This window comes from Nostoc sp. FACHB-888 (assembly GCF_014696655.1).
In the GTDB taxonomy this organism is placed as follows: Bacteria; Cyanobacteriota; Cyanobacteriia; order Cyanobacteriales; family Nostocaceae; genus Nostoc.
Genome location: NZ_JACJQM010000046.1, coordinates 1 through 49475, shown reverse-complemented (window position 1 = coordinate 49475; position 49475 = coordinate 1). Strand labels below are relative to the sequence as shown.

Below are 49475 nucleotides of genomic sequence, written 5' to 3'. Positions count from 1 at the left end.
TGGGGTAACAATACATCATCACAGGCAATGGCTTTATAATATTTTCCTTGTGCTGATAGTAAGGACTCGTTGAGTGATCTTGTAATACCATGATTCTGTTCGGCAAGTGCTTTTCTATCTACCTTCCCATTAGAATTTAGCGGCAAAGTTTCAAGGGATATATAGGCAGAAGGAAGCATATACTCAGGTAACTTTTTCTTAAGAAAATTCCGCAATTCATTTTGCTTAAATCGCTTTTTAGTAAAAGGTTGTTTAGCAATTATTAAATGTTGTCCAAACAAATCATAAGGGGAACCCGATTGTGGGAAAGCAACAAAGTCTTCAAAGGCGTTCAATTGTAAAATATTTTGCCATTGCTTTACTGATAAAGTAGGTAAGTTTTCTTGCGTTCTTTCATCTTCATAACTGCTAAAGCCTTTGACAAAACCCATAGTAGTCATGGCTGAACGACTATACTCTGTTAACTCAACCAATAAAAGGAAACCTTGAGGAGCTAAAAGAGAGCGGACATAGGACAAGGTTGTTTTTAAGTTGCGAGCAATATGCAAAACATTGGCAGCTACAATTACATCAAAACTTTGCAATTGATAGCCTTGTTCTTGGGGATTTTGATCAATATCTAATCGCTTGTATTCAACAAAGGAATATTCTCTGAATTTTTCCTTAGCTAAATTACTGAAAAATGCAGAAACATCCGTATAAGTGTAAACGGTGCGATCGCTTGGTAAAACTGACAACAACGATGCGGTTGTGCCACCTATACCTGCTCCAATTTCCAAAATTCTTAATGGCTTTCCTAAAGGCCATGTTTTTACCAAAGATTTCATTACTTCCCTGGCAAGGCTATTAAAATAAGCAGCAGTAGGAAAGGATTGATACAAACTTTCTACTGTATCTAAACCACCGTCAGGAAATAATAAATTTAGCGGGTCTATTTGTCCTTTCAGTAGCCCCAAATTATTATCAAGATGGCGCTTGAGATAATTCAGAAAATTTTGCCATTGAGGGATCGAATCAGCATATTGTTTGACCTCGTTCCAAATAATATTTAAAGAATCTGTTTCTAAAGAAATATGGTTGACGAAAGTATCTCGTTCTTCTCTCTGTAATAGCCCTTCTTTTTCCAAAACGCATAACCATTGCCCTAATAGTTTTCGGTAGTGAGGTTGAATCTGAAATTGATTTATTAAACTATCTAGAGAGTGCTTTTCTTTGGGACGAATATAAACGCCCAAACTGGTTAAGGTAGAACGCATATAGGTAGTACTCAAACGCTCTATAGCTTGCAAAAAAGCTGATAAAGTTTGGATATCTACTCCTTCTAGTTCTTTTTCAGCTTGTTGAGAACCTGAATTTACCAGAGATTTCCAAACTTGTTGAATTTCTGAAAAATTTGTATCTTCCACTTCAAAAAGTGTGAATTCTTGTTCTCGATCTGGAAGTACATAAGCTACTAGCTGCTTATTTTGCTGTTCGCCAACTGCCGCGACAACAGCTTGATGTATCGCCGGATGTTGCATCAAAGCAGCTTCAATTTCTTTTAATTCAATGCGATATCCACCAATTTTTACCTGATAATCTTCTCGCCCAATGAATGAAATATCGCCATTTGGTAAGTAGTAACCGAGGTCACCAGTACGGTAAAGCTTTGTTTTAGTTACTGGATGAGTGATGAAGCTAGTAGCAGTCTTTTCTTCATCCCGCCAATAGCCTTTTGCTAAACCAATCCCTCCAATGTATAATTGTCCTAGTATCCACACAGGGCAAGGTTCTAAAGATTCGTTAAGTACGTAGAATTGTTGGTTAAGCATTGGTCGCCCGTAAGGGATATTTTTCCAAGACGGATCTACATTTTCTATGGGGTAGAGAATTGACCAAATTGATGCTTCGGTAGCACCTCCTAAACTAATAACTTGAACGTTTTTAGCTATAGCTTTTATTTGAGGGGGTAAAGTTAATGGCACCCAATCTCCACTTAGTAAAACTAAGCGCAAACAATCCAAAACTGAGACACGTCTTGAAGCATATTCCACCAACATCTGCATTAAGGCGGGTACTGAATTCCAAATTGTTACTCGTTGTTTTTCAATCAAATTCCACCAGATTGAGGGATCTTTAGAAGCATCTGTTTTAGGAATGACAATTGTTGCCCCAGCAGCTAAAGTGCCGAAAATGTCGTAAACTGACAAGTCGAAACTCAGAGAAGAAAGCGCCAAGACGCGATCGCATGGATTAACACCAAAGCGTTGATTAATATCCAGGATAGTATTAACTGCACCGCGATGGTCTATCATTACCCCTTTGGGCAAACCCGTAGAACCAGAAGTGTAAATAATATATGCTAAGTCTTCGCTTTGCTGTACCGGATACAAAGGCTGGTGATTTTCAGATAGTGGTTCTTCGATATCTACACAAATTCTTTGTACAAAAGCAGGCCATTCTAAAGTTTGATTGAGTTTAAATTGGGTTAAAACTAAGGTTACTTCTGCTTGATTTAGTAAATGCGTCAAGCGCTCATTCGGTAATGTCGGATCTATGGGTACGTAGGCCGCGCCAGAAGCTAAAATGCTTAAAACAGCTACTACTTGCTCCCATCCTTTTTCCATGACAATGGCTACCAAAGTATTAGGTTGTGCGCCTAATTGCCGTAAACGATAAGCTAGTGCATTTGAGTATCTAAATAAGTCTTGATAGGTGAAAGTGCAATCGGGTGCAATAATAGCTAAGTGATGGGGGCGCTGTTTAACCTGAGTTTCAAATAAAGTGTGTAGCAGTTCCCTTGATAGGGATGTTGTTGTAGCATTGATAGATTCAAAAAGCTCAATTTGGGCATTTGGTAACAGTTGCCTTCTGGTTTCTACCCATGCTGACTCATCAGTTGCCAAACGTTGCAAAAGATTGCAGTAAGCCGCAAACATATCATCGAGAAGGCCGCCTGGAAAGAGTTCTTTAATAGCATCCCAATTAAACATTAAAGTTCCAGCTTCCTCATAAACTTGATGATCTAGCCACACTTGAGGTGTCTGGGTGATGCTGTGAATTACCTTTCCAAATATTGCTAATGGATCAACATCTGTATTAATTGTTGGTAAAGACAGTGTACTGGTAAATACAACTGGCATTAACGCTTTTGATTCCCATCTTTGGGTACGTGTTAATTCCCGCAATACTTGAACTCCATCAAAGTAGCGATGGTCTAAGTCTGACCAAAGTTGCTGTTGTATTCGCTGGGCGCGAATTTCAAACGAATTAGGGTTAGAGTTGTCTACAGTCAGTAAGCTTAATGTAGTGAAGTCGCCAACAATTTCGTTGATTTGGGGATGCAGTGGTAGACGATTAAATAAAGTGAGATTAATTGTAAATCGAGGATTTTTACTCCAAGTAGTTAAAATCTCAGCAAAGGCTGCTAAAAGCATTCCTGAAGGAGTTAAGCCCATTTGAGAAGCGCGGGTTTTAAGTTGTTGCCAAATTTCTGGTTCTAACTTTGCACTCTGGCGTACAAACTGGGGATAAGCAATCGCACTGGGATGTTTCTGTAGAGGTAATTCGGGTGCGGGTGGTAAAGATGATAATCTGTTGAGCCAATACTCTTTGGAACGTTGATACTGCAAGGAATTTCGCAGTACCAAACAAGTATTAACGTAATCTCGAAATGATACAGATAGTGGAGGCAAGGGAGTATCGAGATTTTGATAAAGTTCAGAAAGTTCTTTGCCAAGAATCTGAAAACTCCAGTAGTCGCCAATTAACAAATCAAAGCTGATGTGCAGTCGAATGCGCCGATTGTCTAAAACAGAAGCGCGAATTTCAAATAAGGGCCAAGCGTCAGTTGCTAAGAGTTGATGCGACATCTTTTGGCGAATAGTCTCTAATTGAGAAGCAACTACCTCTGGAAGTTCCCTATGCAGATCCAACACTTGAATTTGATAGGATGGCACAGAAGCCAATATCTTCTGTTCTCCAGAAGGTAGGACGATCGTTCGCAGCATCTCATGACGTTCGATTAATCGCTGCCAAGCTTTGTTGTAGCGTTCCAAGTCTAAATCAATACATTCTGTCTCCACATAAAAGTGAGCTGCTACGTTGCCCAATTCAAACATCTGACTGCGACCGAGCCAGTAAGCTTGTTGAACATCAGTGAGTGGGAAAGGTTGATACCGTTGGTTTTCATGAGAAGCGATCGCAAATACTGTACTGACAGTTTTCTGCTGAACTGCATTTTGCTCAATCCAAGCTGCCAAACTACTAACCGTGGATAATTCCAATAGGCGTTGCAAAGTTAGTTCCACACTGAAGGCATCATGTACCCGGATCAACAATTGGGCCGCTAATAGCGAGTGTCCTCCTAACTCAAAGAAATTATCATGAATACCAACCTGTTCAATACCGAGAACTTTTGCCCAAATTTCAGCTAACACTTTCTCTGGCTCAGAACGAGGTGCTGTGAAAGCTTTCGCCAAATGCGATCGCGTAAAATCGGGAACAGGCAATGCAAGGCGATCAACCTTACCGTTGGGGGTTAAAGGCAGTGTCTCAAGGAACACAAAAGCTGAAGGCATCATGTATTCAGGTAGCTTTTGACTCAAAAAGTGACGCAATTCGTTGATACTAAGCCCAGATGAGACTAAATAAGCAACCAAGCGTTGTTCGCCAAAGACATCCTTTTGAGCTAAAACTACCACTTCTTGCACGTAGGGATGTTGTGCGAGAATAGTTTCAATTTCCCCTACTTCAATCCGAAAACCGCGTATCTTTACTTGCTGGTCGATGCGGCCTAAAAACTCAATGTTTCCATCTGGAAGATATTGCGCTAAATCTCCAGTTTTATAGAGGCGATCAAAATTAGAGGATTGGTCTTCTGTTTCCCCTGTGCTACCTTGCTCCCCTGCTCCCCTACCTTTTTGGAAGGGGTTAGATATGAACTTTTGAGCAGTTAAGTCTGGTCTGTTAAGGTAGCCTCTAGCTACACCTCGTCCACCTATGTATAATTCACCCGGTACTCCAACAGGCACAGGATTTAACTGCTCATCTAGTAGATAAATTCGAGTATTGGCGATCGCACGACCGATAGGAATTGAATCCCTCAACTCATCGCTTTGACAACAATATACACTACTCCAAACAGTTGCCTCTGTCGGCCCATATTCGTTAAATAAAGTTGTCCGTGGAAGTATTTGATAATGGCGAGCAACTAATTCTCTTGAACAAGACTCTCCAGCAACAATGACGGTACGCAGAGAAACAAGCTGCTGTGACAACCTATGAGTTAGTAAGGCTTTGTAGAGAGAAGGAACGCTTAACCAATGGGTTATTTGATATTCAGATATTAGCTTTGTAAACTCCAAGATGTCTTTGTGTAAACCCTCTTGAGGAATTATAAAAGTTCCTCCATAACAGAGCGTCCAGAAGATGACTGCAACTGAACTATCAAAAGCAAAAGATGAAACCAACAAAAAGCTTTTAACGGGTTCTTGATAATAGAAAGTACGAGCAATAGTTGAATAAACTAAGTTTTTATGCGTTACCATTACTCCTTTGGGTTTACCTGTGGAGCCTGAAGTATAGATCGTGTAAGCTAAATTTTCTGAACTAACTGTACTGGCAGGGTTTTCGTGGTTCTCATGTGCCATAACGCCGCAATTTAAGTCCAGACACACTACCTGAGCTTTATGTGTAGGGATTTTTGCCACTAGCTGCGCTTGAGTCAGCAATATCGGTACACAGGCATCTTCCAACATCAAAGTCAAACGTTCCTTTGGATATGTCGGATCTAGAGGTACGTAGGCTCCACCCGCTTTGAGAATACCCAACAGTCCGACAATCATCTCTAGAGATCGCTCTACGCAGATACCAACAAGTGTTTCTGGCCCTACTCCCTGCCCTTGCAAATAGTGTGCTAGTTGATTAGCGTATTGATTCAACTCTTGATAGGATAAAGACGCGATAACCTTTGTCTGTGTATCTTTATAGACGACCGCAACAGCTTCTGGTGTCCGAACTGCCTGAGCCTCAAATAGGTGATGAATACACATTTTTGGGTAATTAACTTCAGCATTATTCTGCTGTTTGAATAGGTGCATTGCTAACTGGGTGAGATTAATATCTAGGAAAAATCAGTGAGAACGATAATGATTACAAGGTCAGTCTCAATGTAGTTTTTTAGCTCAATGATGCTCAATGAGCCTAGTCTAAATATTTTAATGGTTGCTGTATATCCACTTGAGATCGAGGGATTTTCAGTATTTTAACAACCTGCATTTGGAGATAAGTCTTCAGCATAATTTGGCGCTCTTACTAATCCCATTTTGAAAAAAGGTTATGGTAAACTAATTTTTATTCACACAAAGTATTTAATATCTGTGTTATGTAAATTCAACTTTTAAAAAAGTAATTCAGTTAGGTGATTTTTATTATTCGCACTTACCAAAAGCTTGGTAATGAGATATTAATTGGCAGGTTGTTAGCTAAAAAAATTTAAAAAATCGAAAATTTTGGTTGGCTAATAGTTCGCCTTGATTTTTTGCAGCAAATTATAAATTACTTCATTTCTAATTTCATCGGAATAGTTATTTTTTCTGACGTTTGGCTTGCTATTAGTCAAGCTCATAATAACACCATATCACTTGTCTTGAGATTTACAAGTCCTCAACTAAAAAATATCAGTTTATTTTTTTGCTTTTTAGCCGAAGCATTACTTATCAATATTTTGCTTAATGGTCTTTATTGCTTGTCTATCAAAGCTTTTCAGGCTAAAGTTGCTTTTCTCTTATTAATATTTACTATAACCTATTCAGAGATTAATAACTTTTTTTAAAGTTTGATAGGCAATATTTAATTAGATTTAAATTTATGTAAATATTATTTTAAAAATTTGCTTGATTTAATCAAATATAAAATGGTATATTTTGTAGTTTTAATACTCTAAATTAACTAATATACAACGCTTTATAGCAGATTTATTTTTAAATGTATATCCTCCTAGAGGGCATATAAATTTTAAAGAATGTTGTTATTATAACTAAAACCATTTAAAATAAGTCTCACTTATATCAGTTAAAAATTTGTGTAAAAAGCCCAAAACTTTTGTTATGGACAAATGTTTTATAGGAACCGGAACTTACGCATAAGTAATGAAAAATCGTAGACGCCAAGTGGCTTGCTGTAGGCTATCACAGAGGATGTAGAGAAGGAGGTTCTCTCCATACGCGGCTGGCTTTGGGTTCCCTGACTTGTTCGCTGAAAGCGTTTCTACAGGGTAGCAAATGGTGCAACACGGAGGAGTAAGAGTTTCGGAGAGTTCTTGCGTGAGTACTAGGAATAAATGTAGATTTAAGTTTTTTGTTTATCTCAAACACAGTAAAGCGATTTACTACTTTAGATAGATGAAAAATTACTAAGCTATTCCCTTAAAAATTTTTGGAGCAATAATAAATAAATTATAAAAAATTGTATTTTGTGCTAAATGGCAAGGTATTTATAAAAGTAGTTTAAACTTTTGTGAACAAAACAAGGAAGCTTGCTTTTCAGTAGACAAAAGTTATAAGCGTAAAGTTATATATTTCGCCTAAATACTTGTTCATTTTAAAAAAGGGTCAGCTATGGAAACATTAAATGGAGTTTCACAAACGCTTTTAATTCCACTTTATGCTAGGTTTTTGGAAACTCAAAGAGATGACGCGATTATTAGAGACGAAAAATCTAAAGAAATTATCAACCAGTTAAATCCCGATTTTTCCCAATTTTCAAAAACTATTTGGTCAACTCAAGTTGGAATTGCTATTAGAACAGAAATTTTAGACCGAGAGACTAGTAACTTTTTAAAACAAAATCCTACTGGAATAGTTGTTAATCTGGGTGCGGGTCTATGTACAAGATTCTTCCGTGTAGATAATGGTTTAGTAAAGTGGTTTGAGTTAGATTTAGAACCAGTTAAGCAACTTTGGGGAAAAGTATTTACTGAAACAGAATGCCATCGATATTTGGTTTATTCTCTTCTTGATTTTTCCTGGATAGATGAAATTAAGCCCTTCGAGGCTTCACCGATTTTATTTATTGCTGAAGGGCTGCTGTTTTATTTTGAAGAGTCTGAAGTAAAAGAAATTATTACAACAATTAAAAATAACTTTCCTGGTTCGGAGATGCTGATAGAAGCTATCGGCCCATCACAAGCTAAAAATACCCAAAAGCACCCAGTTGTTTCTAAGACAAATGTGCTTTTCAAATGGGGGATTAAAACGGGTAAAGATTTAGAGCAGTGGGATAAGGATATTAAATTTATTAATGAATGGTATTATTATGATAAATACGGCAATCGTTGGCGTTGGTATCGATTTTACAAGTATATTCCTTCTCTGAGAAAAGGATATAAAATTTTTCACATAAAATTTAATAAATAACTGCGTTTGCAAGTATGTTTTGGAGTTCAGCTATTCAGAGCAATTTTAATGAATTTAAGGGGCAAGCCAAAGTTTTGCCACTGGCTTTATTGCTACTAACTTTACTAATGGCATGTAAAGGTACAAATACGTCTGTAAATGAGCCAGAAATTAATAAAATACTAGAAAAAAATACAGACAAATTAGCAGTACTTGATCAAACTAATACAAAAATTAGTGTAAATGCTATACCTAAACGCATAGTTTGTCTAGACACTTTTTGTATTGACATTTTAAACTCAATTGGTTTAGAGCCAGTTGCACTTCTAGCTCATGATGAATCTGTTGAACAAAAATATTTTCAGGAACAAGGCAACAGTAAATTCATTCGTATTGGTGGCTCTTGGTATGAGCCAAACTTGGAGGATATTGCTAAAGTAAAACCAGATTTAGTAATAGGTTCGGCAGGAATTCATGACGGATTACGCAATTCTTTAAAATCAATTGTTCCATTGTATTTAATGTATCCTTATCATTATACGGCGTTAATAAAAAATGTCGAAAAAATTGGTGAATTGACGGAACGCAGCCAACAGGCAAAGGCGGCAGCAGAAAAGTTTCGCAGCAAGCTAGCTGCTTATCAAGCAAAGTCACCAAATAATCAAACGGTAATCTTAATCAATGGTGATGGCACAAACTTTTATGTTCAAACTAAAAAAGCAATAGAATGCTCTACTTTGGCAGAAGTGGCGAAATGTCCTTGGGGCGAGTCGTCGCAAGCAGAAGGGCCACTTAGCACCTATATTCAATACTCTTTAGAGCAGATAATTAAAAATGACCCAGATGTAATTTTCATGTTAATTCCTAATTCAAAAGAGCAACTTGAAAAACACCCTTTATGGAGAGAATTGAAGGCTGTTAAAAACAAAAGAGTTTACGAGGTAGAAGATCCTGTGATCTGGAATACTCACGGATTACGATCGCTCAGTTTAGTCCTAGATGAAGTGATGCCCAAACTCTACCCAGAAGTATTTCCGGAGCCATTGCCATGAACGCTAAAACGCCAAAGCGTTCTTATCGAGTGTGGAAAGTAGCGATCGCACTTTGCCTATTACTAGTAATTCTTGGACTATTGGCGCTGCTGCTGGGTACGCCGCACCTGTCGCTTCAGCAGTTGTGGGAGATTCTGGTTGGAGGTAGTGGCGAACGCATTACTCAGTTAGTGGTGATAGAGTTGCGCTTGCCTCGCCTAATTTTAGGTATGTTAACAGGAGCGTCGCTGGCACTAGCGGGAGTTTTGCTACAGGATTCGCTACGTAATCCCCTGGCAGGGCCAGAGTTGCTAGGTATATCTTCCGGGGCAGCGACGGTAATGGCGGCAATTATCGTATTGAAGCTTCCGGTAGCGATGGAACTGCACCCCCCTTTAGCCTTAGCAGGCGGTTTACTGGGCGGTGGAGTTGTTTTATTAGCGTCTCGTCGCATTACCGACCCCTTACGGCTAGTGCTGATTGGGGCAGCTATTACCGCACTGCTGAACGCTTTGGTAATTGCAATTATTAGTTTAGGAACACCAGAAGCGGTTAGCTTGCTGTTTCTATTTTTACTGGGTAGCCTTGCAGCCCGTACTTGGGATTATGTGCAATTAGTGTTACCTTGGGTACTGGTGGGTATACCCCTAGCTCTATCGTCTGCGCGAATGCTCAATCTGCTGCAACTAGGAGATGAAGTTGCTGAGGGTTTAGGATTAAAAGTCTTCCAAGCACGAATAATGATTGGGCTGTTGAGTGTGGGACTGGTAGCGGCGGTTGTTGCTGCCTGCGGTCAAATCAGTTACATTGCATTGTTGGCTCCGCATATATCACGGTACATCCTGGGAACAACAGATGCGCGGCAAGTGTTGCTCGTTGCCGGACTTTTGGGGGCAGTGTTATTAGTTGGCGCAGATTTGGTGGCTAGAGAAATATTGGCACCCCAGGAACTTCCAGTCGGAATTTGGACGACAATCTTAGGTGCCCCAGCCTTATTGCTGCTGCTACGGCGACAAATTGGGAAAAGTAAATAATGACTGCACCATCGCTTCCCTTAAGGGTAAAGTACCACGTTCTTTTAGGGCTGAGTGCGATCGCTTGCTTACTATTATTGATACTTCACCTGTGTTTAGGCAGCGTTGCCCTAACGCCAAAGGAGGTTTTGGCGGCACTCTTTAACCAACCCGCAGAAATTCTTCACCGTCAGATTGTTTGGGATTTACGTTTGCCAAGGGCGTTAATTGCTTTACTGTGCGGAGCGATGCTAGGTTTGGCTGGAGCCATTTTGCAATCGATTACCCAAAATCCCTTGGCAGAACCAGGTTTAACCGGAACTACATCTGGCGGAGTATTGCTGGTAGTATTCTGGCTGACGTTTGCACCCCAAGCAATGCAATTGGGATCGATCCTCCCCTTAATTGCCCTTGTCGGCGGTTTGGCTGCGAGTGGCTTAGTTTACACCCTCAGCCGTCAGCGCGATCGCAGTAATCCCCTGTATTTGATATTAAATGGTGTGATCGTTAGCACTTTTGTCCAATCGTTAACTTCGCTGTTTTTAGTTGTCAAACAACAATCACTAGGCATGATTTTGTTGTGGCTAATTGGTTCCTTGAACGGGCGAGTTTGGGTACACTTGAATGCGATTTTACCTTGGTCGCTGGTAGCTTTGCCATTGGGATTAGCGAGTGCAGGAATCGCCAACGTACTACATTTAGGGGATGATATGGCAGTAGGACTGGGTTTACCAGTAGAAAAGGCACGGGCGGGACTATTTTTAGTTGCGGCAATGATGAGTGCGATCGCAGTATCCGTAGTTGGTGCGGTGGGATTCATTGGATTGATTGGGCCCCATATTGCTCGTCAGTTGGTAGGATTAGATGCCAGACGAGTTTTTCCCCTGAGTGCCCTGCTGACAACCCTGTTGCTATTAACTGCGGACTTAGTGGCGCAGGCGATGATAATCGAAGTGGGAAGTGTGAGATCGGGATTACCTGTTGGGGCAGTGACAGCACTTTTGGGTGCGCCCTTCTTTCTTTATTTAGTTCTAAGGAAAATTTGATGAGTTCCCCAGAAAGGTTTGTATTAGAAGCAGATAGACTTCAAGCCGGCTACGGCGACAGGTCAATTATTGCTGATCTTTCCTTGACGATTGAACAAGGAAATATTACCGCCTTGGTGGGGCCGAATGGATCGGGAAAATCCACGCTACTGAAAACTTTGGCACGTCTGCTGTCAGCTACTAAAGGTGCAATTTACCTTAACGGTACAGACATTCACTGCTTGTCTACAACAGTTGTTGCCCGACAATTGGCAATTCTTCCGCAAGCACCAAATGTTCCAGCTAGTCTAACTGTAGGTGAATTAGTAGAACAAGGTCGTTTCCCTCATGCTGGGCCATTAGGTATGCTGCGTCGCCAAGACCATTCGGCAATTTCTCAGGCTTTATCACTAACGGGAATGACTGAATTTGCTTATCGTTCCTTAGATAGTTTATCAGGTGGTGAGCGGCAACGAGCTTGGATTGCTTTGGCATTAGCTCAGGCGACACCAATTCTGTTGCTAGATGAACCGACTACCTTTTTAGATATTGGACATCAACTAGAGGTGTTGGATTTGCTGCGCTTTCTGAACCGCGAGCGAGGTATGACAATTATCTTAGTGTTGCACGACCTCAATCAAGCTGCTCGTTATGCCAATCGGATGGTGGTACTCAAGCAAGGAAAAATTGTAGCTGACGGGATACCGACAAGCGTGCTGACATCGGTGTTATTGGAACAAGTTTTCGGTGTTCGCGCCCACATCCTTGCCGATCCAGAAAGCGGAACTCCGGTGTGTCTACCCTATGCTTGTATAAGCACAGAAAGTTGATTTTTAATTACAGTTGCAATTCTCACTAACTGACGCGCCAACTCTTCGCTTTTTGCTGAGAATCCCACAGTCGTCCATACACTCCGCCTTTTGCTAATAATTCCTCGTGTTTGCCACTTTCCAGCAATTGACCCTTATCAATCACTAAGATTTGGCTAGCGTGGGTAATAGTGGAAAGTCTATGAGCAATCAAAATTAGAGTTTTAGATTTTAACAGAGAGTTAATTGCTTTTTGAATTAAAACTTCATTTTCTGGATCAACAGAGGCCGTAGCTTCGTCCATCAGAACAATTGGCGCATCTTTTAAAATAGCACGAGCGATGGATATTCGCTGTTTTTCACCTGCTGAAAGAGTTGCTCCGCCTTCACCAATTACAGTGTCGTAACCGTCTGCTAGATTTTCGATAAATTCATGACATTGTGCAGCTTTAGCAGATGCGATCACTTCTTCTCTAGTTACTTCTTTTTTGCCAAACTTGATGTTATTCAAAATTGTATCATTAAACAGATAAACATTCTGAAACACCATGCTGATATGCGACAATAGATAATCCATTTTTAAATCTTTAACATTGGCTCCTCCCACCAAAACTTCACCTTCATTAACATCCCAAAAACGAGCAATTAAGTTAGTAATCGTAGTCTTACCTGAACCGGAAGTCCCGACTAAAGCGGTAACACTCCTTTCAGAAACTTTAAAACTAATATTTTTCAGTACTGGAGCATTTTCATAACTGAAAGAAACATTTCTAAACTCAATATCAAATTTATCTAATTGTTTCGATTTAAGTGGTTCTGGTAGGGGTTCAGTATTCAACAAACCTGTCACCCTATCTAGCGCAGTATCCATCATTCGGATAGCACCAGAAAATTCCACTAAATCGTGCATTGGTACATATAATCTTAAGCTAAGTATTAGAAATAATAAAAATTTCGGTGTAGTTATTTCGCCGTTAAAAAGGAGGTATGCACCAACTAATAAGATAACAGTTATACCTAAATCCAAAACACAAGCAAATGCAAGGGTAGGCACTGTTAATTGCGTCACTATAGCCAGATTAGCGCGCCTATAATCATCAAGTGTTTTCTCTAACTTTTCAAATTTACTTCCTGTTTGATTAAAAGCTTTGATCACAGCTAACCCCTGAATGTACTCAATTATTCGAGAGTTGGCTGACACAAAAGTGCGTTTTTGTAATTGAGCGAGTTCTTTTTGTAAAGAGAGGTTACTTACGTAAATTATTAGAGCGATGGGAATACCTGCAAGAGCTGCCAAAGTCAAACGCCAATCAACAAATAAAAGAAATATACTGATAAAAGTAGGTAAAGCAATAGCAGTGACTATTTTAGGATAAACCCAGGAAGGAATAGATTCTATCTTTGTCATATCATCGCTAACAAGTGAGTTCAAATCACCTACCTGTATTTGCATAAAAAATCCCATCGGTAACTTACGAATATGGTTCCCTAGACGCAAACGTAAATCCTCAACAAAGCGATAGCTAGTTAGATAAGTAATATAATTTGCCGCATACAAGGAAATGCTTTGTAATAGCAGACTTAGAGCAATTATTCCTAACCAGATAACTACTTTTTCTATTTTGATAGATTGGCTATATAAATCATTAATGATGAAATAAAGAAAAACATAAGGTGTAGCTGCAAACGCTGAGGCAATTACATACAATACTGTTCCCTGAAACAGGCTTTGTTTTCTATCTCCAAGCAAACTGAATAAATTATTAAGCATTTTCAAAATTTTAATAAAGAAAGTTAGTAATTAAAAATAACTAAAAGCCCCAACTTTGTGCAGTAATATGTGCATCCCACATTTGGCTATATAAATTATTACTTTTAAGTAAATCTATATGTCGCCCCTTACCAACAATTTGACCTTTATTTACTACAATAATCTGATCTGCATCGCTAATTGTTGATAAACGATGAGCGATAATTAATAAGGTTTTATCTTGAACCAAATTACTAATAGCTGATTGAATTTGCACCTCAGTTTCCGGATCGATAAAAGCCGTAGCTTCATCTAAAATTACAATAGGAGCATTTTTGATTATTGCCCGTGCAATTGCAATTCGCTGCTGCTGCCCACCACTAAGGAGACTACCGCGTTCCCCAATTACAGTTTCATAACCATTTGGTAATGCTTGAATAAAATCATGGCACTGTGCAGCTTTCGATGCTGCTATTACTTCTTCAAAATTAGCTTGAAGATTTCCCATATAAATATTGTTATAAATAGTATCGTTAAATAAACTAATGCCTTGAAATACAAAAGCAATTTTTGACATGAGATATTCGGTTTGAATATCTTTAATATTAATTCCACCAATGCTAATTGCCCCTTTACTCACATCCCAAAATCGAGCAATTAGTCGAGTAATGGTTGTTTTTCCTGAACCAGAAGGGCCAACTAGGGCGGTGATGCTTTTGGGTGGCACTACAAAACTGATATTATGAAGAACTTCGTTATTTTCATAAGCGAAATAAACATCTCGAAATTCGATAGTTAAATCTTTAGGCATATTAAGGCTTTTAGATTCAACTAAAGAAGATTCGTTCATAATAGCGCTAATTCTTCTTGCACTCTCTTCAAGTTGTATGGATACGTGAGATGATTCCACAAATTTGTATAAAGGAGCGCAAATGCCAACTCCTAAAAGTAGAAATAAAATAAATTTTGGTATAGAAATGCTATCAATACTTAATAAATAAATACCAACAGGAATAATAAATATGATATTAGCAGTTACGCTAACTGTAAATAAAGTCCAAGGCAACAAGCTTTTTTTAGCCCATACTTCTTCGTAGTCATGGTATTCTCGTACAGATTCTTTATACTTACTGAAAGATTCCGTTGTTTGAGAAAAAGCTTTGATTGCGCTCATTCCCTGGATATATTCAATTATTGAATTGTTCATCTTCTCCATTGCATCGTAGTAGCCTTCCACGAGTTTTTCTGAGCCGCGAAATGCCAATTTCTGAGATCCGATTGCCAGAGGAACACCAGCGATCGCAGCTAAAGTCATTCGCCAATCTACGATGAACAAATATCCTACTACAATAGGGAAAGTAGCAAGTATACCCACTAGCTTAGGAAACCCGTGAGCAATAAATAATTCCAGAGATTCCACATCCTCATTCATTACTTTTTTGATCGCGCCAGTTTGCTTGTTGTTAAAATAACCTAGCGGCAATGTGCCAAACTTTTGCGAAAGACCGATTCGGATGTCGTATAAGATGTTATAGGCAGCTATGTGGGCAAAAGAACTAGCAATTCCTAAAGTAGCCCACCGTGCAACAATTGTGATAAAGCTAATAAAAGTAAGTTTCCAAACGTATATTTGGTCAGCAGGTGGGTTGAATAGTTCGATAATAATCCAATAGATGAGAATGAAAGGAACTAAACCCAATACTGTAGCGATGGCAGCTAAAATACCAGAAGCAATTAATCTAATTTTTTGCATTCCTGCAAGTTTAAATATATCGGTTAGAGAGCTTAGAGGCATTTTTCACCTGCTTTTATGTAACTTATACTAATTTAATATGAAGCTGCATGGGAAAGAGCTTCTAAAACATTAATTATCGTATTACATGGCTCTAAGCTGACAAGCGTAGTAGGTAAAGCTACGGCTGGCCTGGCAGATACCTTTAAGCAATCGGTTTATTTTATTGCCTGTGTAGCTGTTGCAGTCAACGCTGGTGGTCTACGCAAAATGAATGTTGCTAGGATGTGTTTTAAAAGTTGATAAAATGGTTGAAAATACTAAAGCTCAGTGAGTTTAGCATTCACCTATGATTCTTCCACCGCAGCGTTGAAACGATTTGACATTGCTTCCTGCTCAAAAACCAGAAATCGGTCGTCCAAGCTTCATACCACCGCACGATGATCAACGGTATATTGTGGATTCTGCGAATGCTCCACGCCGTGGCGTGATCTACCAGAACGTTACGGAGCATGGGAGACAGTAGCATGTCGATTTTACCGTTGGCGTAAAAGTGGACTCTGGCAAAAAATCTTGCAGTTCTTGCAGCGACAAGCTGATGCGTCGGGCCAACTGGATTGGAAAGTACATTATGTAGATGGTAGTGTTATCTGTGCCCACCAACATGCGGCCGGAGCAAAAAGGGGGAGCTAAACTCCGAAAGTGAGTTGTCTGAAATTGAACAGGTGCAGCTTTCGAGTTGCTCTGGATTGTTCCAAAGGTGGCTTTAGGACTAAGATACATCTGCGCTGTGATGGCAATGGCCTCCCAGTTTACTGCTTTGCCAATCAAACTAAGAACCTGGCAGGGGCCGAGGTCTTTGCACAGTTTGCACCTCCTGAATGACTCCTAAACACTAGACTTACTCTTTACCAGTTTGAGTTAGGTTGGGCGAATGAGCGCACAGCTTCACTCACTTTCGTGCGCTCATTCAAAACCTTGAGACAACAAATCATCCGGCTATGTCTTTACCGCTCTTGTAAGTCATAGCTCTGGGTTTTCTCTTCTTAAGAGGGACTACTGATTTCTTGGGTGCTTGTGGCGGACGGCATTGCTCACAGTAGAGCGGTCGCACACCAAAGGTTTCTCGTTGTGTGGGTTGTTCGCACTGCTTACATACGAAGTTAAAAACGCGGGTGTGAATTTCCCGCTTGTGCGCTCTGACGGTATACTCTCGGACATCAATTGTTTTACTGGGCATCGGTTCTGTAATCGCTGTTCTATTTATAAGGATAGTTTCTGGTATCAATATATTCATGCATCATTTGATTGAAACAGTGACAATCTGATGGTTTTTCGCCAGGGATTAAGCAGAGGCGATGCCACCGGTTCATGGCAGTACGCGATCGCACTCCTGACAGCCGCAATTAAAGGCATCTTTAACAGCAGTACCGATTTGTTTTCAGTCTTTGGAATAGCGAGTTCGAGTTATATAAATGAAACCAGAGTGCAACAACCCTTAGCCCTAATTAAGAAGATAATCTTTGATCTTGTTTTGATGAAAGCGCAAAATAGAGAGAGCAAGATGTTCAGTTTTACGAATTGTTTCTCGACAAAGATTCAGGCGTTCTGCAACTTGACTCAAAGTCAGTTCCTGATTATCTTCCAATCCAAAACGTAGAGTCAATACTTCTCGTTGCCTTGGATTAAGCAATGCTAGCAACTTGCTCAAGTCTTGGTGTAAAAACTCTTGAGCTATTTGCTCATCTAGAGAAATACCATCCATCGGTAAAATATCAGCTAGTTCAGTTTCGCGCTCATCTCCGACTCTCATTTCTAGCGACACTGGAGTGCGCGAAACGTGAAGATATTCCCGTATTTGATTGGGCAATACATTTAAGGATTCGGCAATTTCTGCTACAACCGGAGGACGACCCAAAGACTGAGACAGTTGCTGCTGTACTCTCCTGATTTTGTTTAATTTATCGTTGATATGGATTGGCAGACGGATAGTGCGAGATTTTTCTCCGATCGCCCGTGTTATTGACTGCTTAATCCACCAATAAACGTAGGTTGATAGTTTATAGCCTCGGTTGGGATCAAACTTTTCGATTCCCTTTTGTAAACCTAGTGCCCCTTCTTGGAGCAGATCGAGAAAATCTAAATTGTGGTTCTGGTATTTTTTGGCAACAGAAACCACCAGACGTAGGTTAGCTGTTACCATTTTCTCTTTAGCTTTTTGACCTTGTTGAATGATTGATTGTACTTCAGTATCGCTTTGCCCAAGTGAGGCGGCTAATTCCCTTGCAGTTGGTTGTCGATTTAGTTGAAGTGCAAGGCTTGAGCGTTGTTCTTCAATCGCCATCATCTGCTGCACAAGCCTAGCATTTGTAATTTCTTGCTCAGGAGTTAGCAGAGGGTAGCGTCCGATTTCTTTGAGGTAGGAGCGAACTAAGTCGGTAGTTGGATTGGACATACTTTCAAATAATTGTGAGGACTACTTTTATTTTTCGTTTGGGTAAAATGTTTTATTTCAAGAATTAGCTAATAAATCAAATCTTAATCATACACTTAAACCAATATTTATATTTGTCAAATATATTTATAGGTATAATACTTGAAATCTTCAAACAGGTAAATACTAAAACCTGCTTTATTTTGTAACTAAGTTTTAAGGTAATGAAAAACTTGGTTAGATTAAATCAAAGAGACGCTACGCTAAATTTAGAGTGAAGTCCTCTCTTGAAGAGAGGATGTGTTCAAATTCGCTTCACATTTGGACAAGACCCAAAGACGCTTTGCGTAAATCAATTGAAAATCACAAATACTTAGTTGAGAAAAAATCATGGATATGCAACCTCTACTCACCTTGTCAATCGTAGTCATCTTTTGGGCATTCGTTACTCTCGTTATGTTCCAGTTCATTAATGGGCTATTTGTATCGGCTGCTTACGCTAGTAATGTGGTTTCGATTTGCAATGGAAATATAGCTGCTTCTACAATTTCATCACTATCAGAAATAATCACACCACAACAAGTTCAGACTTTTGAAAAATTGCCAGATCCTTGGACGTTAGAGGATGAAGTTATTCACCGCACAAGCAATGAAGCAGTTGTTCTCTCATTCCCCACATTGAGATTACTACCTCCAGTTAAAGAAATTTCACCACAACCAAAACGTACTACTCGTTCAAACAAAGCTAATAATCTTGCCAACAAGTCACCGAAAACTAAAAAGGCTGATGTAAATTCTTCAGGCAAGCGCAAGCCAGGCAGACCGCGTAAAGCTGCATAAAACTAAGAAGCTAAAAGGTGAAAGGGATAAAAATTTACTTTCTCTCTTCCCCTTTTACTAATACTTTATTCTTAGCCTCCGACTGATCAACGGAGGCTAACTTATTTCCTGAAAAATAGTGAACGTTATGTGCCTGTTTGATAGCTAACAAAGCCCACATATTAGCTTCGCTTTTTCAAGAGTGAAAATTAAAATTATATAGTCCAATGGTACAGCAACTTTTCACTCAAGGTTCTTTATTCGATTTGCAAACAGTAATCGATTATGGGCAGTCAGTTATTAGTGTTGCCCAAGAGCTTGCAAAACTTTTAATAGATAATCGCCCTCTCTCTACGAAAACTGTTTCTTACCAGATGAATCGCTACTTTCTAGGCACTGCCGCGTCTGGTGCATGGCAATGGAAAGATGCTTACGAAGCTGTGGAAGTGGCGCAAATATTATATCTGCGCCAAAAAGGTTACAAGCTTTTATTAGAGTCGCCACAAACAGTATTATTGGAATTGGAGAAGTTAGTAGCCCTCTGCCCAACGCATACTCGCCGTAGTGAAGAGTCAGTACAGCTTCAGCAATTCTCGACACCTCTGCCGCTTGCTTATCTGGTAGCCAAAGCAGGATTTATACAAGGTACTGACTTGATTCTGGAGCCTTCCGCCGGAACTGGCTTATTGGCACAAATGGCTAAATTGCACGGTGCAAGTCTCATGCTCAACGAACTCGCACCCGACAGAAGTAAGATTCTGCGGCGGTTATTCCCTGGCACACCATTATTCTCAGTAAACGCGGAACAGATTAACGACTATCTGGTTGGCAAGACTCAGCCCTCAGTTGTGCTGATGAATCCACCTTTCTCTGCATCTCTCAAAATCAGCAGTCGCAATCCCGACGCAACAAAGAGCCACATCAACTCGGCATTGCAAAGACTGGCTGACGGTGGACGGCTGGTAACAATCACAGCCAACTGGTTCTCACCTAATAATCCCACTTGGCGCGAGACTTTCGTTAGGTGGCAAGAGAAAGCGCGGGTTCTACTGTCTGTTGGGGTCAACGGCAAGGTGTACTCGAAACACGGGACGACGATGGAAACCCGGATTACGGTAATTGATAAAGTCCCGGCTGATAATCACAGGCAAATTCCCTGTATTCCCGAAACCTTGGACTTGCCCGAACTACTGACGTTGATTGAGCATTTGCCACAGCGATCTCCGTGGAAACGCTCAGAAAAAGTCAAAGCTACTGCGAAGGCAAAAGTTGTTCAATTGCCAAAGCGTACTACAGTTGCACAACCAGAAACAGTTTCCTCTCTTCCAGACGATGTAGTAGTGCTGGAATATGAAGTTGTCGAATGGTCTGCTACAGAAGGACTTAAAGATACTTTATATGAAACCTATCGCCCACAGCGAATCCGAATCAAAAACGCTTTACCTCATCCCTCGCTGCTCTGTGAGAGTGCAGCCCTAGCACTTGTGTCACCACCAGCACCAACTTATAAACCGCATCTTCCTAGCAACATTATCACACAAGGCTTGTTATCAGAGGCACAACTTGAAAGCGTTATTTACGCAGGACAGGCTCACTGTGAATTTCTGTTTGGGTCTTATATTGTGGATGATTCGTGGGATAATGTGACTATAGCGGCAAATAGTGAAGAAAATGCCGTAAAATTTCGTCGTGGCTGGTTCTTAGGCGATGGGACAGGTGCGGGGAAAGGAAGACAGTGTGCCGGAATCATCCTCGACAACTGGTGTCAGGGACGAAGAAAAGCCATTTGGATATCTAAAAGTTCTGCCTTAATTGAAGATGCCCGTAGAGACTGGTGTGCTTTAGGAGGTGATGCAAAAGACATTATCGACCTCTCAAATATCAAACTTGGCGACTTCATCCCTTTCACCCAAGGCATTCTGTTCTGCACGTACTCAACTCTACGCTCTCAAAAGAACGGTAAAAGTCGGCTCAAGCAAATCGTTGAGTGGGCAGGTAAGGACTTTGAGGGTGCGATCGCCTTTGACGAGTGCCACAGTATGGGCAATGCAATGGCGCAAGAGGGCAAACTGGGCATGGTTGCAGCATCCCAGCAAGGCATTGTTGGGCTGCGGTTGCAAAATGCACTTGCCTTAGCAAAACTATAAGTTTAAGCAAAGCTCATGCTTATAAAAATATTGATGCTATTGATCGTTCATCCATTCTTCGCAATATTCACAAAAACCAAATTCCCACGAAAAACCCGGTATAATTGCTCCACATCGGCTACATTCTGTTAATGGATTAACACTATTACATTCTGAGTTAGTACATATACCTTCATACTGTCCAGAAGTAATAAGAGTTTCCTGGTAGCAATCTGGGCATATAGTAAAAGGAAAATATGCTCCTTTACTAGATACATATTCTTGCTTCAACTCTTGAATAATTTGTTTAGGCTTACGTTTAAAATCTTTAAGCCTAGATTGAACATTTTCATTCCATTCTTTTTTACGTTGTTGTTCAACTCGCTTTCTTATTGAATCAATAGTACATATCTTTTCTTGAAGCTCTTTCTTTTCAGGTGAACTTCAATATTTATCTGAAGCTCTTTAATAAGAAAATTATCAATTAATTCCAAAAACTTTGATACATTTTTCCATAATTGAAATTTATTTATTGATACTTTGTAATGTTCAAATTGATTTCTTATATCTTGTATAACTCTAATAACCTCAAGTTCATCTTTAGAAAATATTACTTTAGGCCCAATTTCAAGTCTCTCCAAGGCTTCATCAAAGTCTACTGTATTTGGAGTTTTCCCAGAAGATAGCTTTTGCTTTACTTCATTGACTCTTCCTTTAAAAATAAGTTCTGGTAAATGGCGAGAAAGTCGCTCTTTAAGAAGTAATAAAAAACCAGAAAATAGATGTAGTACACCATATTTATAGCCATTCATACTAATATGTGTAGCATTAGAATATTCTCTAAGAATATGGTCTTCATCAAAAAGTTCATCTATTCCCTTTAGAATAAAATCAACTCCATTATCAAGCAGATTTAATTCAAGCGTAATGTCTAATTCTTCGTTACTCATTAAAAATATACTAATTCAAATTCAAAATTAACTGCAAACTCGAAATTATACTGCAACTAAAATTTTATTATCTTAATCATTCATTAGATAGTAAATTCGTATTTTTAAAAGCATTAATTTCAGAATTAAGTAATAAAAATATTGTAACAAAAAAATATAAATAAAATTATATACATAATTAGTATAAAAATAATGTTTAAAAATTTTAAGTCATAAATATTTCTTAAGCCTTAGAGCCAGAAGGCTTATTATCATCACGACCATCAATCAGTATGATATGAGGAGAATCTTTTAGATTCAGACGTTTTAAAATTCGCTCTACTCTGGCAAGTTCTTGTTTCGAGAAATACAATATTACTTTTAAAGACGGCTGCGTTGAGTCACTAGATTTTTCATAGATTTCGCATTGCTTGACAAGATTCTTCTCTAATTGAGAATTTTTAGCTAACTTAAATTCAATTAATGTTTTATCTGCCTTTCCATGAGATACTTTGAAATCAACTGGCCCACGTCCATCATTTACTTCCCTACTTATATCAGAAGGGGTAGAAAACCAAGTTAAACGGTAAAGAATTTGCAAGTCTGCTTCTCGTTCCAGTGGTTTATTATTAATATAAAACAAACGATGTCCACCTTTATTTTCAATAACATCTTTAAGGAAAAGTATTCGTTCTTTCGCCTCAAAGTATGTATTCCCTAAAATTTTGTAAAAGCCACTTGGATTGAGATAGTCATTGACCAGTTGATTAATTTGCTCAATAAAAAGAGTTTTGACCTCTGCAACACGTTCTTCAGCAATAGAAATTGCTTTATCTCCTTCTTTTTCCTTAATTTGAATATAATAATCAATAACCTCTGGAAATTTATCAATCGCCGAACTGATAGCAGCTTCAAAATCTTTTTTTGTTGTTTTTTGTCCAACAGGAAGAACACGTAAAAGGTATTCATTGACTTGAGCGCGTAACACTTCGTTTGGTAATCCACGAGCAATGTTCTGAAAACGATTTAAAAGCTCTGGCCTATTAATCCATGATTCATCTTTTGTTAAAATATCTTCAGGAGTAAGTAAAACATAATTACCTTTTATATAAGGTAATGTAAAAGTTGCCGACATCCAGGTACGTGTATCATAGTTAAATTTTACCTTGTTTACTGTTACTGGTTTGATTTGATTTTTAGACAAATTCTTTAACGCAAATTTTTGAGTATATGTAGCGAGGAAATATTTTATTAGGTTCGTTGTAAAGTCGCTAATATTATCACGCCCTACACCTCCACTAATAAGGCACAGTTTCTCTAAATGGCTACTACGTGTAATTGTCTCTTCACCAAAACTTCTAAATACAGAATTTAAATTTTTGTTTAGTGCTTTAGCAAAATCATTTCCAAGCCCACGACCTTTATTACCTTTTACACTAAACCCCAACCAGTTTTGCTTAACTTCAGGAAATGTAAACCAGGCTTGTACTAAATATGGATTGATCGATCCTGACAAAGATATTTCCTTCAAAAAACGCATATAGCGGATGATATCTTCGTGAAGCTGTTGATAAATTGGTTTTTCACTATTGAATAATAAGAATGGATCTACAAATAAGGGAAGGTCGTTGATGAGCGATATATTGAAAGCTCCATATTCCTCAACTAGAGCCGAGGAAACATTAAAAAAATCTGAAAAGAAAATAGCCATTGTGTAGTTTAAATGGTTTTTGATGCAAAGTCACAAACTTACTCTGCATAGAAAAATTAAAAGATTTAGCCTAGATTAAGTTTTTGCTTGATTATTAATAATAAATAAAGGTGGATCTCCTTTAAGAAGGATTACAATAAAAGCTTTAGACCGTAATTGTATGAGTCCAGCTTGGTAAACCTTGGTTGGCTAAATAATTTACGAGATCAGGAGTTCCATAAAACTGAGTTTTACCTGCCCGAACAAAAGCGAGGGCTGATTTATCTATTTTGAGTCCGGCGGCACGAGCGGCAACGGTTAAATCTCTTAGCAAATTTGCTCTGGCAGTATCTGAATCAGTACGAGTATTTGCATTAAAGACAGCGAAATCAATTCCTTGAGTACGAAGGTGCGCTAATTCTACTTGCATTGTTTTCCTTTACAATTCAAAAGGTTTATGGATACTGTGAAAAGCAAATTTACTATGGCACAATCTAAGCTTTAATATAGATGTGCTAAAAATTCACCCTCGCACAGATTAGATACAGCTTACTCGGTAAAAAAAATTGTGTCAATGATTCACGTTCGCACAAAAATTAAAAAAAGCTTTATTTTATATGGATAGTCAAACACAACTTCTGATTAAATTGCTGAAGCAGAAACGAGAAGCTCAGGGGTATAGCCTTAGAAAGCTTTCATCTATCATAGGAGTCAGCTTCTCAACTCTAGGCCGTATCGAGAGAGGAGATGGAGAGCCTGATAACAATACAAAGATCCGTATTCTTGAGTGGCTTGGTGATGATGCTCGAAATGCTGGTATAAATTTTGATATTGCAGCTTTAGTACATTTTCGGGCGCGTAAACAAATTGGCTCAGAAACCGTTCAAGGACTTTTACGGGTTGCAGATTATCTCAAATGTCAATATAGTTCAGACTCAACTGACACTTTTATGGAACCAAGCAGTATTGAAGAATCTGATATTGCGATTTCTTTAACTAAAGATGAAATGGAAAAAATGGCAGAAGAATTTCGTAAAGATATTGGATTGTTTGAAAACGAAGCACTTGATCCTTTTTATCTCAAGGTTGAGGGTGTAGAAATGATGAGCCTTGCAGACATTAGTGGTATTGATAATGATTTAAAGTCCCAGTTATTAAATTCTGAAAAGCAGAGTTGGTCTGCCATGAGTATTCCTCTTGAAGAAGGCTCGGATAAATGGGCAATTATTTGGAATAGCTCTCAAAGCCAAAAACGTCAACGGGTTTCTTTGTTAGAAGAAATATGGCATATCCTACTTGGTCATCAATTAACACGAATAACAAAGGTAGCTGATATTTATGGCAGAACTTTTGCTGAAGTTGAGGAGCATGATGCTTACTATCTCGCAGCAGCAACTCTCCTCCCATCAGATGTAATCAAGAAGCTTGTTAAAGAAAAGCAGGATATCTCTGAAGTGGCAGCAAACTATGGTATTACACCCAATCTTATAGAATATCGAATCAAGCGCCTTGGATTATGGCATCAGTACAAAGGGATGAAAGTTACACTTGTCCCGAAAGGGTAATTTTTCAAGCCTATAGATAGTTTAATGTTGTACTACTACAAATTCCAATGCCTATGTAACCAGGACGTTAGAAGTGTTGTTTTTGTAATCAATTTTAACTTTAAGTAACATAAAAATATTTTAAGGAAATTTAGGAATACGGTCAAATACTGGATTGCATATTCCTCTATCAACATGATAAACTGCCAGCTTATTTTCTAAATCGTCATAAAATCTTGCTTCTATTCCAACAGCCCAGAAAACCCAAGTTGCATTATCAAAATATTTTTGTACTGAAAACTCCTCTATAGGGTAGGTGCGAAACCAAACCTTTTCTTTAGATTTCCAGCTATAGCCTCCATCATGGAATAAATGCTTTATCAAGTAAGTGCCACTCTCACCTTTTCCATGCTGATTACCAACTTTTACAGTAATATGTTTAATTGTTTCAACAAAAGGTGGATAATCTGACCAATTCAAGAACGAAATTTTTGTTTTTTCCTTTAATTCCTCAAGAAAAGGCGAAATATTATCTGTTTCAGTAATAATAAATAAATTATCGACAGCACGAGTTAATGCAACATAGAAAAGGCGACGCTCCTCATTAATAGTTCTTTCAGTACTATCGCCAAAAATACGTGTAAACATTAAGTCAGGGTGGATCAATGGGTAGCAATTAGGGACAGCATCAAGTATTATAACTACATCTTTCTCAAGACCTTTATACTTATGAGATGTGGAAATAGTTACTTTATGCCTTAACTCTTGAGGAAGATAAGACTGCACAAGCTGTAAAAAGCTTTTAAGTATGCCATTTTCCGATTTAAATTTTTCTTTTCTATAATTTGTATGCCAAGGCAAACTATTTTTACGGCAAAGTAAAACTACGCTTTTATCAACTTTTATAGCTTTGTTCACTAAACGTAATATCGCTGGTGTTAAGCTATTACTTTGATGTTCTTCTAATTCTCTTAGGGTTGGTTCAAACCGTGCTAAATCAGCAATTTCAACCATACCTAATTGATTTTTATCAGCACGAGCAGGAGTCCCTAATCCTTGCATTAATTTATTACTGATATCGACAATTGAAGTAGCCGAACGATAATTTGTAGAAATATAAAGTTTTTGCGAAAGCTCAAAAAATCTTGCAAAATTATCATAAAAACGAAGATTAGAACCAGCAAAACCGTTAATAGCTTGCCAATCGTCACCCACACAAAAGAAGGTAGCTTGAGTATTCTGCTCTCTAATCGCTGATATCAGATGGTGAAACAGCTCTGAAAAATCTTGATACTCATCAATGAGTATATATCGAACAGATTTTAAATCGCCAGACCCAGATTTGCGGCGAAATGTAGTTTGTCCCGATTTTACACATACCGCAGCTTTTTGGATTATTCCATCAAAATCATCTTCACCTGTTAACTCAAGGTGTTCTAAATAAGATTTATAAAATTTTTGCACTGACTCTAAGAACTGCTGTTCGCCCTCATTAGCACAGGAATGGCTATTAATTATTGAGGTTAAATTTTCTGGAGTAAGAGAAAGCTTACGGCAGCGTTGAATAAATGATGTTACTACCTTAGTAAATCGGTCTATAGCACGAACCTTAACTCGTTGCCAGATTTCTTCTTCGCTCAAGCGCTTGCAAGTAATTCCTAAATATTCTAACTCTTGTTGAAGTACATGAAGAGAATATCCTATACCTTCATCTTTAATAATACTCGGTGTTAATTCAATTAAATGCCAGTCAGGTTGATTTTCCCAATACTTGCGCTTTTCATCAGACATAGCATCGTACTCAGAATCTCCTTCAAGCCCGAAATATTCGATTATTATTCCTTGATTTTTACCAGTAAAAATAGTAAAGTCCGGGCGGTAGTTGATGCCACCCCACCAAAAATTCTGCTCGTATTTATATAGAATATTATGTTCAAATAGGAAATCTGCAATGGCTTTCTCTCCATAAGATTTTACATAAGTTCCATCAATTCCTTCTCGTGGAAGAGAGCGACGATAACGCAACATTTCTTCAGGGCTTTTATCATAACCTTCCAAAAACAAACGTTCCCAGTCTTGGCGAAAGTGTCCCATCATCAACACTTTGATTTTTTCATGAAATAAAGTATCTTGCAAATATTCATCAATTACTTTTTGTAGCATCCGGCTTTTACTTTGTTGTCCATCTGGCTCATCAAAAAGAATACTTTTTTCTGGATGAACTAAAGCATAAGCTAGTGCATGGAAAGTCATCACATGAGGAATAGAAGATTCTAGTTTTGAACAGAGGCGGTCTTTTATCTCCTCTGCGGCTTTCTTGTTAAAAGCTAAAAGTAAAATCTCATGAGGTGGAACACCACAATGTTTCTGTAAAAATAAAGCTCTGTTAACTATAGTTGAAGTTTTACCACTACCAGCACGCGCTACTACTTGCACATGACCTTCAACAGCACCAATAGCTGCTGCTTGTTCAAGGTCAGGCAGGGTAGAGGTATTTAATTTATTTTTTACCCAAAATTGTATATAATTTGATTTTTCTGATTGATATTCTTCAAAAGATATATATTCAGTACACTGTGAATAATAAAAATCAGCAACGCTAAGAAAATTTTGTTCTAATTGCTGCTTTAAATTTAATACTAAAGCCTGCTTGTGTGCAATTCGTAGCCTTTCTTGTTCTTTACGCTCTTGTTCAATTAGTTCCTCTTTATATTTTTCTCTAATTCTTTGTTCTTGCTCATTCCGCTTGGCTATAAGCTGTAATAATTCTTTTTCTTTGCTCTCTTCAATAAGAACTTTTTTCTGCCGTTCCTGTTCAATATAAACACGGTCTTGATATCTTTCTACAATTTTGGGTTGTCGCTGATTTTGCATTGGTGCAAGTGATAACTGCTCTTTCTCTGTGCATTCATGTTGTATACAGGCTCTTTCCTGACGTTGTTTTTCCAATTCTAGAGACAGATGATCAAGTTGTGTAACTATTTTCCCTTGCTGTAGAAATTCACTAACTTCTTTATAATCTAAGGGTGGAATTATATAATTAAATTCTTTAATAAATCTATCTTTTTTATATTTAATAGTGTAGTGACAAGCTTTTTCATAGGGTATAGTATCTGTGAATGGATAGCTGACACATATATTTTTACCATTATTGTCTAAACTTGAAACTCTCCCTCTTCCTCGTCCAGAATTTATAATTTCTCTTCCAACAAGAAGTCTCCATAGATTAACGTTACGAGCAATTATTTGAGCAAAACTTTTAACATTATCAATCTGTGAAACCTTATCCATACCTTGCTTAGTTACAACCAGAATGCAGACACCAGCTTTAACGCCTAGTTTCAGTTTTCCCTTAAATTAAGCATGATCTATCAACAGTATAAAAAAAGCAGTCATACGTACCCTTCCCAAGCTTCCAGTTGAGCCTTCTGCGTCCTCCAGTCCGGCATAACGCATGAGAGCGCATCCCAAAAAGCATCTCCATGATTTCGATGCAGCAAGTGAACAATCTCATGTGCTACCACATACTCCAAGACTGACAAAGGCGCATCAACTAACTGCCAATTGATGCGGATCACCCTATCTTTAGAGCAGGTTCCCCAAACTCGCTTTTGCTCTGAAAGCTTGACAGGTGGTAACTGAACACCCAACTTACGGGCATATATTTTGGTGAAGTGCTGAATATCTTGCCAAGCGCGATCGCGTTTCCAATGAGTTAATGCTTGCTCAATAGCATCTTCTCTTTCGTCTCTAGCCAACTGATGAGGTACTTGAATGAAAAAGCGGCTTCTGCAAGCGATAGTAACCTGTTCTACATCGGCTGACTCTACCTGCAACATTAAACGGCGACCTCGGTACATTACTTTCGCCCCACTCACGTAACGCTGAGGGAGTTCCGGTGAATGCTTCGAGCGACAATCTTCAACTGCATTGAATAGCCAGCGACGTTTGCTGTCAAGGAAAGCAGTGATTTTTTCTACAGGAGTATCAGGTGGTGCAACTACTTCCACTGCTTCAGAGGTAACAACGATGCGCTGCTGCTTGGTACGGTTACTGTAGCGCACGGTGTAGGAGATGTTGGTTTGACCGATTTGTAGAATAGGCATAACAATTAAAGGGAGCAAACCGGAAGCTACTAAAGGGAGCAAACCGGAAGCTACTAGCGATTAGACAGACTCAAACTCTTTATTATTAGCATTTTAAGAGCAGCCCTTCTTCCTGATGCAAGAAGAATTTATTTTTGGGCGAATGCAAGTTTTACCGACCTCGACTGAAGAATTAGCTAACACCTCTTTGTACATACAAAGTAAATTTTCTAAATGATCGCCACTTAACTTGTTAAAGGGTGCCGGAAATTCTTCTACAAGCATGATATCTCCATCCTTGACATTAAAGCCTAGAGCGCGAGCGCCGATTGTAACACCTGCATGCATATAAACTTCCCGAAGTTCCAAATCCAGATATTTAGCAATACGGAGTGCGACATCATAAGTAGCTAATAGACCGAAGCCTTTTACGTCATCACTAACAGACTCAACAAATTGGTAAATGGTATCAAAGCTGTCAAAACTGCTGATTTCTAGAATCTCAAAGCGTTCTAAGGCAACTGAAATTGCCTCAGCTAAACACTGGCGACCGACAAGACGTTGATGATCGTTAACTTTTCTCTGTTCGTCTTCACTGAGGAAAGCTTTCTTGACAGCATCTCTTAAATTATCAGCTTTCTTATACCAAGAATATTGCGCCTCAGCATCGCGGTAAACATTGGCAAGATAGTCGTTATATATTTTGGTGTAGGATGTCATACTTGTAAACTCATCACTCAAGTTTTGCTGTAATGTTTGAGCGCATACTCATCAACTTTACTAGGTATATCTTTCCAGTTTTCTAACTTTAAATTAAACACCAATGCACGCACTTTCTGCCGTAGCTCTTTGCGTAACTGTTCTTTCAAATGCCAACCATGAGGCGCGGTTTCATCGCTAGAATAAAGTGCATCAATTTCCTGTGCTGCTTTCTCTAAAGGACTTCGCTCATTATCCGAGGTAGCACTGTTAGAACTGCTCTGGTTGCTGCTATTGTCTTCATCTTGGTTTGCTGGCAAGAATGCCTCTAAAATTTTGAGGACACCGTAAGCTTGCTGGTTCAAACTCGTTTTTTTATAAGCTTGTTCAGCCGTTTGCATCTCGCGCAAGATTTGTTCATAATGCTTAAGAGTTGCGGCAGCTTCAAGTTGACCTTGCTCGAACTGACGCAGAACTTCTAAAACTCTCTCTGAAAATGTGTCGTAGTATAAAGGATTTTCATCAACTTTCTGCTGCATAATTTTGCGGAGTTCGGCACTTTTGCGTACTGCCGCAGTTTTAATCTCTGGTTCAGGGCGATCGCTTGTAAAATCTTTCCAAAAATCTGGGTCTGTGATGTCATGTAATTTGCAAAGCGTCGTTATACCTGTAATATCCAGGTGTTCATTTAGCATTTCTCGGATTTTGGCACTGACATCACGAGAAAGATTAGATTCACGTTTCTCGAAAGTTAGGGTTCCCAAGGGTAAAAATCCAGCTACCCATTTAAGATCAGTTCTGTAATCAAGAATAAATGGGTCAGGGCTTAGGGTATCGTAAGCTTTAATAAAGGGTCTGGCTTGGCGATGAAAATCGTACCATCTATCCTCAGTTCCCAAATGTTGAATGAGAGCGTCGTATTCTTGACGAATATCTCCTGTATTGCGGGGAATGGGTTTGAGAAATTTCATTACCTCTGCATGGGCAGCTTTTAGTTGATTGCGTTCCACCTCCAAGTCTCTCATTGCGTTTTTCACATCGGCTTGACGGTAGGTCGCTAAAGCTTCAGTGAGGTTTTTGGTAACGCCAATATAGTCAACAATTAGCCCAAATTCTTTGTGATCACCATAAACGCGGTTTGTACGTGCGATCGCTTGCAGTAGGTTATGTTCTTTGAGAGGATTATCTAAATACATCACACTTTCGCGGGGTGCATCAAACCCAGTCAGTAGCTTATTGCAGATAATGAGAAAATGCACCGGGGGTACTTCACCACGTTGAACTTTGGCTTCGTATTCAACATCATCCCCAGTAAATCTATTAGTGGCAGCAAGTTCACCGTCTTTATCTAAGGCATATTTTCTCAGGTCTTTGCGGAGTGTATCAATGTACTTGTCTTCGCTCGGTTTGCCATCTTCTTGGTTACTGGAGTAAATTGGAACACTCATCGCTTCCGCCCAAGCTTTTGCTGTTTCTGGGTCAAAACCTTGTTTGGTTAAGCTCTTACTGATGATTTTATCTAATGCCTTTTTGTAGAGAATAATCGCTTCTCGGTCGATTGCAACTATTTGAGCTTTAAACCCTTCTGGGGCAGCATGAAGAGAAAAGTGCGTCCAAATGTCGTAAGCAAGCAGTTCGATGCGTTGGCGATGTTTGACTAAATCTTCAACTTTCACACCTCGCGCTTTAATCTTGTTAACAACTTCCTCTGGTTCATTTGCAAACCAGTTATCAAACAAGATATTTAGCCGTTTCTCATCTACCTCCCATTCTGCTTTCCGGCTAGTGTAACGAATCGGAACCGTAGCACCATCAGCTACCGCGTCATCTATGCTGTAGCGGTCAAGGTAGCCTTCACCGATCAGGCTAAAATTTTGGTATGTGTCTTGGTCAGTATTTTGAATTGGTGTACCAGTAAAACCGATAAAACAAGCATGAACTAAGGTTTTTTCTAAGAATGTACCCAAGTCTCTCTCTTGGGTACGGTGGCATTCATCTACTAAAATAATCCAGTTGTTGCTGTTAAGTGCTTGTTTGGTTGATTCATTAAATTTGAAAATAGTAGAGAGTAAAGTTAAGCCCACAGGATTGCTGTTAATGGCTTTTTGTAGTTCATCACCAGAAGTAATACGTGTAGGGTTAGGCAGCCCACAGGCTAAAAACGTGTTAGCAATCTGGGTGTCTAAATCAATGCGATCTGTAAGGATTAAAATATTGGGATTTTCTAGACAAGGAGAATCAATTGTTTTGTGAGTTTTGAGTTTAAGAGTGGCAAATACCATTGTCAAACTTTTACCTGACCCTTGGGTATGCCAAATCAAGCCTTTACGATATTTGCGTTCTGGGAGACTGGGATCTGGTTTTAAAGGTGCAAGTACTCTGTCTACAATTTTGTTGACTGCACGAAATTGCTGATACCGGCAGATTTTCTTAGTTACTTTCTGTTCGCGTTTCTCAAAAACAATGAAGTGTGCCAGAATATCGAGTAACCGAGAGGGTTCTAGCAAGTACCACAGTTGTTTCTCTAATTCATTGCTGAAGTTGATCCCCCCCGTCCCTCCGTCTTCCTTCCAAGCTCCCCAGTAAGCTGAAGCTGCGTCTGTTGCACCATAGAGAACATTTACCCCATTAGTTATGATATTAAAGGCGTTGGAATAGAACAGGCGGGGAATATCACGCTCATATTGTTTAATTTGCTCAAATGCTTCTCCAGTTTTGTCTTTGGCAATGAAGGGTTTTTTAGCTTCTATGACAACAAGCGGAATACCGTTAATGAAAACGACTATATCAGGTTTACGGGAGTTTTGAGATTTGACGTAAAGCTGATTAGTGACCGTGAAAGTGTTGTTTTCAGGATGAAGGAAATCAATAAGACGGATGGTTTTTTTGGTAGTTTCGCCAGGGACATTACGGCTATAGTTGCCCCGCAGCAGGTTTGTCCATTGCTCATTATCGGTGACAGCAAGCATATCCTGGTAAGTGGCGCGGGTAACTTCTTCAGGTACAGCGTTAATGCGTTGAATTGCTGTAATGAAGATGTCGCGGAGGATCACTTGGTTAAGGGTGTCTCTAGCAGTTTGGTTTTGTTGGGGTGGTAGCCAAGTGAAGCCGAATTTTACTAAGGCATCTATGCAGGGTTTTTCAGCAAGAGTGTATTCGGGGCCTTTGTTCATGGCATGACTCTTACACGGATGCGACCTGTGAGGAGGTCTTGCATTAGACCGCGTTTGATTCCCTCGCAGTTTTGTAATTTATTTTTTTCTCTGTCAATTAATTCATCTAATGCAAATAAAACAGTAGATATTTTTATTTGCTCATTAAGTGGAGGACAAGGTAATAGTAGTTTATAAAACTCATCAAGTGTAACTCTACTTCTTGTTCCACCTTTTGTTAAATTAAGAATCTCGCTTTTTATTTGTGGGCTGTTATATAAACACATCAAAAAATATGTATCTATTTTTTGATGATCAACGCTAGCCTTGATAACATCGGGTGTAACCATCGCAAATGGCTCTTTCTTTGGATAAATACAGGCTATACCAGGAGGCTCACCCATTTTTGTAATCAACAAGTCACCACTCTTAACTGTATATGGTCTATGAAATTGCTCATAGACAGATTCATCCATATAAGTAACTTTACTACCCCAAGAAAAACCATCTTCGGTAACATGGCGTATTTGAATTATGGGAACACCACTATCTCTAAAATCTTTAGCTTTAAAAATTGTTCCAAATGGTCCGGCTGTTAAAGAATTTGGTTCATCTAATACAAGCTCTTTTATTGTTGCCAAATTCCAAGTTTCTGGAATTTTCCCGATCGCACTTTCTTTAAACCGAGTATGACCAATGCCGCCAGTGAGAAGTTGCTGGAGTAGCCCCTGCTTGACTTGGCGGGTTTGGTCAATGACTGCTTGAGTAGATGCGATCGCTTCATCTACACTGCTCAAAATCTCAGCAATTTTCTTTTGTTCAGAAAGCGGAGGAACTGGAACATAAAATTTCTTTAAATCTTTAGTATTAATATGCTTAATTGTAGTTCCAATGAAAATCTCAGACAGGCGCTCTCGACCTGGAGGAGAATTTAAATAGTAAGCAATAAAATGCGAGTCAATTTTGTCCTGAATTGGTTTAGTAATAATTAGAGCATGACAACAAGAATTATCTAATTCAGGAGGAACTATTGCAGATGTACCAATATGTCCTGATTGAACAGTAAGAATATCTCCAGCTTTTACAGATACCTTTGGATTATTTTGTTGGAACTCTAATGTTACAGTCTCTAAATCATCGATTGTTATCCGATTGTATCGGATATTTTTTGCCATTAGATAAGGAACTCCATCTTTTACATAATGCTCAGATACCTTTCCGACAAACCCGTTTTGAATCGAATATGCCAAATCTGTTAATGATTTAAATTCCCAGCCATCAGGAACCATAACCCAGTTCCTCCAAAAATTCCAACATCTTCGCCTCTGCCTTATCCCGCTTTGCCAATAATTCCTTTAAAACCTTTACTTCCGCAGCCACATTAATTTGTTCAACCTCCTCAGCCGTCTGCACATATCGGGCAATATTGAGATTAAAATCATTCTTCTCAATCTCAGCTAAATCCACGACCCGCGCAAAACGTTCTTCATCCTCAAACGCCAAAAACGCCTTAACCAAACGTTCCATATTCGCCTGAGAGAGAGTATTTTGGTTTTTCCCCTCGACCATCTCCTCAGCACCATTCACAAACAGCACTTTACCCCGCCGCTTGGCTGGTTTCTGCTTGTTAATAATCAACACACAAGCCGGAATACCTGTGCCATAAAATAAATTCGGTGCTAACCCAATCACTACCTCAATCAAATCATCTTTCAAAATTCCCTCACGGATTTTCGCTTCCGTACCACCACGAAACAGAATCCCGTGGGGTAAAACTACACCCAACTTACCAGTTTCATTCAAACTAGCAATCATGTGCTGCACAAATGCCAAATCCCCATAGGATTTTGGCGGACAACCGTAAGTATCCCGACTAAACTTATCCCCATTTCTCCAATCTTCATCTCCCCAATTCTTCAGAGAAAACGGCGGATTTGCCAGTACTCGGTCAAATGTTCGTAATACCTTACTTCCCTCCGCAACTAAATGCCTCGGTTTCCGCAACGTATCACCCCGCAGAATAAACGCATCATCAATATCATGGAGAAACAAATTCATCTCACAAATCGCCCAAGTGTTGAGGTTCATTTCCTGACCGTACAACTGCAAGGACTTGGGATTTTTCTTTTGACGTTTGAGATAATTCACCATCTCCAATAACATACCGCCAGAACCACAAGTAGGGTCATAAATACTCATTCCCTCATCTGGTTCTAAGCAGGTGACAATTAAGCGAGTCACCATCTTAGGAGTGTAAAACTCGCCTCCCTTCTTCCCCGCATCATCAGCAAATTTAGAAATCAGATATTCGTAAGCATCCCCCAGAATATCCGCCTTAACATCATAATTCCGCAGGCGATGCTTGCTAAAGTGCTGCAACAACAACTCTAATGTCGCATCGGGGAAGCGTTCTTTATTGTTAAAGTCCACATCCTGAAAGACTCCCCGCAGGCGAGTATTTGCATCTTCAATTGCCCGGAAAGCAGCATTAAGATTTTCACCAATATTTGTGGAATGCTTGCGTACATCATTCCAAAACGCCCCAGGTGGAATGTGAAAGCGATGCTCTTCAGGATCAGCTGCTAATTGTGCATCTTGATAAAGATTCAGCCGTTCCTCATATTCTTCTTCCCACACATCACACAAACGCTTGAAGAACAACAGCCCAAAAATGTAGTGTTTGAAGTCCCCAGAGTCAATTTTTCCCCGTAATATGTCAGCAGCATCCCAAAGATGTTTTTCTAGCTGCTGCTGGGTCATTTTGCCAACATAGGTCAACGGTAGCTCAGTAGAAGTATCATTTTTGACCTTTAGCATTTTCTGACTCGCTCTCAAAGAATTCTTCAAAATTTAGGCACGTATCCTAACTTTGTGTGCAATAACTACTTATACCCTAAAAAGAGTAATTTATAGTGTGACATCTATGATTACAGCAAAAAATTCATTAAATACCAACGCTAAAGAAATATTGCTAGAGGCAGCATGGCGTTCTTGATAGCAACAAGTGCGGAAATATGCAGTTAATTGACATAGTAATTATTACCCATTCCAGTCCACCAACACCCCATCAACACAAGCAATTCCCCATTGCGGAAATTTCACAAGCAACTTCTTGATCACAATCTGCAAAGCCGGATCGTCATTCCAGCATTCTTGCAAGAAGTCAAAGCCCGGATTCTCCCCTGAATTTGCTGCTCGATTTAGTTTCTCCCTTCTTACAGGTCGCGCATTTGCCCTTGCAACTATTGCTTCATGTGACCATTTTTCAGCGTTGGTGACAGACGCGGCGGAACTTTCACCTTCATGATCTGCTTTGATTCCTACACCTGAAACTGAATTTTCAACCAACAACGAAGCGAGATTACCTGATTCTACTTGCCCCTGTGGTTGATCTGCGATCGCAGAATTTAAAGATTTTTCACTTTGAGAGACGGGCGCGGCGGAACAAGTACCTTCATGAGGGAATATCGCTTCAACACCACAATCCTGCTTTTCAGCCAACAACGAAGCAGGTTGACTTGGTGCAGCATCCACAAGCGTTAGCGTCGTACAGTCCGTTACCGCAGGTAACTCTTCTTCCTTCTCTGACACGCTTTGAACAGACTGAGGCGACGCGCCCCTTAAGGGCGCGTGAGCCGTCTCCTCCTTACGCGAAATCTGTATAAGCGTGTCAGAGACACAGCTAACGAACTCTTTTGAAGAGTTCGTTAGCTGTTCCTGAGCAGTTCGTGAGGTTTCCTGGAATCTTTGCTCTGGCTGACTTTGACCTAAAATAGGTGCTTGATTCAAAGCACCCATTTCTTCAGAGCCAGCATCTTTCTCTGAATCCCCAGCATTTGGTTCTCGTTTTTTAGCATCTGGTTGCTGATTAAGAGAATTAGCTTTCTCCCAGAACTCCTTCATCCGACTGCCATGCAAATTTTTCACCATCCAGCTAGCCGTTTCCCTACCATCTTGAATCGACTTGTCAGGTTTGAAGATGAATAGCCCACTTTCAGAAAGAATTTTCTTTGCAGAGATAAAAGTACTGTACCCCAAAGCACTTGTTAGCGGCATCCACCGGGAACCATAGGGATCAGCCGTCCAGCATTCCTGCCACATTTGCGTAACTGAAGGCTTTTGCTGCGATGCCCACAGCAAATCTTCAATGGGAATAATCACATGAAGCCTTTTATACGGTGACTGTGGTTTAGTGGCAACAGCCTTTTTGGACTTGGGACAGGTAATGGTTGCAGTCATTTTACAATCTCCTGTTTATGTTGAGGCACGGAAATTTCCCCCTCTGTGATTGTGGGGCTTGCTATTTCCTATTTGGTTGTCTAAAGAATTACTGGTATGGGCAACAGATCAGTTAGCCTTGCCAGAATCGTAACTCGTCTCGGAAGTACCTATCAGTTTTCTTGGACTGGTTTCGCCAATGATCCCAAGCAACTACTAACTCTTCGCCCAAATCCTCTACAACCTCACCCCTCTGTACATACAAAGTGCGGTATGGGTCAGCGTGAGCAACGATAGAACCGATGCCAATGGTGTCTGGTTGAGAGGATGCTTTCTGGAGAGCAGTAATTAAATCAGTCTCTTGGGTGGTCAATTCCGCCAAATAATCTGATTTAATCACCTCGTACTCTTGGGCAACATCCCAAAACTCCTGCCACGTACACCCAGGTTTTGCAAGTACCTGCCGGATATCACTAACCGCCTGGGGCAACATTTCCAACTGCTCGGCTCGATATGCGATCGCAGTTGGTGTCGGCTCACTCCCCAGGATTATCGCCGCAGCTTCGAGCGCTTGGGCGTTGTTCATAGCACTGGCAAGATTCTTCAACGCCATACCCATAAGTCGTAAGCATTCTTGGGCGTTCTCCTTGGGTGGTTCCTGCGCTAGCGATCGCAGATCAATGGTTTTCTCCAAGGCTTGTTTCACCTGCTTGTTCAACGCTTTAGTCGCTTGCTGGGTCATGGTATTCCCCCATTGTTGGGAAGGGCGCTGTTCTACGGCGTGTTCTAATTCCTGAATGCGCTGCTGGAGTTGCTGATTTTCGGCCTCCAGTTTCCGTAACCCCTCCATCTCCGAGAGCCGTTGCTGCAACTGGATATTTTCTTCTTTCTGTTGCTTAAAGAGTTTTTGTAAGGATTCTACCTGCTCTTTAGTTTGTTCTTCGGCTCTGGCATTAGCCTCTGTTTGTAGCCCAATTCTCAATTCCTGGGAAAGTCGCTCTAACTCCTGTTTATGGCGTTCTTCAATAGCAGCGATCGCTTCAGAATATTCTGCGGGGTAAGTGCGCTCTCTGGGGAATGGAACGCTTGGGGCATCCAAATCAGCATTGTTGATCAACAACCTCTCACCATCAGCAAAAGTGACAATCTGCTGCCAGTGATTCGGTGCGTCTGCCTCAATCACTCCCGACTCCCCATAACGGGCATGTTCTGGTGATGAAACAGTCACAGAATTACACAATTGCGTTTTGGGGTTTTCGGTTTTTGCGGCGCGTTTAACCGTTGGTGCAACCTGCTGGACTGCTTTGGCAAAATCGGCGGCAGTTGGGAAGGGTTTTTCTTTCGCTGCGATCGCAACAGCTTGCTCTAACTTGTCAGGAGTTTTGACCAGACGGAGTAGGGATCGGGTTTGAGATGGTTTAGTGATCTTGCCCCTCAAATCTTCAGGTAAAGTTTCAACCACTCGCTTGGCTGCAAATAAATCTTTAACCTTGCGATATCCCCCGTGTTTGGTCAATTCCTTTTCGCAGTAGTCTTCAAAGCTAGTATATCTACCATCTCGGTAATATTTGTTATCTCGCATCAACCGCAGTTCATCCGATACCTGCCACTCAAATCGGTCTATGGCGGCGAAGGTTTCCTGAATGCTGATGTTGAGATTGCTGTAGTCAATGGCTGAGGTTGTTTCGGAACAGTTTAGTGTCAGCATTGTTTCACCTTTATATGCTGTATATACAGGCAAAAAACATAGTCAGCGTGTTTGGGATTATGACACTGTTGCACCAGAAGCACCGCCAACCATACTTGGCAATTAGATCCAGTCTTTTACGGCGTTTTTGACTTATTGTTAGCCGCTTATATAGGCGAACGAAATTTGCCCCCATTGTGGACAGGGGATTTTGTATTGTTGAAACCATTTGGACTCCGAAAATAAGCCGGATTATGATTAATGTATTAACATTAGCAAAATTGTTAATACAAATCAACCTATCAAAAAACAAACCAGCTAAGTTTCCCTAGCTGGTTTGTCGCTTATTGCCTTAGTAACTTGCTCTCGCCATTGCCTGAGAGTACTATTCTCTTCTCTCAGGCGGCGGATTCCCCCAACATTTCGTACTGCTGTTGTTGCCACTGCATAAACTGCTGCTTCATTTCGGCGACTTCTGATTTTAGCTTTACTAACTCTGGATCAAGCTCATTTACTGGCTTTTCAGCTAAATAAGAATCAATAAAATCCATTAACAACTTGGATACAGAGGTATTGCTAGCTTTGGCTTTATTCATAAAAGCCTCTTTCTTATCTTCAGAGATCCTAATAATTATCTGTTTGTCTGCTGCCATCTCAATTCTCGTTGTTTATAACTTTCAACTTACACGCTATCAATAGCAAGTTGTATTAGCAAGTGTATAAACATAGCTTATCAACTTCCAGGACATACATCATCTAACCGTATTAACAATGTATTGACAAAAGTATTAACAAAATTGTATCTTAGATTTATGGGATAAACAAAGCGGTTTCACAAATCAGCTTTTATTTGCTCAGATCAAAAGGTGATCACTCCCCGTCCAAAGTTTGTGATCACCCTCTGTAAAAACCTAACCCCATATAGAGGCAGGAGATCCTCATTATGACGCAATCTGTTTACACACAACAAGCACCCTCAAGCTTTAAACTCAATCAAACAATAATTGCAAATACTCCCTTCAAAGACGAGCAAGCCCTCGCCCAAGCAGAACTATACAGCCACATCGAATCCCAAGCCGAAGCTGTAGCGCCAACCAAAGACCCCCTAACATCTCGTGACCGCCGCATCATTGGCGAGATTATTCAAGTCGAACCGGAATCTGTTCGTACTATCTGGTTGGAAGGTGGGATTACATTATGGGTACGGTTCGTAAACGGTGGCTGCTTGCCCTTTGACCGGGACTGGTTTGCAAAAAGAGTTGCAGAGGTTAAAGCGACACTTCCAGAAACTCCATTAGAGCGCAATGAACGCCTCAGCGATGAATTAGAAGAAGCTTGTGTCAAGTTCAACCTGTGGCATCCCCAGATTGATTGGTTATCCTTCAGTACTAAACTTTACCGAAATAATCAGCTAGTAGGCTACATCGGTTGCAATTACCAAGGCTGGTATTCCAGGCCCCGCACATACGGCATGAACAGATTCGCATCGAGTGCAGAAGAAGCGATTACGTTTTTGGGAGTCCGACCAGCTGTAGCAGCGTAACCACTGACATTAAAAGGGCGATTGCACATCAAGAATTGTAATCGCCTCTACAGTGTAATAGGTAACAAACATCACAATGGCATACACCACAGAAACTACGCCCTCTCTTCAAGTAGCCGAGTTGGATGATTCACCAGAGAAAATTTTTCTACCGCCAACAGACCCGAATGCAGAGGTTATCGAAATCCCTGGTTACACGCTCGTTTACGTCAATGGAGCCTGCCCCAAGAATTATCGAGTGTACAAAGTTGATTCGATGATTGGGGTGATATTTCAGTATATTACCTACTGGTCTAACGCTATGGATCAGATTCGGTACGCCCAGGCAGAAGAAGCAGCAGTTGGGTTGGATGACTTCATGAAAGTAGCAAACAAATCCAGAGTTACAGATAAAGCCATAGCAGCATAGTCAACTTCAGCAATTACAACCATGCAACCAACAATCACCATTCCACACGGTTGGAAATACCCCCGATTCACTTTAGGACAACGTACAGAGCAGGGAATTATCATCGGCATCAAGTATTACCCAAGCGATAGTCTTTTAGCATACGAATATGGCGAAGGCTGGCGGTACATCGTCATGCCTGACATCAATTCCATTGATGAAGGAAATCACTTAGAGAACGAGATTAAATTACTGACACCGCAGGAATTGAGAGCAGAGATTCAGGCTGAAATAGAACAATGTCTACGCCAACTTGAACTGCTTAAGTACGAATTAAAAGCAATTCCTGGAGGCATAGCTGATGGCTAAATCGCCCAAAAACTGCTCTGACCTCACGGCTGCTAGCTTGCTGCTTTTCTTACGCCGCTATGGTGGTTCTGCTCCTTTGCACAGCATTAATTTCTCACGAACAGTAATCCAATCATTACTCGATAGAGAACTAGTACGAGTCCAGAATACCAAACACGGTTTTTTGCTGACAATTACACAAGATTCTGACAAATTGCCGACTAACTAAATCCATTAACTCATTCAAACAAACACAGCCATCACTTTGTACACATGGAAACCATCAAAATCAACAACAGAGGTAATTGATAACAAACAAAGGCGATTCAGCTTTGAGTCGCCACTAGCCTAAATATTCAATTTATCAGTAACTATGGAGGTCAACAAATGAAGAAAAAATGGACTCCCCAAGAGTTAGAAATTCTTGAAGAGATGTCTGAAGCTTATACACCTAAACAGATAGCATACAGACTCAGAAGGCGAGGCTATTATCGCACAACTTTAGCTGTTCATAAAAAGCTGTATGCGTTGGGTTATGCTGCACGTCCTACTCTCGATAACTATAGTTGTAATCAAATTGCTCAAGCTCTCTCCTTAAACCCCTGTACTGTAGCTAAATGGGTAAAACGAGGATGGCTCAAAGCTATTCGGCGTTCTGCAACTAATTACCTAGTTAAGAGTCGGGATTTAAAACGGTTTTTCAAAAATCCTCCGCAATCAATTAAAAAGCGCATTTCAAGGATAGATCCGCAGATTATTCGGTATTTAGTGGGATAGCCACTTTTGCCATTGAAGCTGAGGGTTTTCAAAGATAAGACAACTAATGAGGCGAAATAAATGCCCACTCTCACGTATATTAAAGGATTGCCAACTCCAGCAGAAGAATTAAATAGTTTAGGACTCACAGAGTTTGAGATGTTTTTGACTGCTTATAGTTCGGTATTCCATAAAGCAGCGTGTGAGACAGCTAATCACCTTTTAGCAGTAAATAGGTTCAATGATTCTAGTTGGAATACTCATTTACAGAAGACTTATGGCATATCAAAGCGACACGCCAATGGTGTAATCAGTCTTGCTCAAGGTGCGGTTAATGCCTCTAAACAACACCGTAATCTCCACATCAGAACACTGGAGGGAAAACTAAAATCACTCAACTCTTGGATTACCAAATCAGAGAAAAAGTTATCTGATTCTGTGAAGTTTTATGCTAAAAAGAACTGGTATAAGTCTAAAACAGGATGTCGCTTTCCATTATCCTGTTCTCTGAAATTTCGTAACACTAATTGGAATAATTTACGTTTTCAAATTCACCATAAAAAACGTCGAGCTTACAAATTAACTCAAAAACTCGAACACTTAAAAACTTCTCCAATTCAAACAGTTATTCCTAAAAATCAAGTATTTGTAGTTGGTTCCAAGGATGAAAGCTTTGGTAATCAAGTTTGTCAATGGGATGGTCATACTTTAAAATTCCGTGTCCCAGCTTGTCTAGAATCACGGTTTGGTAAACAAGTCATAACTAAGTTAGGCAACTTTGACCGCAATATCAACAGATTGCCCAAGGATGGAGCTAAAACATGGCATTTCTTTCGTAAGCACAACAAATGGAATGCAGCAGTACAATTTACACCAATATCAATCGGGCGTGTTTCTAAACATTCTGCTTACGGCTGTATTGGAATTGATATGAATCCTGGCTCCATTGGCTGGGCATACATTGATAAAGATGGTAATCTCAAATCTCATGGTCAAATCCCCCTACAGATGGGATTACCATCAGGCAAACAAGACGCTCAGATTGTTGATGCTTGCTTACAACTGGCGAGATTCGCTCACGCTTTCTGTTGTCCGATTGTTTGTGAAGAATTAGACTTTTCTAGCAAAAAAGAGCAACTAAGGGAATGTGGCAGAAAGTATGCTCGGATGCTTTCTGGTTGGGCGTATAGTCGTTTTTACAAATTACTAAAAAGTATTTCCAGCAATCGTGGCATTTACTTAATGAAAGTCAATCCAGCCTACACCAGTTTAATTGGTATGGTAAAGTATGCCCGACAATATGGGCTACCTTCGGACTGTGCAGCGGCGATCGCTATTGCACGGCGTGGTATGCGATTGACTGAAAATATTCCCGGCTCCATAACCGCCTATCTCTCCGTGAAGGATGGAAAGCACGTATGGAGCCTCTGGAACCAACTAAATAAATTAATTCGGAAATCTAGCATCAAGCGTCACAACTTCTATGCTATCTCTAACTGGGGGCCTTTGGTCAAGCGATTGTCAGAGCCATCTGGCAAAAGCAAGCTACTGCACTAAAGACGATTTCCTGAGAAGATAAACCGCTAACTTCTTTTTACATAGATTTGAGCTTTATTGCCCAGATATGCGTAGATTTTTATAAGCGGCGATCGCACCGCACAAACCAAGCATCAGCACCCGTGTTCAGACCTGTTACCACTAACGTCATCGGTGAACGTCGATTCACAGCACGATTGCTCGACGGCTGGACAGTTGGGCGCACTCACTCGGGGACAGAGACAAACTGGTGAAAACGGGATATTCGAGGCTAAGGATAATCTAGAGTTAAAATATGCCGAACAACCTTTGTACAAGCTATTCAGCCAAATATACTGAGCGTAGTTGCACAAGCGTCTACAAATGTTCTTTTTTCTTTCTAGAATATTTATAAAATCTTTTACTTCTATAGAAAGATCCTCTAAAAAGTGCAATGTGTATCGCGTATTAAGCTTATATAAAAATTTTAATTGGTAGTTGCAAAACTTGTTCGTAGCCTTACTATAACGGCACTAGGTCTATTGACAAATTTTATACTTTATAAGAGTATGTAAGTAATTTAACAGTTACGAAAGCATTTTTATGTTTTTAAGCTTAAATTAGTGGACTAGCCAGTACCTAAAGATTGCATTTACCTAATTTGTAATTAAATGTTCTAATCACGAATTTTGTAGATGCAAACTTTCTGTAACTTACTCTTAAAGCTTCCTAACCGCAACTAGCTTCTTAAATGAGGAAAAAGCTTAATTTTAGAGTTTAGGAACAGCAATCGCATGATTCATCGCCTTTATCGTTTATCTGATAGATCCTAAATTTTCTGATTTTAGAGTGAAATTTCAGATTTTCGTATCAACAACACTTTTCCAATTCGCCAGATCGAATTCTCTGGTGCCAGCGTAGTTTTCTAAAACGCAAAACCTCATCAAGTTTAAAGCTTTGTTCAGTTAATTGAAGAACTATACCAGTTTCCACTGGCTCCATTACAACAAACACAGGAGAAAATCATGGTTATTTCATCATTCACCGTTTCTTCTTTGAATGGCAAAAATGGCTTTGCCATCAACGGTATTGCTGCCGAAAATCGGTCAGGTTCGTCAGTTAGCAAAGCGGGAGACATCAATAGTGATGGCTTTGACGATGTGATTATTGCTGCGCCTTTTGCTGACCTTGAAGGGAAAGACTTTGTTGGACAAACCTATGTGGTATTTGGCGGAACGAATTTGGCCAGCAGTGGCACATTCAATCTCTCTTCTTTAAATGGCACTAATGGCTTTAAAATTAATGGTCTTGATTCTAATAACGGCTTAGGCTGGTCAGTTAGTAATGCCGGAGACATCAACAATGATGGCATTGACGACGTGATTATTGGGGCACCTTATGTTTCTCCAAATGGCAAATCTGGTGCTGGAGAAAGCTATGTGGTATTCGGAGGGACGAATATCGGTAGTGCCAGTAGTTTCGATCTCTCGTCCCTCAATGGCACTAACGGTTTCAAAATTAGCGGTATTGTTGCGAATGGTCTGTTAGGTGATTCAGTCAGCAATGCTGGGGATATCAACAACGATGGCGTTGATGACCTGATTATTGGGGCACCTAATGCCTCCGCCAATGGCAACTCTGCTGCTGGACAAAGCTATGTGATTTTTGGGGGGACGAATGTCGGTGGTGGTGGCAACTTCGACCTTTCATCCCTGAATGGCACTAACGGTTTCAAAATTAATGGTATTGCTGAGGATGACAACTCAGGTGATTCAGTCAGCAGTGCAGGAGATATTAATAACGATGGCATCAATGACCTAATAATTGGGGCATATCGCGCTGACCCTAACTTCAACGATGTTGCTGGGCAAAGCTACGTAGTATATGGGGGAGCGAATGTAGGTAGCGGCGGCATCCTGAATCTCTCTTCTTTAGATGGCATTAATGGCTTTATCATCAACGGTATCGATTTTGATGACGCATTAGGCATTTCAGTCAGTAATGCCGGAGACATCAATAATGATGGCATTGACGACCTGATTGTTGGGGCGTGGAGTGCTGACCCCTTATTTGTAGATGAAGGGCAAAGCTATGTGGTGTTTGGGGGGACGAATGTTGGCAGTGGCGGTGTCTTCAACCCTAGTTCTTTAAATGGCACTAATGGTTTTCGCATCAATGGAATTAATGCTCTTGGTTACTTAGGTTACTCAGTTAGCAGTGCAGGGGATGTTAACGATGATGGTATTGACGACCTGATTGTTGCGGCCTTTGGTGCTTCTCCTAATGGGAATTTTAATGCTGGACAAAGTTATGTGGTGTTTGGGGGGGCGAGTGTTGGCAGTAGCGGTACCGTTGACCTTTCGTCCTTGAATGGTATTAACGGCTACGCTATTAATGGTACGGGTGGTGAATTCGGTAGATCGGTCAGTGACGCGGGAGATATTAATGGTGATGGTATTGGCGACGTAATTATTGGCGCTTTGAATGCTTCGCCTAATGGCATCCCTCAAACTGGACAAAGCTATCTTGTTTATGGCAGTGCTACGCCTAGCCTCGACTTGAACGGGACTTTTGAAAGCGACAACTTGATTGGCACTTCTGCCAACGAAGTTATTAACGGACTCGGTGGTGATGATACTTTAACAGGTAACAGTGGAAATGACACCTTTGTTATTAGTCAAAGCACTTCTAGCACCTTTATTAGTTCAATAGATTATATAATCACTGATTTTGGCGGTGTTGGCACTGGGTCAAATCCGTCAACAGGGGTAATTGCCTCCTTCGACACATTGCAATTTATAGGGGGCTTTGATTTGACTGCCAGAAACCTGGAACTAACTCAAAATGGCAATGACTTGAAAATCAGCTTTGAAAACGTAGTTGATATCAAAGTCACTCTGCAAAACTTTCAATTAGAAAACCTGAATAGCTTGCCTGCTTCGGCAGGAAAACCTGCAATCAGCAATATCACATTTTTTAACGGATTTGAACCCTTGGTTGGTGACAGCTTTGATGTGATTAATGCCAAATCCACCCAAACTACGGTATTCAACAAAAACACTGTTACTTTCTTGAATGATTTAAATAATAACATCAAAGGTTTTGCTCACTCTAATGATGTGATTAATGGTCAAGGAGGTAACGATAAAATCGACGGGTTAAGTGGTGACGACCTGCTGCGGGGTGGTGCTGGCAATGATACTTTAGTTGGAGATGCTGGCAATGATACTTTAGTTGGAGGTGCTGGCAATGATACTTTAGTTGGAGGTGCTGGTAACGAGCGCTTTACTATCCGACTAGGCGATGGACATGATACCATCACTGGCTTTGGCGGTGTGGGTACTGGGTCAAAACCATCGGCGGCGGCAATTGCTTCTTATGATACGTTGCAATTTTCTGGTGATGGCTTAATTGCGAGGAATCTGCAACTCACTCAAAATGGCAATAACTTAGAACTTACCTTTGAAAACGTAGCTGATACCAAAGTCACTCTGCAAAACTTTCAGTTACAAAACTTGGGTAATTTCCCTGGATCTCGAACGGAACCAGACTATCAAAATATTATATTTAACCAAACTTTTCCTATTGATAGCTTTGATGTCTTCAATGGTAACTGGAATTCTAACAGCATTTTGCGTCGCAACACCGTTACCTTCCTCAATGACCTGAACAGTAACATTGCAGGTTTTGACAACTCCAATGATGTAATTAATGGTCAGGGAGGTAACGACAAAATCGACGGCTTAAGTGGCAATGATTTGTTGCGGGGTGATGGTGGCAATGATACCCTTATCGGCGGTGCGGGCAATGATACTTTTGTTGGTGGTGCTGGCAACGATGTTCTCACCGGTGGTGCGGGTGCTGACTCTTTTGTTTACAATACCAATGCTGCTTATAACAGTACTGCTATAGGTACAGATGCGATCGCTGACTTCACACATTCCCAAAATGACAAAATTGTTCTGGATAAGACTACCTTTAGTGCAATTACTTCTAATGCCGAAACAGGTTTCACTAATGCCAGCGATTTTGCAATCACATCTTTAGGGGCACTCAGCAGTGCTGTCATTGTCTACGACTCTGTGACCGGACAGTTATTTTACAATCCTAACGGTAGCGCTGTTGGTTTCGGTAATGGTGGTGTATTTACAACTCTCAAAAATGCGCCGACTCTCACCGCTTCTGATTTTGTGGTGCAAACTTAATATTAACCTGAATTCGATGTACAGGATTTTGACCTCACCCCCAGCCCCTCTTTTTGAAGGAGAGGGGAGTAAAAAGCCTAATTTTTCGTTACTCCTCCCTCTCCTCGCAGGCTACGGTGTACACACAAGTCGATAAATCCCTACCTGAAACTTGGTTTCGTCGTCCTAGCTCTAAAATTAGGGGGATAAATAGAGTTTCAAGTTGCCCAAAATTTGGGGATTTATCGCAAACTAAAGAGTTGAAACCCTTGCGGATTATCCCTGTTGTGTCACTTTAGTTCGAGCGTTTTGAGTTATTGCTAAGTCAGCAGATTGAAGCAGCGATCGCGGCAGGGGTCTATGAGATGGGTGTGGAAACTTTACGGGCTGAACGGTTTACTGTTGAGAGCCAGGAAGCTGTATATACTCATGCTCAAACTGGTAGCGTCACCAATTACTTGAAAGTGGAACGCACCCAAAGGAACCACATCAAAACTGCTGACGAGATGTTAGAGTTCGCCACTCAATATCAAGGAATGCTCATGATCAATTCCAAGTCTGGTAATGCTGCTGTGTCAATTCCGACACATAGTATCTACGACGCTGATGGTGGTGTTGTACCAAGAGTGTTACTCGTCCGTCCCCAAAAAGAAACCCGTATACCAGTCAAGGATTTAGAATCTTCTACTTGGAAAACGGTTTGTGTCGATGCGTTTGCTGCTGCTTGGTCGAAGGAAGTAGACGCACTGCCCAAGTTCACAACCGATTACCTGCATTTGGTAACTGGTATTCTCCTACCCATCTGGAAAATCCTGCCACAGCAAAATAGTCGAGTATTCCGACTGCAAACCAGCGATGGACAAAAGATTCTCGGTCGGGTGGTGAATGCTCACGACATTCAAACCGTGCGCGAACAACTTGGACTCAGGAACCAGCTGCTTTCTCCAGAAGAACTTGTGAAGCTGGTACTCAACGAGAGATATACACAGCAGTTGCCAGGTGGTGTAACCTTGCGACGTTCTTTCGTTGCTGGTGAACCTCGCATAGAACTGGTTAATGCTATCTCACTGGCAGAGCGGCTTTTAGCTGCTGGATGTTTCACCGAGATCATCAACTGGAAAAAGCGGGTATTCATTCCAGTTTCAGACAAAGCACCAGCTATTCTAACGGCTGTGATTGAAATCTTGGGGTAATTTTCAACCTCAAAGACCCAGATAAAATGGCTGGGTCTTTTTTACCCTCAAAAAATTAATAATCGCCTTGGCAAGCGCTCCGCGAGGGATTGATGAAATTCTTGTGGAGAAATCAATTATGGCTAAGAAAGACTTCACACCCGCCCAAGCCGTTGAGTTGTACATTGGCAACTATCGGTTTGATGCTATCAGAATAGAGCAGACGAAAGAGTACCGCATGTCTCAAAATCAAATCCTTTCAATAATTGGTATCAATCGTAACTGGCTAATCACGTTACCTTTTAAAGCACCCAAAGTCTATCAAAACCTTGTAGAACAAGGACTAAATCATGTTACCCTTTTTGCGGAATATACTGTCAATGGCGTGGGAACCCGTGCTGAAACTATATCAGTAAGGGATGCCAGAATAATCTGGCGCTATTTCGACACG

General features: G+C 40.2%; 34 protein-coding genes. 17 read left to right on the top strand and 17 right to left on the bottom strand.

All coding sequences use genetic code 11. The annotated features are described in order from the left end of the window. Positions 1–6080 (bottom strand): non-ribosomal peptide synthetase (locus tag H6G26_RS24040; protein WP_190731858.1); only part of this gene is annotated, 6080 nt, incomplete at its 3' end. Positions 6081–7598: 1518 nt separating this feature from the next. Between H6G26_RS24040 and H6G26_RS24035 the strand changes: the two genes are divergently transcribed. The 5 genes from H6G26_RS24035 to H6G26_RS24015 are packed head-to-tail and all read left to right on the top strand — an operon-like array spanning position 7599 to position 12274. Then, on the top strand, positions 7599–8396 hold the full coding sequence (locus H6G26_RS24035) for a class I SAM-dependent methyltransferase (protein ID WP_190731856.1): 798 nt from the start codon (positions 7599–7601) through the stop codon (positions 8394–8396). 14 nt (positions 8397–8410) lie between these two features. Further along, complete coding sequence (locus tag H6G26_RS24030; RefSeq protein ID WP_190731854.1) at positions 8411–9427, top strand: ABC transporter substrate-binding protein; 1017 nt, start codon at positions 8411–8413, stop codon at positions 9425–9427. Next, on the top strand, positions 9424–10440 hold the full coding sequence (locus tag H6G26_RS24025; RefSeq protein ID WP_190731852.1) for an iron ABC transporter permease: 1017 nt from the start codon (positions 9424–9426) through the stop codon (positions 10438–10440). The genes H6G26_RS24030 and H6G26_RS24025 overlap by 4 nt, the downstream gene beginning before the upstream one ends. Continuing rightward, entirely contained in the window at positions 10440–11465 is a 1026-nt protein-coding gene (locus H6G26_RS24020; protein ID WP_190731850.1) for an iron ABC transporter permease, read from the top strand. Before H6G26_RS24025 ends, H6G26_RS24020 begins: the two co-directional genes overlap by 1 nt. Then, positions 11465–12274: an ABC transporter ATP-binding protein gene (locus H6G26_RS24015; protein ID WP_190731847.1), complete on the top strand. Its 810-nt coding sequence runs from the start codon at positions 11465–11467 to the stop codon at positions 12272–12274. The genes H6G26_RS24020 and H6G26_RS24015 overlap by 1 nt, the downstream gene beginning before the upstream one ends. 25 nt (positions 12275–12299) lie before the next feature. On the opposite strand, the gene H6G26_RS24010 is transcribed toward H6G26_RS24015, so the two are convergent. The 4 genes from H6G26_RS24010 to H6G26_RS23990 form a co-directional block, all read right to left on the bottom strand. Beyond that, positions 12300–14024 carry an ABC transporter ATP-binding protein gene (locus H6G26_RS24010; RefSeq protein ID WP_190731845.1) on the bottom strand — a complete coding sequence of 575 codons (1725 nt, stop codon included), beginning with the start codon at positions 14022–14024 and terminating at the stop codon, positions 12300–12302. 40 nt (positions 14025–14064) lie between these two features. After that, positions 14065–15798 (bottom strand): ABC transporter ATP-binding protein, encoded by a 1734-nt coding sequence (locus H6G26_RS24005; RefSeq protein ID WP_190731843.1) that lies wholly within the window; start codon positions 15796–15798, stop codon positions 14065–14067. A gap of 928 nt (positions 15799–16726) precedes the next feature. Further along, the gene (locus H6G26_RS23995; protein ID WP_190731864.1) at positions 16727–16975 is read right to left on the bottom strand and encodes a hypothetical protein; all 249 of its coding nucleotides are present in this window, start codon (positions 16973–16975) and stop codon (positions 16727–16729) included. 264 nt (positions 16976–17239) lie between these two features. Continuing rightward, positions 17240–18190 (bottom strand): RpoD/SigA family RNA polymerase sigma factor, encoded by a 951-nt coding sequence (locus tag H6G26_RS23990; RefSeq protein ID WP_190731841.1) that lies wholly within the window; start codon positions 18188–18190, stop codon positions 17240–17242. Positions 18191–18559: 369 nt separating this feature from the next. On the opposite strand from H6G26_RS23990, the gene H6G26_RS23985 reads away from it, so the two are divergent. Next, entirely contained in the window at positions 18560–19009 is a 450-nt protein-coding gene (locus H6G26_RS23985; RefSeq protein WP_190731839.1) for a hypothetical protein, read from the top strand. 206 nt (positions 19010–19215) lie between these two features. Further along, the gene (locus H6G26_RS23980; RefSeq protein ID WP_190731837.1) at positions 19216–21135 is read left to right on the top strand and encodes a strawberry notch-like NTP hydrolase domain-containing protein; all 1920 of its coding nucleotides are present in this window, start codon (positions 19216–19218) and stop codon (positions 21133–21135) included. A gap of 368 nt (positions 21136–21503) precedes the next feature. Here the strand turns inward: H6G26_RS23980 and H6G26_RS23975 are convergent, their stop codons facing one another. The 3 genes from H6G26_RS23975 to H6G26_RS23965 form a co-directional block, all read right to left on the bottom strand. Continuing rightward, on the bottom strand, positions 21504–22064 hold the full coding sequence (locus tag H6G26_RS23975; RefSeq protein ID WP_190731835.1) for a hypothetical protein: 561 nt from the start codon (positions 22062–22064) through the stop codon (positions 21504–21506). 223 nt (positions 22065–22287) lie between these two features. After that, the gene (locus tag H6G26_RS23970; RefSeq protein WP_190731833.1) at positions 22288–23754 is read right to left on the bottom strand and encodes a hypothetical protein; all 1467 of its coding nucleotides are present in this window, start codon (positions 23752–23754) and stop codon (positions 22288–22290) included. 145 nt (positions 23755–23899) lie between these two features. Then, positions 23900–24163, bottom strand: a complete 264-nt coding sequence (locus H6G26_RS23965; RefSeq protein WP_190731831.1) for a hypothetical protein — start codon at positions 24161–24163, stop codon at positions 23900–23902. Between the two features lie 187 nt (positions 24164–24350). Here H6G26_RS23965 and H6G26_RS23960 point away from each other — a divergent pair, with 187 nt between their 5' ends. Beyond that, positions 24351–25298, top strand: coding sequence for an XRE family transcriptional regulator (locus H6G26_RS23960; protein WP_190731830.1), 948 nt, complete (start codon positions 24351–24353; stop codon positions 25296–25298). Positions 25299–25418: 120 nt separating this feature from the next. Here H6G26_RS23960 and H6G26_RS23955 read toward each other — a convergent pair whose 3' ends face one another. The 9 genes from H6G26_RS23955 to H6G26_RS23915 form a co-directional block, all read right to left on the bottom strand. Then, positions 25419–28568 (bottom strand): UvrD-helicase domain-containing protein, encoded by a 3150-nt coding sequence (locus tag H6G26_RS23955; RefSeq protein WP_242053845.1) that lies wholly within the window; start codon positions 28566–28568, stop codon positions 25419–25421. A gap of 101 nt (positions 28569–28669) precedes the next feature. Next, positions 28670–29383, bottom strand: coding sequence for a SprT family zinc-dependent metalloprotease (locus H6G26_RS23950; RefSeq protein ID WP_190731827.1), 714 nt, complete (start codon positions 29381–29383; stop codon positions 28670–28672). A gap of 93 nt (positions 29384–29476) precedes the next feature. After that, complete coding sequence (locus H6G26_RS23945; RefSeq protein WP_190731826.1) at positions 29477–30082, bottom strand: hypothetical protein; 606 nt, start codon at positions 30080–30082, stop codon at positions 29477–29479. A 17-nt stretch (positions 30083–30099) separates the two neighbouring features. Then, positions 30100–33234, bottom strand: coding sequence for a type I restriction endonuclease subunit R (locus tag H6G26_RS23940; RefSeq protein WP_190731824.1), 3135 nt, complete (start codon positions 33232–33234; stop codon positions 30100–30102). Then, the gene (locus H6G26_RS23935; RefSeq protein ID WP_190731822.1) at positions 33231–34502 is read right to left on the bottom strand and encodes a restriction endonuclease subunit S; all 1272 of its coding nucleotides are present in this window, start codon (positions 34500–34502) and stop codon (positions 33231–33233) included. Before H6G26_RS23935 ends, H6G26_RS23940 begins: the two co-directional genes overlap by 4 nt. After that, entirely contained in the window at positions 34492–36030 is a 1539-nt protein-coding gene (locus H6G26_RS23930; RefSeq protein ID WP_199327068.1) for a type I restriction-modification system subunit M, read from the bottom strand. Before H6G26_RS23930 ends, H6G26_RS23935 begins: the two co-directional genes overlap by 11 nt. Positions 36031–36252: 222 nt before the next feature. Further along, positions 36253–37452 (bottom strand): hypothetical protein, encoded by a 1200-nt coding sequence (locus tag H6G26_RS23925; protein WP_190731820.1) that lies wholly within the window; start codon positions 37450–37452, stop codon positions 36253–36255. Positions 37453–37564: 112 nt separating this feature from the next. Next, a complete protein-coding gene (locus H6G26_RS23920; protein WP_190731818.1) occupies positions 37565–39139 on the bottom strand; it encodes a hypothetical protein in 1575 nt (524 codons plus the stop codon). A gap of 377 nt (positions 39140–39516) precedes the next feature. After that, positions 39517–39771: a hypothetical protein gene (locus H6G26_RS23915; RefSeq protein WP_109013241.1), complete on the bottom strand. Its 255-nt coding sequence runs from the start codon at positions 39769–39771 to the stop codon at positions 39517–39519. A 290-nt stretch (positions 39772–40061) separates the two neighbouring features. On the opposite strand from H6G26_RS23915, the gene H6G26_RS23910 reads away from it, so the two are divergent. From H6G26_RS23910 to H6G26_RS23865, 9 genes are all read left to right on the top strand, one after another. Then, complete coding sequence (locus tag H6G26_RS23910; protein WP_190731816.1) at positions 40062–40661, top strand: hypothetical protein; 600 nt, start codon at positions 40062–40064, stop codon at positions 40659–40661. 76 nt (positions 40662–40737) lie between these two features. Then, positions 40738–41070, top strand: coding sequence for a hypothetical protein (locus tag H6G26_RS23905; RefSeq protein WP_190731814.1), 333 nt, complete (start codon positions 40738–40740; stop codon positions 41068–41070). Between the two features lie 21 nt (positions 41071–41091). Continuing rightward, positions 41092–41418, top strand: a complete 327-nt coding sequence (locus H6G26_RS23900) for a hypothetical protein (RefSeq protein WP_190731812.1) — start codon at positions 41092–41094, stop codon at positions 41416–41418. Continuing rightward, a complete protein-coding gene (locus H6G26_RS23895) occupies positions 41411–41626 on the top strand; it encodes a hypothetical protein (protein WP_069074056.1) in 216 nt (71 codons plus the stop codon). The genes H6G26_RS23900 and H6G26_RS23895 overlap by 8 nt, the downstream gene beginning before the upstream one ends. A 158-nt stretch (positions 41627–41784) precedes the next feature. Continuing rightward, positions 41785–42174 (top strand): hypothetical protein, encoded by a 390-nt coding sequence (locus H6G26_RS23890; RefSeq protein WP_190731809.1) that lies wholly within the window; start codon positions 41785–41787, stop codon positions 42172–42174. Between the two features lie 60 nt (positions 42175–42234). Further along, on the top strand, positions 42235–43710 hold the full coding sequence (locus H6G26_RS23885; RefSeq protein ID WP_190731807.1) for a hypothetical protein: 1476 nt from the start codon (positions 42235–42237) through the stop codon (positions 43708–43710). A gap of 983 nt (positions 43711–44693) precedes the next feature. Next, a complete protein-coding gene (locus H6G26_RS43875; RefSeq protein WP_190731806.1) occupies positions 44694–47873 on the top strand; it encodes an FG-GAP repeat protein in 3180 nt (1059 codons plus the stop codon). Between the two features lie 296 nt (positions 47874–48169). After that, a complete protein-coding gene (locus H6G26_RS23870; protein ID WP_242053844.1) occupies positions 48170–49045 on the top strand; it encodes a hypothetical protein in 876 nt (291 codons plus the stop codon). A gap of 118 nt (positions 49046–49163) precedes the next feature. Further along, a partial coding sequence (locus H6G26_RS23865; RefSeq protein WP_190731804.1) for a hypothetical protein occupies positions 49164–49475 on the top strand: 312 nt, incomplete at its 3' end.

Bases quoted from the DNA above. Each gene is read 5' to 3' on its own strand.
- H6G26_RS24035 (WP_190731856.1), top strand. From the start codon at position 7,599: ATGGAAACATTAAATGGAGTTTCACAAACGCTTTTAATTCCACTTTAT.
- H6G26_RS24030 (WP_190731854.1), top strand. From the start codon at position 8,411: ATGTTTTGGAGTTCAGCTATTCAGAGCAATTTTAATGAATTTAAGGGG.
- H6G26_RS24025 (WP_190731852.1), top strand. From the start codon at position 9,424: ATGAACGCTAAAACGCCAAAGCGTTCTTATCGAGTGTGGAAAGTAGCG.
- H6G26_RS24020 (WP_190731850.1), top strand. From the start codon at position 10,440: ATGACTGCACCATCGCTTCCCTTAAGGGTAAAGTACCACGTTCTTTTA.
- H6G26_RS24015 (WP_190731847.1), top strand. From the start codon at position 11,465: ATGAGTTCCCCAGAAAGGTTTGTATTAGAAGCAGATAGACTTCAAGCC.
- H6G26_RS24010 (WP_190731845.1), bottom strand. From the start codon at position 14,024: ATGCTTAATAATTTATTCAGTTTGCTTGGAGATAGAAAACAAAGCCTG.
- H6G26_RS24005 (WP_190731843.1), bottom strand. From the start codon at position 15,798: ATGCCTCTAAGCTCTCTAACCGATATATTTAAACTTGCAGGAATGCAA.
- H6G26_RS23995 (WP_190731864.1), bottom strand. From the start codon at position 16,975: ATGCCCAGTAAAACAATTGATGTCCGAGAGTATACCGTCAGAGCGCAC.
- H6G26_RS23990 (WP_190731841.1), bottom strand. From the start codon at position 18,190: ATGTCCAATCCAACTACCGACTTAGTTCGCTCCTACCTCAAAGAAATC.
- H6G26_RS23985 (WP_190731839.1), top strand. From the start codon at position 18,560: ATGGATATGCAACCTCTACTCACCTTGTCAATCGTAGTCATCTTTTGG.
- H6G26_RS23980 (WP_190731837.1), top strand. From the start codon at position 19,216: ATGGTACAGCAACTTTTCACTCAAGGTTCTTTATTCGATTTGCAAACA.
- H6G26_RS23975 (WP_190731835.1), bottom strand. From the start codon at position 22,064: ATGAGTAACGAAGAATTAGACATTACGCTTGAATTAAATCTGCTTGAT.
- H6G26_RS23970 (WP_190731833.1), bottom strand. From the start codon at position 23,754: ATGGCTATTTTCTTTTCAGATTTTTTTAATGTTTCCTCGGCTCTAGTT.
- H6G26_RS23965 (WP_190731831.1), bottom strand. From the start codon at position 24,163: ATGCAAGTAGAATTAGCGCACCTTCGTACTCAAGGAATTGATTTCGCT.
- H6G26_RS23960 (WP_190731830.1), top strand. From the start codon at position 24,351: ATGGATAGTCAAACACAACTTCTGATTAAATTGCTGAAGCAGAAACGA.
- H6G26_RS23955 (WP_242053845.1), bottom strand. From the start codon at position 28,568: ATGGATAAGGTTTCACAGATTGATAATGTTAAAAGTTTTGCTCAAATA.
- H6G26_RS23950 (WP_190731827.1), bottom strand. From the start codon at position 29,383: ATGCCTATTCTACAAATCGGTCAAACCAACATCTCCTACACCGTGCGC.
- H6G26_RS23945 (WP_190731826.1), bottom strand. From the start codon at position 30,082: ATGACATCCTACACCAAAATATATAACGACTATCTTGCCAATGTTTAC.
- H6G26_RS23940 (WP_190731824.1), bottom strand. From the start codon at position 33,234: ATGAACAAAGGCCCCGAATACACTCTTGCTGAAAAACCCTGCATAGAT.
- H6G26_RS23935 (WP_190731822.1), bottom strand. From the start codon at position 34,502: ATGGTTCCTGATGGCTGGGAATTTAAATCATTAACAGATTTGGCATAT.
- H6G26_RS23930 (WP_199327068.1), bottom strand. From the start codon at position 36,030: ATGCTAAAGGTCAAAAATGATACTTCTACTGAGCTACCGTTGACCTAT.
- H6G26_RS23925 (WP_190731820.1), bottom strand. From the start codon at position 37,452: ATGACTGCAACCATTACCTGTCCCAAGTCCAAAAAGGCTGTTGCCACT.
- H6G26_RS23920 (WP_190731818.1), bottom strand. From the start codon at position 39,139: ATGCTGACACTAAACTGTTCCGAAACAACCTCAGCCATTGACTACAGC.
- H6G26_RS23915 (WP_109013241.1), bottom strand. From the start codon at position 39,771: ATGGCAGCAGACAAACAGATAATTATTAGGATCTCTGAAGATAAGAAA.
- H6G26_RS23910 (WP_190731816.1), top strand. From the start codon at position 40,062: ATGACGCAATCTGTTTACACACAACAAGCACCCTCAAGCTTTAAACTC.
- H6G26_RS23905 (WP_190731814.1), top strand. From the start codon at position 40,738: ATGGCATACACCACAGAAACTACGCCCTCTCTTCAAGTAGCCGAGTTG.
- H6G26_RS23900 (WP_190731812.1), top strand. From the start codon at position 41,092: ATGCAACCAACAATCACCATTCCACACGGTTGGAAATACCCCCGATTC.
- H6G26_RS23895 (WP_069074056.1), top strand. From the start codon at position 41,411: ATGGCTAAATCGCCCAAAAACTGCTCTGACCTCACGGCTGCTAGCTTG.
- H6G26_RS23890 (WP_190731809.1), top strand. From the start codon at position 41,785: ATGAAGAAAAAATGGACTCCCCAAGAGTTAGAAATTCTTGAAGAGATG.
- H6G26_RS23885 (WP_190731807.1), top strand. From the start codon at position 42,235: ATGCCCACTCTCACGTATATTAAAGGATTGCCAACTCCAGCAGAAGAA.
- H6G26_RS43875 (WP_190731806.1), top strand. From the start codon at position 44,694: ATGGTTATTTCATCATTCACCGTTTCTTCTTTGAATGGCAAAAATGGC.